This window comes from Micromonospora sp. NPDC049282, assembly GCF_043197045.1.
GTDB lineage: Bacteria > Actinomycetota > Actinomycetes > Mycobacteriales > Micromonosporaceae > Micromonospora.
The window spans coordinates 566,611-624,281 of record NZ_JBICSL010000001.1 but is presented as its reverse complement, the minus strand read 5'-3'; the positions used below and the strand labels follow the sequence as shown (position 1 = coordinate 624,281).

Sequence of the window (57,671 nt, the reverse complement as noted above, 5' to 3'; positions counted from 1 at the left end):
AGGCATGGCCGCGCTGGAGCGGCGACCTGACGTCGGCGGGAGGGCCGGCGTGAGCGTGCTCCATCCGGTCACCGACACGCTGCCCGAACAGCGCCGGGGCGGTGAGCGGCGGGAGGGGCGCAGACGGTGGCCGGGATCCGCGCCGTCCTGGCCGCCGTCCTGGCGACGGTCGCGGTGGCGGGTGGCCGGCCCGCTGACCGGCGTGGCCGTGCTGGCGCTGTTCGTCCGGACCTGGCAGATCGACGCGTTCGGCTTCAACAGCGACGAGGCGGTGTACGCCGGGCAGGCCGCGTCGCTCGCCGGCAACCCCCGCTACACCGAGTACTTCCCGGTCTTCCGCGCCCATCCGATGCTCGTCCAGACGCTGCTCTCGCCGTTCTTCCGGGTCGGCGAGGTGGACGTGGCCGGGCGGTTGGTCGTCGTCGTCCTCGGGGTGCTGACCGTGCTCGCGGTGTATCCGCTCGGCGTGCGGCTCTACAACCGGCGGGTGGGGCTCGTCGCGGCGCTGCTGCTGGCCGTGATGCCGTACCACGTGGTGGTGACCCGTCAGGTGCTGCTCGACGGGCCGATGGTGCTGCTGGCGACGGTGACGCTCTACTGCATGGTCCGGTTCGTCCAGCAGCGGGACACGACCTGGTACGTGGCCACCGCCGCCATGCTCGGGGTCACCATGCTGGCCAAGGAGACAAGCGTCGTGCTGGCCGGCAGCATCTACGCGTTCCTGGCGCTCACCCCAGACGTACGCCGGCCGGTGCGGGCCACGCTGCTCGCCCTGCCGGTGCTGGCGCTGGTGTTCGCCACCCATCCGATCTCGCAGGCGCTGGCCGGCCGCACCGAGACCGGGCGCAACTACCTCGTCTGGCAGCTCTTCCGGCGGCCCAACCACCCGATGTCGTTCTACCTGGAGAACGTGCCCTCGGCGGTCGGGCTGCTGGTGCTGCTCACCGCGTTCGGCGGCCTGTGGTGGGCCCGCCGGCGGTGGAGCTGGCGCGAGACGCTGCTGCTGTCCTGGATCGCCGTCCCGGTGGTCTTCTTCCAGCTCTGGCCGGTCAAGGGTTTCCAGTACCTGCTGCCGGTGGTGGTGCCGCTGGCGGTGCTCGCCGCCCGGGCGCTGGCCGTCCTGCCGGTGCCGGCCCGGCTCGCCACGCTGCGCCGCCTCCGGTCGGCGCCCCGGGCCCGGGTCACCCGGGTGGTCCGGCTGGCAGCCGTCGCCACGGTCGCGCTGAGCCTGCTGGTGCCCTGCTGGCGGGCGGTCAGTCAGCAGGGCGGAGCGCACTTCCTGGCCGGCTCCGGCGGGGTGCCCGGCGGTCGGGAGGCCGGGCGGTGGCTGACCGACCACACCCCCGACGGTTCGGTGATCCTCACCCTCGGCCCGTCCATGTCGAACATCATCCGCTACTACGGGCAGCGGCAGAGCTACGGCTTGTCGGTCAGCCCGAACCCGTTGCACCGCAACCCCTCCTACGTGGCGTTGAACAACCCGGACGGGTGGCTGCGCAACAACAACCTGCACTACATCGTCTGGGACTCGTTCTCCGCGCGGCGCTCCGCGTTCTTCGCCGACCGGTTGAACACCCTCGTCCGGCGCTACCACGGCCGCGTCGTGCACACGGAGTACGTCGGCGGCGTCGACGCCTCGGGCCGTGACGTCCCCGTTCCCGTGATCATCATCTATGAGGTGCGTCCATGACCCGTCGGACTCTGGTGGGACGGCTGTCGGCCGCCGTCGTACTGCTGACCCTGGTGACGGCGGCGCCGGCCGCCGCCTCGGCCGCGCCCCCGGCGAAGTCGCCGGCCGGGCCCACCACGCCGATCGAGAACCTGGTCTTCCTCATGCAGGAGAACCACACGTTCGACAACTACTTCGGGACCCGGCCCGGCGTGGACGGGATACCGAAGGACGTGTGCATGCCGATCCGGTCGGACCTGCCCGAGCCCTGCGTCAAGCCGTTCCACATCGGCAAGCTGGGGGCGATCGACCTCGACCACTCCGCGGACGCGTTCGCCCAGCAGTACAACGGCGGCCGGATGAACGGCTTCGTGGAGGGGGTGAGCAAGGCGGGCAAGGACGGCCGGATGGCGATGGCCTACTACGACGACCGGGACCTGCCGTACTACTGGAACCTGGCCGACGAGTACGTGCTCTTCGACCGCTTCTTCAGCTCGTCGCACTCCGGCAGCATCCGCAACCACATGTACCGGGTCACCGGTGGTCCTGGCGCGGCCGGCAGGTCGGAGACCATCCCGGCGACCGGGTGGGGGGACATCCCGACCATCTTCGACCGCCTGGAGGCGGCCGGGATCAGTTGGAAGTTCTACGTGCAGAACTACGATCCGACCATCACGTTCCGGTCCCGGGTCGAGGAGGAGGACATCGACCGGGGCGCGCAGGTCATCTGGGTGCCGCTGCTGGGGTACGCCCGCTACGTCGACGACCCGCGCCTGTTTTCCAAGATCGTCGACCTCGACGAGTACTACGCCGACGCGGCCAAGGGCGACCTGCCCGCGGTCTCCTTCATCGCGCCGGCCGGCAACAGCGAGCACCCGCCGGGCAACATCGGCGCCGGGCAGAACCTCGTCCGGGCGCTGCTGACGCAGCTCATGCGATCCCCCCAGTGGTCCTCGTCGGCCTTCATCTGGTCGTACGACGACTGGGGCGGCTGGTACGACCACGTCGAGCCACCGAAGGTCGACCAGTACGGCTACGGCTTCCGGGTGCCGGCGCTGCTGGTCAGCCCGTACGCCCGCCGGGGCCGGGTCGACTCCACCACGCTCGACTTCACCTCGGTGCTGAAGTTCATCGAGGTCAACTGGCGACTGAAACCGCTCGCCAGCCGGGACGCCAGGGCGAACACGTTCCTCGACGCGTTCGACTTCGACGCGCCACCCCGCCCCGGCGTCCTGCTCAGCGCCGAACGTACCCCGGTCTCGCTGAAGCGGACCGACCCCCGCCCGGTCTACGGCTCGTACGCCACCGTGCTGATCCTCGTCGCCGCGCTGGTCGGCGCGGCGGCCGTCCGTGGACGGCGGCGGGTCAGGTGACCGCCGCCCGCCGGCTGCTGCTGCCGCTGCTCCTGGTGCTCGTGGGCGTGCTGCTCACCCCGGCCGCGGTCACGGCCGCACCCCGCTCCGCCCTGCCCGGCACGCTGCACCTGCAGATGGTGCCGCCGATCCGCGGCGTTCCGGTGGCGGTGGACGGCAACACCGGCCGCTCGGACGCGAAGGGACGGGTGAACATCAAGGTCCGCAACTTCATCGGCCTCGACGAGCGGCTGAAGGTCGGCTCGGCGTCGGTGAGCGCCGACCGCAAGGTGGTGCTCGACCGTTTCCGGGGCAGCGTCGACCACGGCGTCCGCGACCGGATCGTCGAGGTGGGCCTGCGCACCATCCGTCGGATCGGCTGGCGCTACATCGACCGCTTCGAGTCGCCGGTGCCGGTGGAGCGGGTGACCTCGATGCGGCTGCGCAGCAACACCGGGGAGATCATCGAGCTGGCCGGCGACCAGTTGACGAAGCCGCTCTGGCTCGCCGAGAGCCGCACCCAGCAGGGACCGCGCGGACTCACCTCGAAGCGCCTCTACTACGTGGTGGACGCCGTGATGGTGGACGGCACCTCGGTGGTCAACCGGGCCGGCCAGAAGTTCGTGCCCTGGGACCGCCAGAGCTGGGTGGTGCAACTGCTCTTCTTCAAGGTGTCGTTCACCGCCTCGGACATGTTCTTCCCCCGGCGGGCCGGCACCGGGATCCAACTCACCCGGGCCGACGGGCGGGTGCAGCGGCTGCGGTTCGGCCCGGACGGCACCGTCCTGGTCCCCGACCTGCCCCGGGGCACCTACACGCTGACCGTGCGGGGCGGCGGGCTCTCCTTCGGCCGACCGGTGACCATCAGCCGCGACCAGGAGGTGATGCTCACCGTGATCAGCGTCATCGACCTGAGCCTGGTCGTGGTGGGTGTGCTCGGGGTGGCCGTCGGGCTGGTCCTGCTGGGCCGCCCGCACCTGCGCCGCCCGTTCCGGGCGCTGCGCTCCATCACTCGGCGGGCCGGTCGGCGCCGCTGGCGGCCGAGCGCCGCCGCCGGGCTGGTGCTGGTGCTGCTGACGGCCGCCGCGGCGAGCCTGCCGGCGGGCCCGGCGCGGGCCGCGCCCGCCCCGCCGACCACGGCGGCCCCGGCGTCGCCGCCGCCGTCGGTACCGGTGCTCGCCTACTACTACATCTGGTTCAACCCCACCTCGTGGAACCGGGCGAAGAGCGACTACCCGGTGCTCGGCCGCTACTCGAGCGACGACGAGGAGATCATGCGGCGGCACGTCCGGATGGCCAAGGCGGCCGGCATCACCGGCTTCCTGGTCTCCTGGAAACACACCGAGCAGCTCGACGAACGACTGGCCGAACTGGTCGAGGTCGCCCGCGCCGAGAGCTTCCGGCTCGGCATCGTCTACCAGGGCATCGACTTCAGCCGTAAGCCGCTGCCGCTGGCCACGGTCCGGACCGACCTGGCCGTGTTCGCCGACCGCTACGCCGCCGACCCCGTCTTCGACATCTTCGGCCGACCGGTGGTGATCTGGAACGGCAGCGACAGGTACTCCGCCACCGAGGTCGCGGACACCGTCCGCCAGGCGCAGCGGAAGCTGCAGGTCCTCGGCACCGCCAAGAGCGTCTCGGTGGTGAACGGCCAGTCGGTCCTCGACGGGCAGGCGTACTACTGGTCGTCGGCCGACCCGCTCGCCGACCGCAGCCGGGACAAGCTCACCGCGATGTCCCGGGCGGTCCACCTACGGGGCGGACTGTGGATCGCCCCGGTCTCGCCCGGCTTCGACGCCCGCCAGATCGGCGGGAGAAGGGAGGTGCCCCGCCGGGACGGTGAGACGCTGCGCGCGTCGTTCGCGGCCGCCCGGCTCTCCCAGCCCGATGCCCTCGGCATCATCAGCTGGAACGAGTTCACCGAGAACACCTACGTGGAACCGAGCGAACAGTGGGGCAGCAGATACCTGGAGGTGCTGGCCGACCTGCTCGGTGTCGCCCCGCACCCCGACGCGCAGCTGGACAGCAGCGCCGACGGTGACGACTGGGGCCTGCCCACCTGGGCCGCGCTGATCCTGGCGATCGGCGCGGTGGTCCTGGTGCCGCTCTGGATGTACCGCCGTCGACGGCGTGGGCGAACCGCCGCCACGCCGCCGACCCAACGTGGCGCCGCGCGGTCCGAGGAGGCGCCGACCAATCACTGACCGGGCGACCCACCACCGACGTCGCGGCCGACCCGGGCCACCCTCCACACAGTCCTGGAGGAGCAATGACAACTCGATCCCGATCCCTGCTCCGTCTCGTGGCGCCGATGCTCGTCCTGGCCGGCGCCGCCGTCACCCCGCCCACGGCGGCGCACGGCAGTCAGCCGCAGCCGCACGCCACCACCGCGGCGGCGGTCGCCCGGGCCACCGACGCCGTCACGCTCAACCCGGTGGCCGACGCCTGGGTGGACGCCTCCCGCCCGACGGCCAACGCGGGGCGGGCCACCTCGCTCCGCGTCGACGCCGTACCCCGGCAGGTCGCCTACCTGCGTTTCGACGTCACCGGCGTCGACTCGGACCCCACGGCGGTGCTGCGTCTCTACGTCGAGACCGCCAGCAGCACCGGGGTGGACATCCAGCCGGTCACCGACAACACCTGGGACGAGAACACCATCACCGACGCCAACGCTCCACCGGTCGGCGGGCCGACGTTCCGCAGCGGTCCGGTCGGCGCGGACACCTGGGTGTCGGTGAACATCTCGGCACTGGTGACCGGGAACGGGCCGGTGACCCTGGCGCTCACCACCACCAACGACACCGGCCTCCGGGTGACCAGCCGGGACGGCGTCAACAAGCCGCAACTGATCACGCCGTCACCGCCCAACCCGTCGCCGTACGTGGTGACCAGGGTCGACGCGGTGACCTACCGGGCGGCCTCCGACGTCACCGGCGAGGCCTACACCGGCAGCCTCAAGACCGTTCTGGAGAGCGCCGTGGTCGAGTTGAACCGGCTCGGCGGCGGCACGGTCCGGTTCGGCGCCGGCACGTTCGACTTCGGCGCGGAATACATGAAGCTGGCGGGCATCCGCCGGGTGACCTTCCTGGGGGCAGGCATGTACGACACGCTGATCCGCAACGACAACTCGAGCGCCGGGGACACCGAGCCGTTCAACACCAAGGGTTGGGACGGCGTGATCGTCCGGGACCTCGCGGTCTCGGCCGAGGGGGCGTTCCGGAGCACCAGCGACGCGCTCGACTTCGACGACGGCAACAACATGGTCGTGGAGCGGGTGCGGGTGACCGCCTCCCGGGGGCGGGGCATCGTGTTCGACGGCAAGAACCAGAGCTGGGTCTCGATGGGCAACGTCGTGCGGGACTGCGTCATCAGCGGCGCCCAGAGCGACGGCGTCGAACTGCTGGCGACCAGCGGGGACACGGTCACCGGCTGCACCATCACCGACGTGGGCGGGCACGGCATCCAGGTCAACCGCGCCTCGTCCACCGCCGACCAGCCGAACAAGACCGCCGACCACAACGTCATCAGCGGCAACGTGATCGACCAGGCCGGGCAGGACGGCGTCAACGTGAACGGCGGCACCGACAACCGGGTCGTCGACAACCACATCACCAACAGCGCGAACGTCACGCCGAACCGGGACGGCATCCGGGTCACCACCGCCACCGGGGTGACCTGTGCCGACACGCTGATCAGCGGGGACGTGGCCGTCGACGACCAGACCCTCAAGACGCAACGCTACGGGCTCTACATCACCGAGGGCTGCGACGCGACGATCGTCGGGCCGGGCAACACGTTCGCCCCGAACCGGGTGAGCGCGGTCCGGGACGCCGGCGCCGGTACCGTCTTCCGCTGACCACCACCGGGCGCGTCACCGCGCCCCGGCGAGGATCTGGTCGATCTCGGCCAGGTCCTCGCCGGCCAGGTCCAGACCGTCCAGCGCGGCGACGTTGCCCTCCAACTGGGCGACGCTGCTCGCGCCGATGATCAGGCTGGTCATCCGCGGGTCCCGCAGCGCCCATACCAGGGCGAGCTGGGCCAGCGTCTGGCCCCGCCGCCGGGCCACCTCGGCGAGCGCGCGGATGGTCGCCATCGTCGCCTCGTCCAGGTCGCTCTCGTTGAGGAAGGCGCTGGTGCGCACGCGCGAGTCGGCCGGGATGCCGCCCAGGTAGCGGTCGGTGAGCAGCCCCTGGGCCAGCGGGCTGAAGGCGATGCAGCCGGCGCCGACCCGCGCCAGCGTGTCCAGCAGCCCGTCGGACTCGGTCCAGCGGTTCAGCATCGAGTACGACGGCTGGTTGATCAGCAGCGGTGTGCCCAGGTCACGGAGGATCTCGGCGGCCCGGAGCGTCTGCTCCGAGTCGTAGTTGGAGATGCCGACGTAGAGCGCCCGACCCGAGCGGACGATGGTGTCCAGTGCGCCCATCGTCTCCTCGAGCGGGGTGTCCGGGTCGAACCGGTGCGAGTAGAAGATGTCGACGTGGTCGAGGCCCATCCGGCGCAGCGACTGGTCCAGCGACGAGATCAGGTACTTCCGGGAACCCCACTCGCCGTACGGGCCGGGCCACATCAGGTAGCCGGCCTTGCTGGACACCACCAGCTCGTCCCGGTACGGCTTCAGGTCGCCGGCGAGCAGCCGGCCGAACGCCTCCTCCGCCGCGCCCGGCGGCGGGCCGTAGTTGTTGGCCAGGTCGAAGTGGGTGATGCCGAGGTCGAAGGCGCGGCGGACGATGTCGCGCTGCCGTTCGAAGGGCCGGTCCGGCCCGAAGTTGTGCCACAGGCCGAGGGAGATGGCGGGCAGCCGGAGCCCGCTGCGGCCGCTGCGCCGGTAGTGCATGTCGTGGTAACGGTCGTCGCTGGCGAGGTAGGTCACCCGATCATTCTGCCGCGACCGGCGAACAGGCGTGCGTGGCCACCGGCGCGGGTAGCGTCGGCGTCATGCGTTTCGTGCGGCTCGACACCCCCAAGCCCATCTCGAAGATCGGCCTCGGCACGTGGCAGTTCGGCTCCCGTGAGTGGGGCTACGGCCCCGACTACGAGCGCCGGGCGGCCGAGATCGTGCGGCGGGCGCTCGACCTCGGGGTCACCCTCTTCGACACCGCCGAGCTGTACGGCTTCGGCCGCAGCGAACGGATCCTCGGCGCGGCGCTCGGCGACGACCGGGCGAAGGTGGTGGTGGCGAGCAAGGTCTTCCCGCTGCTCCCGGTCGCCCCGGTGGTGCAGCAGCGGGCGGTCGCCTCCGCGGCCCGGCTCGGCGTCGACGGCATCGACCTCTACCAGGTGCACCAGGCCAACCCGGTGGTCGCCGACACCACCACCATGCGGGGCATGCGCTCGCTGCAGGACGTCGGGCTGGTCGGCGAGGTGGGGGTCAGCAACTACGACCTGCGCCGGTGGCGGTTCGCCGAGGCCGCGCTGGGCCGCCGGGTGCTGAGCAACCAGGTCCGCTACAGCATGATCGACCGCGGCCCGGAGGAGGACCTGATCCCGTACGCGGAACAGGCCGGCCGGATCGTCATCGCGTACAGCCCGCTGGCGCAGGGGTTCCTCTCCGGCCGCTACGACGCCGCGAACCCGCCGGCCGGGGCGGTACGCCGGGCCAACCCGTACTTCCTGCCGGAGAACCTGGCCCGCGGCACCGAGCTGATCGCCACCCTGCGCGAGGTGGCCGACGCGCACGACGCCACGCCCAGCCAGATCGCGCTCGCCTACGTGCTGCGGCACCCGAACGTGGTGGCCATCCCCGGCGCGTCCGGGGTGGAGCAGATGGAACGCAACGCGGCCGCCGCCGAGATCGACCTGGCCGACGACGAGCACGCCGCGCTGGTCGCCGCCGCGCACGCGTTCCGGCCGGTCACCGGCCTGGCCGCGGTGCCTCGGATGATCCGCGCCCGACTGGGGAAGTGACCGCATGGACGACATCACCGCACTGATCCTGGACGACCACGCCGCCTTCCGGCGCGGCTTCGCCCGGCTCGACGACGCCCGCGACCCGGCCGAGATGCTGGCCGTCTGGGAGGCGCTCGCCCTGCACCTGGACATCCACGCCGAGGCGGAGGAGGCCATCCTCTATCCGCACCTGGTGAAGCACGGCGACGACGGCGAGGACGAGACCGCCGACGCGATCGGCGACCACAACAAGATCCGCGACGCGATCGCCGAGGCCAAGCTGCACGAGGTCGGCTCGGACGCCTGGTGGGCGGCGGTGGGCACGGCCCGCAAGGAGAACAGCGAGCACCTGGCCGAGGAGGAGGACGAGGCGCTGCCCGACTTCCGCCGGCACGCGAGCGTGGCACTGCGGGCCGAGCTGGGGGCCCGCTGGCTCACCTTCTACGGCGAGCACAAGAACGGCCGGGACCTGGAGTTCCGCGACAAGGACCCGCAGCGGTACGTGCGGGACCACCGCTGAGGACCGGAACTCCCCGGCGCGGGGGAGTCGCGCGGCGGACGGCGGCGGGACAATGACCGGATGACGGTCCGGGCGGTGTTCGCGCCGCTGGTGCGCGGCAGCACCTGGCGGCGTGCCGTGTTCCTGCTCCTCGGCGGCGTGCTCGCGCTGCCGTACGTGCTGCTGGTGGTGGCGTTCGCACAGCTGCTGACCAGCACCGAGGTGCCGCGCCCGCTCGGTTTCGGGCTGCTGCTGGTCGGCGTCGGGCTGGCCGTGGTGCCGGTGTTCCTGGCCGGCAGCCGGGCGTTGGAGATCGCCGCCGCCCGGGCGCTGCTCGCGGTCGACCTGCCGGAGCCGCTGCCGGGCCACCGCCCCGACCGGGAGACCCGGCTGCGGTCCGCGCTCTGGATCGCCATGCACCTGGGCACCGGCGCGGCCGTGCTGTTCGCCGCGATCAGCGCCTTCCCGATGGCGCTGGTCTTCGTCGCCGGACTGGCCGGGGTGGACGTCGGCGCGGTGTCGGACGAACGGTTCGGCCCGTTCGACCCGGCCCGCCCGGTGCCCGCCGGCCTGGCCGGGGTGGCCGTGCTGGTCGCGCTCGGCTACGCGGTGGCCGGGCTGGGCGCGCTCGCCGCCTCGATGGCGCCGGTGCTGCTCGGTCCGGCACAGGCCGAGCGGATCGCCGCGCTGGAGGCCCGCGCCGTGCGGCTGGCCGAACGCAACCGGCTGGCCCGGGAGCTGCACGACTCGGTGGGGCACGCGCTGACCGTGGCGACGCTGCAGGCCGGCGCCGCGCGGGAACTGCTCGACACCGACCCGGAGTTCAGCCGGCGGGCGTTGCGGGCCATCGAGGAGACCAGCCGGCGGGCCATGGACGAGCTCGACCAGGTGCTCGGGCTGCTCCGCGAGACCGACTCCGGTCAGCGGTCCGCGCCCACCACGCCGCAGTCCACGCTGGCCGGGCTGGACGCTCTGGTCGCCGCCGCCCGGGCCGCCGGGCTGGTCGTCGAGTCCCGGGTCGGCGGGCCGCTGGACGCGCTGCCCGCGGTGGTGTCCCGCGAGGGCTACCGGATCGTGCAGGAAGGGCTGACCAACGCGGCCCGACACGGCCGGGGGCCGGTCACGCTGCGGATCGCCGTACCCCCCGCAGGGTTGGAGATCGAGCTGGTGAACACCGTGCGCGGCGGCGCCCGGGCGACCGGCGGCGGGCGCGGGCTGGACGGCATGCGGGAACGGGTGCTGCTGCTCGGCGGGCGGCTCGACGCCGGCCCGGACGGGGAACGGTGGCGGGTCCGCGCCACCCTGCCGGCGCCGAGGGAGGAGAGCGGGTGACCATCGACGTGCTGATCGTCGACGACGACGAGCTGATCCGGGTCGGCCTGCGGGCGATCGTCGACGCCCAGCCGGACCTGCGCGTCGTCGGCGAGGCGGCGGACGGCGCGGAGGTGCCGCCGCTGGTGGCCAAGCTGCGCCCCCGGGTGGTGCTGATGGACGTGCGGATGCCGGCCATCGACGGCATCCAGGCCACCCGCCGGCTGGTCGCCACCTCCGCCGACCCGCCGCGCGTGCTGGTGGTCACCACGTTCGCCAACGACGAGTACGTCTACGAGGCGCTGCGCGCCGGGGCGAGCGGTTTCCTGCTCAAACGGGCCCGCCCGGGCGAGGTGGTGGAGGCGATCCGGGTGGTGGCGGCCGGCGAGTCGCTGCTCTTCCCGGCCGCCATCCGGCAGCTCGTCGGCGCGTACGGGCGGCGCGGCGGGGACCGGCTGGACGCGGCCCGGCTCACCGAACGGGAGGGCGAGGTGCTGCGGCTGATGGCGGCCGGACTGTCCAACCCGGAGATCGCGGCCCGGCTGGTGGTCGGCGTGGAGACGGTCAAGACACACGTCGGGAACGTGCTGGCCAAGCTCGGCGTGCGGGACCGCACCCAGGCGGTGATCGCCGCGTACGAGTCGGGGTTCGTGGTGCCGACCGGCTGAGTCCCCCGGCCGGGGGAGGCGGCTCACCCCGCCACGGGAGGGTTCCGGGCCGTCCGGAGCCGAGGCTCGAAGCATGACCGCCACACCGCTCACGCCGACCCGTCACCGGTCCCGGACCGCGCCACTCGCCGCCGGCTGGCTCGCGCTCTGGGGCGTGCTCGCCCTGATCTCCACCGTGACCGGCGCCGGCTACCCGTTCGGCGCCCACGACCGGGACCGGCAGGTCAACCTGCTCCGGCTGGTGCCGGAGTCGGTCGGGCCGGCACTGTTCGCGGCGCTGCTGCTCACCGCCGCGGTCGTCGCGCTGGCCATGGCCGGTCCGGCCGCCCGTACGTCCCGGCCGTTGCGCGCGCTGCTGCTCGGCTACGGCTGGACGGTCGCGTTCGTGCTGGCCGTGGTGGTGCCGGACACCCGGGTGCTGATCACCCTGGGCTACGCGCCGATCCTGCTCGTCGGAGCGCCGTTCGGCTGGCCGCCGGTCGACTACGCCGACGTGTTCACCTGGACGCTGCTGTGCAAGACCGCCGCGATGGCCGGCGGGGTGCTGCTCGCGCTGGCGGTGCTCGGCTGGCAACGCCGTACCGCCGGGGCCTGTTCCGCCTGCGGCCGCGCCGACGCGGACCGGGGCTGGACCACCCCGGCCGCCGCGGCCCGCTGGGGCCGCTGGGCGGCCTGGACCGCCGCCGTCATCCCCACCCTGTACGGGCTCACCCGGCTCGCCTGGGCCGTCGGCATCCCGCTCGGCATCTCCCGCGACTTCCTCGATGAGATGCGGGACACCGGCCTGGTCTGGGCGAGCGCCGGACTGGGCGCGTTCGCGGTGGCCGGGGCGGTGCTCACGCTCGGACTGGTCCGCCCCTGGGGCGAGCGGTTCCCCCGGTGGCTGGTCGGCCTGGCCGGCCGCCGGGTGCCGGTGTCACTCGCCGTGGCGCCCGCCACGCTCGTCGCGCTCTCGGTCACCGCGGGTTCCCTGGGGCTGGTCACCGCCCCCCGGTTCTGGGAGCTGACCGGCGGGTTCAGCCTGACCACGCTGCCGATGCTGCTCTGGCCGCTCTGGGGTGTCGCGCTCGGCGCGGCCACGTACGCCTACCTGCTCCGCCGCCGCGGCGCCTGCCGGCGCTGCGGGCATTGACCGCCCCCGGTGGTCGGTCCCGGTCACGGGGCGGGACCGACCACCGGGCGGTGCGGAAAAACTGAGCTAGCGTGGGCGGGTGAGCGTTCACACCCAGGTTTCCCCGGTCCCGCCCGCCGAGCTGCCCGGCACGCTCGGCGCGCTGCGTGCGACCGGCCATCACTACCGCACGGTCAAGCAGGAGCTCCGCGACAACCTCCTCGTCCGGATGCGCGCCGGCGAGGAGCGCTTCCCCGGCATCGTCGGTTACGAGGACACGGTGCTGCCCGAGGTCGAGCGGGCGCTGCTCGCCGGCCACGACATGGTGCTGCTCGGCGAGCGCGGGCAGGGCAAGACCCGGCTGATCCGCTCGCTGGGCGGGCTGCTCGACGAGTGGACGCCGGTGATCCCCGGCTCGGTGCTCAACGAGCACCCGATGCACCCGCTCACCCCGGCGTCGCGCGCGCTCGTCGACTCGGCCGGCGACGACCTGCCGATCGGCTGGCTGCACCGGTCGATGCGCTACGGCGAGAAGCTCGCCACGCCGGACACCAGCGTCGGCGACCTGATCGGCGACGTCGACCCGGTGCGGCTCGCCCAGGGGCGCACCCTCGGCGACCCGGAGACCATCCACTTCGGGCTGGTGCCTCGCACCAACCGGGGCGTGTTCGCCGTCAACGAGCTGCCCGACCTGGCCGAGCGGATCCAGGTGGCGCTGCTCAACGTGCTGGAGGAGCGCGACATCCAGGTCCGCGGCTACCAGCTGCGGCTGCCGCTGGACCTGCTGCTGGTGGCCAGCGCCAACCCGGAGGACTACACCAACCGGGGCCGGATCATCACTCCGTTGAAGGACCGCTTCGGCGCCGAGATCCGCACCCACTACCCGCTCGACCTGGAGCTGGAGCTGGCGCTGATCCGGCAGGAGGCCGAGCTGGTCGCAGGAGTGCCGGAGCACGTGCTGGAGGTGCTCGCCCGGTTCGCCCGCGAGGTGCGCGAGTCGCCGTCGGTGGACCCGCGCTCCGGGGTGTCCGCCCGGTTCGCCATCGCCGCCGCGGAGACCGTCGCCGCCGCCGCGCTGCGCCGCTCCGGCCTGCTCGCCGCCGCCGGCTCCGGCTCCGTCGAGGCGGCGGTCGCGCGGGTCGGCGACGCGGCGTCGGTGACGTCCACGCTGCGCGGGAAGGTGGAGTTCGAGAGCGGCGAGGAGGGGCGCGAGATCGAGGTCCTCGGGCACCTGCTGCGGACCGCCACCGCCGAGACGTTCCGGGCCCGGCTGGCCGGGCTGGACCTGTCCGGCTTCACCGCGTTGGTCGCCGAGGGCGCCGTGGTGGAGACCGGTGAGCTGGTCTCCTCGGCGGAGTTGCTGCGCCAGGTCGGCACCGTGCCGGGGTTGGCCAAGGTGCTCGACCGGCTCGGCCTCGGCGACGCGCCCAGCCCGGAGGAGGCCGCCGCCGGCATCGAGTTCGTCCTCGAAGGGCTGCACCTGACCCGCCGGCTTGGCAAGGACGTCACCGAGTCCGGGCGCACCGTGTACGGCGGCCGGGGCTGACCGTGGCCGGCAACCGGTTCCGATACGGGCAGTGGCGCGGCGGACCCGATCCGCTCGCCCCGCCGTACGACGTGCGGGCCGCGGTGGACGCGGTCGGCGCGGAGGTGCTCAGCGGCGGCAGCCTGCGGGAGGCGCTGCGGGACCTGCTGCGGCGCGGGCCCGACGGGCGCGGCGGCCTGGCCGACCTGGCCGCCCGGGCGCGCCGGATGCGCCGGGAGGCGCTGCGCCGGGGCGACCTCGACGGCGCGGTGACCCGGGCCCGTGCGCTGCTCGACCAGGCGCTCGCCGCGGAACGGGACGAGCTGCGTGGGCGCGACGGCGACGACGCCCGGTTCGCCGAGGCGGTGCTGGACAACCTGCCCCGGTCCACCGCCCGGGCGGTGTCGGAGCTGGAGGGGTACGACTGGGCCAGCGCCGAGGCGCGCCGGACCTACCAACGGATCCTGGACGGGCTGCGCGGCGAGGTGCTGGAGCAGCGCTTCGCCGGGCTGCGGGACGCGGCGCGCGCCGCCGCCGACCCGGAGGCACAGCGGCAACTCGCCGAGATGATGCGTGACCTCAACGATCTGCTCGCCCGGCACGCCCGATCGGAGGACACCACCGACGCCTTCGCCGAGTTCATGCGCCGGCACGGCCGGTTCTTCCCGGAACAGCCCCGGGACGTCGAGGAGCTGATCGACGTGCTGGCCCGCCGGGCGGCGGCCGGGGAGCGGCTGATGCGGTCGTTGTCGGACCGGCAACGCGAGGAGCTGGCCGGGCTGATGCGCCAGTCGCTCGGCGACCGGCTCGCCGGGGAGCTGTCCCAGCTCGACGACCACCTGCGGTCGCTGCGCCCCGACCTGAACTGGCAGCGGGGCGAGCGGGTGCGCGGCGACCAGCCGCTCGGCTACGGGGAGGCGGCCGGCGCGCTCGACGAGATCGCCGAACTCGACGAGCTGCTGGACTCCCTCGACCAGGACCAGGCCGGCGCCACCCTGGACGACGTCGACGTCGACACGGTGGCCCGGACCCTGGGCCGCGACGCCGCCGACGAGGTACGCCGCCTGCGCGACCTGGAACGCGAGCTGCGCCGCCAGGGCTGGGTGAGCCGGGACGCGGACGGGCTGACACTCAGCCCGAAGGCGCTGCGCCGGCTCGCCGGCACCGCGCTGCGGCGGGTCTTCGCCGACCTGACCGCCGGCCCGCGCGGCCAGCACGACCTGCGCACGGCCGGCGCGGCCGGCGAGGTGAGCGGCAGCTCACGCCAATGGGAGTACGGCGACGAGCAGCCGCTGGACGTGGTGCGTACGCTCACCCGCGCGGTGCGCCGGGCCGGCCCCGGAGTGCCGGTGCAGCTCGCGGCCGAGGACTTCGAGGTGGTGGAGACCGAGCGGCGGGCGTCGGCGGCGGTGGTGCTCTGCGTCGACCTGTCGTACTCGATGATCTCGCAGGGGCGTTGGGGTCCGATGAAGCAGACCGCGCTGGCCCTGTCGCACCTGATGGCCACCCGGTTTCCGCAGGACGCGCTGCAGATCATCGGCTTCGGGCGGGAGGCGATGCCGCTGACCCAGCAGGAGCTGGCGGCGGCGGAGCCGGACATGCAGCAGGGCACCAACCTCCAGCACGCGTTGCGGCTGGCCGGCCGGCACCTGCGCCGCCACCCCGGCGCCGAACCGGTGGTGCTCGTGGTCACCGACGGCGAGCCCACCGCCCACCTGGACCCGGGGGACGGCGAGGCGTACTTCAACTGGCCACCGCTGCCGGAGACGATCGAGGCGACGATCCGGGAGGTGGATCGGTTGACCCGCTACGGTGCGACGCTCAACCTGTTCATGCTCGGCGACGACCCGGGGCTGCGCCGTTTCGTGGACGCGGTGGCCCGGCGGTCGAGGGGCCGGATGTTCACCCCCGACCTGAACGACCTGGGCGAGTACGTCGTCTCCGACTACCTCCGCGCCCGCCACGGCCGCCGCTGACGTGTAAGGAGGGGCCCCCGGTCAACGCATTCTGCATAACAGGGGGCCCTTTTCAACGCCCCAGCGCTCGCCCAGCCCGGGTTGGGGTAGCCCGGAGCAGATCACCGACCCCGAGTACTCGACGCTTGCGTTCCTGAAGGGTCTGAAGCAGGTCGACGGCTGGCAGGACATGCCGCTGACCGAGGCCGCCCAGACCGTGCAGGTGTCGGCCTACCCGGATGCGTACGCGCAGTGGGAGAAGCAGGCCACCGACCTCGTCGACCAGCACTGGACCAAGTAAGCACCACGCCGAAGGCCGGCACCCGAACAACGGGTGCCGGCCTCTCCGCGTACCCGGAACGGGTGAACCGGGCCGGGTAGCCGTGGTGCGCCCGGCGGAGGCCGGGGTTGGATGCGGACATGGACGAGGTGGACGCCGCTGACCTGCGGCGGGCGTACGGCGAGCTGCTCGCGGAGGTGGACGCGGGCGGGTTCGGGCCGCCGCCGGAGGGTGAGCTGAGCGCCGAGCAGATCGTCGCGCACCTCGCCGCCAACGACGAGCTGATGATCGAGGCGACCGAGGCGGTGCTGGCCGGCTCGCCGTTCGCCTACTACGACGTGGACACCATCCACCGCCCGCAGCTGGACGCGTTGGTCTCCGAGTGCGGCGGGCTGGACGGGCTCGCCACCCTGCTGCGGGCCACCAGCCAGAAGCTCTGCTCGTTGGCCGAGCGGCTCGGCCCGGCCGCGGAGACGCCTGTGGAGACCGTGTTGCGGGAGGGCTTCGACCTGGACGTCGACGACTCGCTTCCCTGGGGGCGGGCCCTGGACCTGCACATGCGGGTGCACCTCCCGCTGCACCTGATCCAGCTACGCGCCCTGCGCCGACAACCTCACCTCGCCTGACCGCAAGGGTGCGCGGAAGGTGCGGCGGTAGGCCGTCGGGGACACGCCCACCCGGGTGTGGAAGTGCTGGCGCAGGGCGGCGGTGGTGCCGAACCCGGCGTCGCGGGCGATCCGGTCGACGCTCAGGTCGGTGGTTTCCAGCAGCACCCGGGCGTGTTCGGTGCGCTGCTGGAGCAGCCACTGCGCCGGGCTGAGCCCGGTTTCGGAGCGGAAGCGCCGGGTGAACGTGCGTACGCTCATCCGCGCGTGCGCGGCCAGCTCGCGCAGCGTGACCTGTTCGTGCAGCCGTTGCCGGGCCCACTCCCGGGTGGCCGTGGTGCCGGTCTCCGCGACCCGGGGCACCGGCCGTTCGATGTACTGCGCCTGACCGCCCTCCCGCCACGGCGGCACGACGCAGCGTCGGGCCGCCCGGTTGGCCACCGCGCTGCCGTGGTCGGTCCGGATCACGTGCAGGCAGAGGTCGACGCCGGCGGCCACCCCGGCCGAGGTGAGCACCCGGCCGTCGTCGACGAAGAGCACCTCGGGGTCGAGCCGTACGCCGGGGTGCAGCCGGCGGAAGCGCGACGCGTACGCCCAGTGGGTGGTGGCCGGCCGGCCGTCGAGCAGGCCGGCGGCGGCGAGCACGAATGCGCCCGTGCAGATGGACATGATCCGGGCGCCCCGGTCGTGGGCGGCGCGCAGCGCGGTCGCCACCTCGGCGGCCACCGTGCCGTCGGCGAGCGGCGGACCCGCCTGGATGCCGGGGACGACCACCGTGTCGGCGGTCTCCAGCAGCTCGAGCCCGTGGTCGGGGAGCACCTGGAAGCCGCCGGTGCTGCGGATCGGCCGGCCGCCGGCGGTGCAGGTGGTCACCGCGTACAGCGGGAGTTGGTCCTCGGTGCGGGCGGCGCCGAGGACCTGGGCCGGGGTGCCGAGGTCGAGGGCGACCACGCCGTCGAGGGCGAGGACGGCGACGCGGTGCGGTGCGACGGGCATGGCCCGATTATTACGCACGATGGCTTTCCGGCCACTCGTTCCGTGCACGCCGGCAGCCCGAGACTCGACTGGTGAAAAGACTGCATCCGGCCTGGCTCGTCGCCGCGGTCGCCTTCGTGGCACTGGTCGGCGCCGCCGGTTTCCGCGCCACCCCCGGGGTGCTGCTGCACCCGTTGCACGCCGAGTTCGGCTGGCCGCTCGCCACCATTTCCGCCGCCGTCTCGGTCAACCTGCTGCTCTACGGCCTCACCGCCCCGTTCGCGGCGGCGCTGATGGACCGCTTCGGGATCCGCCGGGTGGTGGCCGGCGCGCTGTTGCTGGTGGCGGCCGGCAGCGGCCTGACCGTGGCGATGACCGAGAGCTGGCAGCTCCTCCTCTGCTGGGGCGTGCTGGTCGGGCTGGGCACCGGCTCGATGGCGCTCGCCTTCGTGGCGACGGTCACCGGACGCTGGTTCGTCCGGCGTCGTGGCCTGGTCACCGGCGTGCTCACCGCCGGCGGCGCGGCCGGGCAGCTCGTGTTCCTTCCGCTGCTCGCGGTGCTGGTGCGCGACCACGGCTGGCGTACGGCGGCACTCGTCGTCGCCGGGGCCGCGCTGGCGGTCGTACCCCTGGTGGTGTGGTTGCTGCGCGAGCATCCGGCGGACCTGGGCCGGCCGGCCTACGGGGCGACCGAGGTCGTCCCGCCGGCCCGGCCGGAGGGCGGCGCGGCGGCCCGCGCGGCCGGCGCGCTGACCGCCGCCGCCCGGACCCGGCAGTTCTGGCTGCTCGCCGGCGGCTTCGCGATCTGCGGCGCGACCACGAACGGGCTGGTCGGCACGCACTTCGTGCCGGCCGCGCACGACCACGGCATGTCGGAGACGACCGCCGCCGGGCTGCTCGCCGTGGTCGGACTCTTCGACATCGCCGGTTCGGTGGCCTCCGGGTGGCTCACCGACCGGGTCGACAGCCGGCTGCTGCTCGGCGCCTACTACGCGTTGCGCGGTGCGTCGCTGCTGGTGCTGCCGAGCCTGTTCGCCGGTTCGGCCCGGCCGAGCATGCTGGTCTTCATCGTCTTCTACGGGCTGGACTGGGTGGCGACGGTGCCGCCGACCGTGGCGTTGTGCCGGGAGTGGTTCGGCGCGTCCGGCGCGGTGGTCTTCGGCTGGGTGTTCGCCGCGCACCAGGCGGGCGCCGCGGTCGCCGCGACCGGCGCCGGCCTGGTCCGCGACCGGCTCGGCGACTACGCGGCGGCCTGGTACGTGGCCGGCGCGCTGTCGATCGGCGCGGCCGGGCTCTCCCTGCTGCTGCGGCGGCGCGGCGGGGAGCCGGCGTTCGCGCTGCCGGTGGCGGCCGGCCGGCGGGCCTGGAGCTATCGGGGCTGACCGGTCAGCCGAGCGCCCACTGCTGCTCGGCGGCGCCGGTGCACGGGGCCTGTTCGAGTTCCCTCCCGGCCTCGGTGCCGGCGTCGTCGACCTGCGCGCACTTGCCGCTGTGCACGGCGACCAGCAGCACCGGGCCGGCGCCGGTCGGGTTGAGCTTCCACTGCTGGTTGGCCTGGCCGTTGCAGGACCACTGCAACACGTCGGCCCCGTCGTCGCCGCTCGCCGCGTTGACGTCCAGGCACTTGCCGCTGGCCGCGTTGACCAGCAGGTAGGTGTCGGCGGAGACCGGCGTGACGACCCACTGCTGCTCCGGGCCGCCGGTGCAGTCGGCCAGTGCGGCCCGCGCGCCCTCCGGCTCGTCGCCGACGACGCCGACGCAGCGCCCGGACGGCACGCCCCGGACCACCTTCGGCGTGGCCACCGGCGCGGCGGGCGTGGTCGGCTCGGCGCTCGGCGAGGGCGGCGGCGCGGCCTCCGTCGTCGGCGGGGCCGCACTCGACTCGCTCGCCGCCGGGGTCGGCACGGCCGCCGCCGGCACCACCTGCCGGTCGGCCCCGCCGCCCAGCACGCCGGTGGCGAAGAAGACCCCCAGGAGTACGCCGACCAGGGCGACGCCCAGCGCGATCCGCATCAGCGGGTCCTGGGGCAGCCGGACGCCACGGGCGGGGCGGGCCCCGTAGACGGTGCCGGGCGGGTCGGTGTGCGGGTCGGTCATGGGGGCATCCTGACCCACCGGGACGCCCGAGGGCCAGCCGCCCCGGCGGCGGACGCTTCAGTCGACGACCTGGACGTCCTTCCAGAACGCCACCCGGTCCCGGACCATCTCCGCGTCCGGCTTCGGCTCCGGGTAGTACCAGACCGCGTCCGCGCTGGTGGCGCCGCCGTGTTCGAGCGTGTAGTAGGAGGCGGTGCCCTTCCACGGGCACACCGTGTGCGTGTCGGACTCGCGGATCAGGTCGTCGCGCAGGGCGGACCGGGGGAAGTAGTGGTTCCCCTCGACCAGCACGGTGTCGTCGCTCTCCGCGACGATCAGATCGTTCCAGACTGCTTTCGGCATGTGCCCACGCTATGCCGGCCGGTCGGCGGCAGGCCACCGTGGACATCCCACGAATTGTCGTACCCGGGCGTAAGGTGATCTCATGCGAGCTGTCCGTGAGCATGAACGGGCGGTGGACGCGCTCCGGCGGTCCTACGCCGCGGTGCCCGCCGGCGAAACCGTGCGGCTGGCCAAGCAGACCTCGAACCTCTTCCGCCCCCGTTCCGCGCCGCGGGCGCCGGGGCTGGACGTGAGCGGGCTGACCGGGGTGCTCGCCGTGGACGAGTCGGCCCGCACCGCCGACGTGCAGGGCATGTGCACCTACGAGGACCTGGTCGACGCGACGCTGCCGCACGGGCTGATGCCGCTTGTGGTGCCGCAGTTGCGCACGATCACGCTGGGTGGCGCGGTGACCGGGCTGGGCATCGAGTCCACCTCCTTCCGCAACGGCCTGCCGCACGAGTCGGTGCTCGAGATGGACATCCTCACCGGGGCGGGGGAGCTGGTCACCACCCGGCCCCAGGGTGAGCACGCCGACCTGCACCGGGCGTTCCCCAACTCGCTGGGCAGCCTCGGCTACGCCACCCGGCTGCGCATCGAGCTGCAACCGGTGGGCCGGCACGTGGCGCTGCGCAACATCCGGTTCACCCGGCTGGAGGAGCTGGTCGACGCGATCGGCGAGGTGGTCGACAAGGGCGCCTTCGCGGGTGAGCCGGTCGACGTCATGGACGGGGTGATGTTCAGTCCCGGCGAGTCCTACCTGGTGCTCGGCGCGTTCGCCGACGAGGCCGAGGGCCGCCCGTCCGACTACACCGGCCAGGAGATCTACTACCGCTCGCTGCGCCGCCGCACCCGTGACGTGCTGACCGGGTACGACTATCTCTGGCGGTGGGACACCGACTGGTTCTGGTGCTCGTCCGCGTTCGGGGTGCAGCATCCGGTCGTCCGGCGGCTCTGGCCGCAGCGTTACCGGCGCAGCGACGTCTATCACCGGATCGTGCGGCTGGAGCACCGGCACCAGGTGGCCGCCCGGGTCGACCGGTGGCGGGGCCGGCCGGCGCGCGAACGCGTGGTGCAGGACGTGGAGATCCCGCTGGACCGGACGCCCGAGTTCCTCCGCTGGTTCGCGGAGAGCGTGAAGATGAATCCGGTGTGGCTCTGCCCGTTGCGGCTGCGCGAGCCGGCCGGCCCGGGATCGGCCCGGGCGTGGCCGCTGTATCCGCTCCAACCGGGCGAGACGTATGTGAACATCGGCTTCTGGGGGAGCGTGCCGATCGCGGCCGGCACCGTCGACGGCGACGTCAACCGGCAGATCGAACACATGGTGTCGGAGTCGGGCGGGCACAAGTCGCTCTACTCCGACGCGTACTACGACCGGGCCGCGTTCGACCGGCTCTACGGCGGGGAGACCTGGCGTGCCGTGAAGGAGCGCTACGACCCGGATCACCGACTCACCGGACTGTACGAGAAGGCGGTATCCCGAGCATGAGTCTGACCGACCGAACACCGGGGGCGGCGAGCGCCTCCGCCGGTCCGCCGGCGGGCGGCCGGCGCACCGGACCCACCGTGGCGGACGTGATCCGCGCGGTCACCACCGGCGACCTGCCCGTCCGGGTCACCGGATACGACGGCAGCGCGGTGGGCCCGGCCGACGCCGGGATCACCTTGTCGATCCACACCGAGCGGGGCCTGTCCTACCTGCTCACCGCGCCGGGCGACCTGGGCATGGCCCGGGCCTACGTCAGCGGCGACCTCGGGCTGGACGGCGTGCACCCGGGCGACCCGTACGAGGCGTTGCGGGTGCTCAAGGACGAGATGCCGCTGCGGATGCCGCCGGTCGCCGACGCGTTGGCCCTGGTCAAGGCGCTGGGCTGGGAGCGGCTGCGACCGCCGCCGCCCCCGCCGCAGGAGGCGGCGCCGCGCTGGCGGCGGGTGATGACCGGGCTGCGCCACTCGAAGGTCCGGGACAGCAGCGCGATCTCCCACCACTACGACGTGTCGAACGCCTTCTACGAGAAGGTGCTCGGCCCGTCCATGACGTACACCTGCGCGGTCTTCCACAGCCCCGGCGACACGCTGGAGGAGGCGCAGCGGGCCAAGTACGACCTGGTCGCCGGCAAGCTGGCGCTCAGGCCGGGGATGCGGCTGCTGGACGTGGGCTGCGGCTGGGGCGGCATGGTCCGGCACGCGGCCCGGGAGTACGGCGTGAAGGCGCTGGGCGTGACGCTGTCCCGGGCGCAGGCCGAGTGGGCCCAGGCCGCGATCGAGCGGGACGGGCTGGGTGACCTGGCCGAGGTGCGGCACCTCGACTACCGGGACGCGCCGCGCGAGCAGTTCGACGTGATCTCCTCGATCGGGCTGACCGAGCACGTCGGGGTGCGCAACTACCCGGCCTACTTCGGCGCGCTGCGGTCCCGGCTCAAGCCGGGTGGACGGCTGCTCAACCACTGCATCACCCGCGCCGACAACCGGGCGCCGCACCGCTCCGGCGCGTTCATCGACAGGTACGTCTTCCCGGACGGCGAGCTGACCGGCCCGGGGCGGCTGATCAGCGAGATCCACGACGCCGGGTTCGAGGTGCACCACGAGGAGAACCTGCGTCAGCACTACGCGCTGACGCTTGCCGGCTGGTGCCGCAACCTGGTCGACAACTGGGATTTCTGCGTCGACGAGGTCGGCGCGGGCACCGCCCGGGTGTGGGGCCTCTACATGGCCGGCTCCCGGATGGCGTTCGAGCGCAACGGCATCCAGCTGCACCAGGTGGTGGCCACGCAGAACGGCCCGCAGGGGGTCAACGGTTACCCGTTGCGTCCCGACTGGATGCCCTGACCCGTACCGACGAGAGGCCGCGCCGTCCGCGCGGCCTCTCGTCGTTCCTATTGACAAAGAAGTTTTGTACGTACAAACTGATTTTGCCATGAGAGACGTCCTGTACCTGGAAGAGCGCGAGCAGGCCGAAGCCCTGCTCAAGCCGCAGCGCATCGAGGTGCTGCGGCAACTCGCCGAGGCCCGCACCTGCACCGAGGTCGCCGCCCGGCTGGAACAGACGCCGCAGCGCGTCTACTACCACGTCAAGCAACTGGTCGCGGCCGGCCTGGCCGAGCAGGTCGCCGACCGACGGGTGCGCGGCATCACCGAAGGCATCTACCAGGCCGTCGCCCGGTCCTACTGGCTCTCCCCGCGGCTGGTCGGCCGCATCGGCGGGGGGCGCCGGGCGCGCGACGAGCTGAGCCTGGGCTACCTGCTCGACCTGATGGAGGAGGTCCAGGCCGACATCGCCGCGCTGGACCGCGCCGCCCCCGAACTGCCCTCGATCGGGGTGTCCGGCGAGATCCGGGTGCCCGCCGAGCGGCGCCAGGAGTTCCTGCACGACCTGCAGTCGACGCTGCGGGACCTGTTCACCCGCTACGGCGGCGCCGAGGGAGACGCCTTCAAACTCGCCGTGGCCTGCTACCCGAAAGGTGACAACCATGAGTGAGCCGCTGATCGTCCGCGCCCGCCTCGCCGCCGGAGTGGCGGACGTGCGCCGAGCCCTGACCGACCCGGCCGAGCTGCGCGTGTGGCTGGCCGAACACGCCGAGGTCGACCTGCCCCGGCGGTACGAGTTCTGGGGCCGCTTCACGCCCGAGGGCGACGCGCCGCACCAGCGGCTGCTGCACGCCGACGACAAGACGCTGCGCTTCGCCTGGACGCTCGACGGGGTGGAGACCACGACCGAGTTCGAGTTGGCGCCCGACGGCGACGCCACCCTCCTCACGCTGCGGCAGAGCCACTTCTCCTTCGAGGAGGCGATGAGCGGCAGCACCATCCGGGGCGTGCTCCAGACGTACTGGGCGCTGTCCGTCGCCAACCTCAACGCCCACCTGGAGGGGCGGCCGCTGCTGCCGCGCACCGACTTCACCTCGGCCGACCTGCGCGGCGAGCTGCTGATCGACGCCCCGATGGACGAGGTGTGGACCTCGCTGACCGACTCGGAGCAGGCCAGCGCCTGGTTCGGCTACCCGATCGGGATCGAGCCCTGGGCGGGCGGCCGTTACGCGATGGGCGGCTTCGACGCCGGCTACGCGGCCAAGGTGCTCGACGTGACGCCGGGGCGGGCCCTCTCCGTCGACTGGGGGCCCACCGGCGTGAGCACCTGGGAGCTGGCCGAGTCCGCCGGCCGCACGAAGCTGACGTTCGTGCAGTCCGGTTTCGACGAGGGCAACCCCCCGTACGCGGCCTGGACCGGCACCGTGGCGGGCCTGGCCGAACTGCGCCGCTTCCACGAGGTCCCCGACTGGCAGCCCATCTGGCGCTGAAGTAAGGAGGGGCCCCCTGTTAACGCATTCGGTATGGGAGGGGGCCCCGCTTAACACGTGCCTCGGGTGGGTAATGGCGGGCGATGTTCTTCATCTTCGGGCTGCGGACCAAGGTCGACCGGTCCGGCGTCGTCAACCAGGTCTGCCGCCACTGCGGGAACCACGCCGCGCAGGTGATCACCCGGCGGGTCACGAAGTTCAGCCTCTTCTTCGTCCCGCTGATCCCGATACGCACCCGCTACGCGCAGCAGTGCACGTTCTGCGGCGCCCAGTACGACATCTCCCGCACCGAGGCCGAGCGCCTCCCGGTCGGCTGACCGTGACCCGCTTCCTCTGCTGGCTGATCGGGCGGCAGCCGGTCATCCCGCCCGCCGTACCGGTGCACACCGCCGCCCGCCCACCGTGCACGCCCGGCCGCCGGCACCGCCGCCGCAGCCGGCCGGTGGCGGGCGCGCTGTCCCCCCGCTCCCCGTGGAACCGCTCCGCCGGCCGCTGACCCGGCCGGGTGGGTGTTGAGCGGGGCACCCTCCTCTACCGGAGGCGTTAACCGGGGGCCCCTCCTTACACTTCACGGGTGGAAGATCGGCTGGGGGAGATTCGGGGTGGGGGGCCGCCGAAGCGGCACAACGCCCGCACCGTCGCGGCGCTGACCGGCAACCCCGGTTGCACCCGGCGCGCCGTGCTGGACAGCGCCGGCGCGGACAAGCCGGCGCTGGCCGAGCGGTTGGGCTTCCCTGCCCGGTTCGGCCGGTCCCGGTTCGCCATCACCCGGGGCAACGCGTTCGAGGCGCAGCTCAAGGCGGACGGCGGGGTGGAGCTGCTGCGCCTGGTGGCGGAGCGGCTCGGCGTACCGGTGCCGGCCGGCGCGACCTGGACGGATCTGGGTGGCGACGACGACCGGCCGGAGCGGTCCCGCGCGGCGTTGACCGCGCGCGGCGACGGCCCGGCCCTCTTCGACCATCCGCTGCTCGGGCTGGACGTGGCCGGCCGGCGGGTGCACCTGGAGCCGGACCTGGTCGCCGCCCGGCTCGCCGGCCGGTTCCACGTCGTGGAGATCAAGTCGTTCCCGGTGATCGACGGGCAGGCCGATCCGGCGAAGGTGGCCGCCGCCGCGATCCAGTCCGCCGTCTACGTGCTGGCGTTACGCGAGCTGCTCGCCGCCGAGGGGCGCGACCCCGAGCTGGTGTCGCACGAGGTGGTGCTGATCTGTCCGCGTGACTTCGGCAACCGGCCGGTGGCCAGCCTGCTGGACGTCCGCAAGCAGTTGCTGGTGCTGCGCCGCCAGTTGGCCCGGATGGCCCGCGTCGACGACCTGCTGGCGACCGTGCCGGCCGGCTTCACCGCCGATCCGACCGCCGATCCGGCGGCGCTGGCCGCCGCGCTGCGCCAGGTGCCGGCCCGCTACGCCCCGGACTGCCTGGCGGTCTGCGAGCTGGCCCACTTCTGCCGGCACGAGGCGCGCGGCCACACCGGAGCGCTGGGCCGGCCGGTCCGGGAGGCGCTCGGCGGCATCGTCGAGGTGGCGGACGTGCTGGCGCTCGCCGAGGGCGGGCGCGCCCCCGAGCCGGACCAGGCGGAGGCCGCCGCGCTGCTGCGGGCCGCCGCGCGCCTGCGCGCCGACGCCCTCACCGGAGGCCCCGCATGAGTACGCCCCGAAGCGCGCGCCGGGGCGGCTGTGCTCGCCCCGTGGCGGCCGGACCGGCGGCCGGTGGTCCTTGCGCCCGCGCGGGGCGAATGGTGTGCGTTCGCCGGCCAGGCCCTCGACGTCGGGTCGGAGGGCTGCGGTGAGCACGCTGCGCGCGCTGGCCCGGGCGCAGGCGGTCGCCGCCGGTCGGGCCCAGCCGGTGGCCACGGTCCGGCACCTGCACCTGTCGGACCGGCCGTTGGTGCTGGTGCCGCTGGCCCTCGCGGGTGAGGCGAACGCCCCGCTGGCCGCCCTGGTCGGCGCCGCGCCGGACGAGGCCCGGCTGCTGGTGGTGCCGCAGCCGCGCAACCGGGACCAGCGGTTCGCATTCGCCGCCGAGCTGGCCGGCGTGCTGCTGCCGTACCTGGACTCGTTCCGCGGGGTGACCGAGGCGGTGGCGGTGGACCGGGGCCGCGACGTCCGCCACCGGTACACCGACGCGCCGCAACTGCTGGTGCCGAACCCGGCCGGGATCACCTTCCTGCGGCTGTTCGGCCGGTCCACCCGGTTCCGCCGGCCGGACGGCGACCATCCGGTGCACCCGTCGGTGCCGCTGCTGGGCCGCTGGTTGACGTTCTTCGCCGAGCGCGCCGAGCAGCCCGGCTCGGCGGCGCTGCTGGCGCTCACCGACGCGCTGACGCTGCACTGGGCGACCGGGCAGAGCGCGGTGGAGGATCTGCACCTGCCGGCGGTGCTGGGTTGGCTCGACCCGCCGCCGGGGTGGACCGGGGCCGAGGCGGCGGCCCGGGCCGAGGACCCGGCGTTCGTCCCGCCGGCCGGTCCGGCCACCGACCCGGACTTCGACAACCATCGGCTCGCCCCGGCGATCGAGGCGTACGCCGGCGCCGAGGGCGACCCGGCCGCCCGCGCGGTCGCGTACGACGAGCTTTGCGGGCTGCTGCGTGACCAGCTCACGCCGACCTGGGAGCTGATGTGGCGCGGTGTCGGGCTGCTGCGGGCGTTGCCGCCCGGCGCGCGGGTCGCCGGCCGGTGGGCCGGTGACCGGGACGCGTTCACCGGGTACGCCGAGCATGTGGACGCCGGTGGCGGTCCGCAGCCGCGCCGCGACGGCGCGGTGGCGGCGGCGTCGCGGTTGCAGCGGCTGGAGCGGGCGCTGACCGCGTGGGCGGTGCAGCGGGCGTACGACGATCCGTTGGTGATGGCCGAGCATCGGCTGGCCGGGGAGGCGTTCGTGGGCGAGGTGACACTTGCCGACCCGAAGCGGGTGGACGACTCCGGGAAGCGGCCGGTGCTGCGGCCCCGGATCCAGGTGGTGACCACCGAGCCGGTGCCGATGCCGGTGGGCGCGACGCTGTACTCGCCGGCCCGGCCGGGGCAGAAGGCGACTGTGGTGTTCGTGACCCCGGGCGCCGACGGCAAGACCGAGGTGGTGCTGGAGCTGGCCGGCGGGATGGGGCGGGGGTTGACCGCGCCGGCGGGCAGTGTGCCGGAGGTGGGGGAGCGGATCTGCCTGACCGGCCTGTCGGACGGGTTCCGGCCGGGTGGCGCGTTCCCGGCGCCGGAGGAGACACCGTGGACGCACGGCGGCCCGCCGGAGCAGCACGAGGAGTAGCCGGCGAGGCGGTCCGGTGACCGACAGCGCACGAGTCTGGCGGCGAATCCCTGCGCTGACTAGGCTTGCGCCGTTCGTCGTCCGCCGTCCGGTCCTCGTCGCCGAGGGCGCACGTCTGGAAGAGAGCCGGAGCGCATCGTTGTCCCCCAGTACGACGTGAGCCTCGCCGTCGCGGCGCCGGCCCGTCACCCGCCCGCCGGCCGTGTCGGACTCGTCGCGGCCGCCGTCGTCGTATTCGGGGAGATGGTCTGGCTCGTCGCCGCGCTGCCCGGGGCGGCCCTGGTCAGCGATCTGGGCGCGATGGCGTTGTCGGGTTGGGCGGCGGTGCTCTGCGTCGGCGCGGCCCGCCGGCACCCGCTCGTGCTGCGGCGGTTCTGGGGGCTGCTCGCGATCACCATGGTCCTCGCCGCGCTCGGGCGTACGGTGTGGACGGTCGAGCGTCTCGGCGGGATCGACCTGCCGCACACGCCGCTGGTCGGCGCGCTCTTCGCCGCCGGCATCGTCACCGGCACCGCCGCGCTGCTCTGCTCCCGGGCCGGCCCGCGCAGCCTGGTCGGGCAGGCCCGCACGCTGCTCGACGGCGTGATCGTCGCGCTGGCCCTGATCCCGGTCGGCTGGGTGGTGGTGTTCCGCGACCTCGCCGACGCCGACCTGGCCGACCCGCTGCGCACGCTCGGGCTGCTCTACCCGATGTTCGACCTGATGCAGCTCACCATCCTGGTGGCGGTCGCCGGGCCGGGCCGGCAGATGTGGCGGGCGCTCACCGTGATCGGCGCCGGCCTGGCGATCCGGGCCGGCGCCGACGCGGTCTACGTCTCCCTCGTCGCGCACGGCAACTACGCCCCGGGGCACCCGGCCGACGTCTGCTGGCCGCTGAGCTACCTGCTGGTCGGTCTCGCCACCCGCTACCCGCCGCCGGGCGGTGCGGGCGGGGAGGACGACTCCGGTGAGTCGCCGCTGCCGCCGTGGTGGCGGGTCGCTCTGCCGTACCTGCCGGTGGGCGGCGCGATCGTCGCGGTGATGCTGTCCAGGCGGCCCACCGGGCAGACCCCGCACCTGGTCTTCGTCGGCATGATGGCGCTGCTCGGGGTGCTCGCGCTGCGTCAGGGGCTGGCCGCCAACGAGAACCTGCGGCTGGTTGCCCGGCTGCGCCGGCTCGCCTACTCCGACCAGCTCACCGGCCTGCCCAACCGGCTGACCTTCATCCGGCGGCTGCGCCGCGCGCTGCGCGAGGGCGGGCCGGTCGCCGTGGTGCTGCTCGACCTGGACGGCTTCAAGCAGGTCAACGACCGGTTCGGGCACGCCGCCGGGGACCGCCTGCTCACCACCACCGCGGAGCGCATGCGGGACGCGATCGGCCCGGACGGGATGATCGCGCGGCTCGGCGGCGACGAGTTCGCGGTGCTGGTCGCCGGGGACCGCCCGGTGCCGCCCGAGCGGCTCGCGATCCGGCTGCTCGCCGCGCTCGAACCGCTGCCCGGCGAGGAGGACCTCGGCGTCCACCCGTCGGCCAGCATCGGCATCGCCGAGTACGGCCCGCAGCACAGCTCGCACACCGACCTGCTCCGCGACGCCGACATCGCCATGTACGCGGCCAAGGCGGCCGGCAAGTCCGCGTGGCGCACCTGCACGCCGGAGTTGCGCGAGTCGGCGGTCAGCCGGGCCGAACTGATCGCCGACCTGCGCCGGGCGGTCGACGAGGGTCAGTTGCTGATGGAGTTCCAGCCCATCGTCGACCTGGCCACCGGCACGGTACGCAGCGCGGAGGCGCTGGTCCGCTGGCGACATCCCCGCCTCGGCGTGCTCACCCCGGCGAGGTTCCTGCCGCTGGCCGAGGAGACCGGGCTGATCCTGGGCATCGACCGGTGGGTCATCCACGAGGCGTGCCGGGCGGCGGCCACCTGGCGGGAGCACGCCCCCGACGTCACCGTGGCGGTCAACATCGCCGCCGCCCACCTGCGCCGGCCCGACCTGATCGCCACCGTCACCGGGGCGGTCGGCGCGGCCGGCCTGCCGCCCCGCGCGCTCACCCTGGAACTCACCGAGTCGGCGCTCATCGAGGGCAGCGAGACGGTGCTCGACCGGCTGACCCAGCTCCGCGACCTCGGGGTCCGCATCGCCATCGACGACTTCGGCACCGGCTACTCGTCGTTGAGCTACCTGCACCGGATCCCGGCCACCGAGCTGAAGATCGACCGATCCTTCGTGGCCCGCCTCGACGCCGACGACGCGCGGGCGTACGCCACGGTGGAGATGGTCAACCGGCTGGCCGGCGCGTTCGACCTGGCCGTGGTGGCCGAGGGCGTGGAGACCGGCAGCCAGCACGCGGCGGTGACCGCGATCGGCTGCCTGCACGGCCAGGGCTGGCGCTACGGCCGCCCGGTCGCCCTGCCCGCGCTGCTCCACGCGCTCACCCCGGTCGACGCGGCCCGCTGACCGGCCCGGCCGGCACCGGGCCGAAGGCCCCGGACAGGACAGGGGGTTCGACCCTCCTGGCGGGTGCCCCGGCCGTCCATGATGATATTGGCAAACAACGGAGACACCACTGATACAGGAGCCTGACATGAAGCGACGGACACTCGACCTGCTGTTCAGCATCGGTGGGCTGGGGCTCGCGGTCCTGCTGCTCGTCGTCGGCGTCGTCCTGACGACGAACGCCAACTTCGCCAACAACTACGTGCACGACCAGCTCGCCGCCCAGCACATCAGCTTCACCCCCGCCGACAAGCTGAGCGACGGGGAGAAGAAGTCGGACTGCCTGCGCGAGTACGCCGGCCAGCCGCTCACCACCGGCAAGCAGGCCGAGTGCTACGCAAATGAGTACATCGGCCTGCACCTCCAGGCCATCGGCGGCGGCAAGACGTACGCCGACCTGGGCGCGCCGCAGACCGCGCTGCGCGAGCAGGTGGCCCAGGCCGAGCAGGCCAAGGCCGCGAACCTGGCCGACCTGCAGAAGCAGCTCGCCGACGTCAGCGCCCAGCGGGAGACCGTGTTCAAGGGCGAGACGCTGCGCGGCCTGCTGCTCACCTCGTACGGGTTCAGCGAGTTCGGTCGCAAGGCCGAGCAGGGCGCCCTGGCCATGTACCTCGGCGCGGCGCTGCTCCTGCTGCTGTCGGCCGCCGGCCTGGTGCACGCGGTGCGTACCCCGGCGAACGCGGCCTTCGCCGCTCCCGAGCAGGAGAGAATCACCAACTGACTTGACCCTCACGCTGCGGGAGGCGGGAGCCTGGTCGCGGAAGGGAGGGAACCATGGCGTACACGGTGGGGCAGGTGGCGCGTGCGGCCCGGGTGACGGTCCGCACGCTTCACCACTACGACGAGATCGGGCTGTTACGGCCGAGCGGGCGCACGCCGGCGGGCTACCGCCGCTACGACGACGCGGACCTGGACCGCCTGCAGCTCATCCGTTACTACCGCGAGCTGGGGTTCCCGCTGGACGAGATCGCCGAGATCCTGGACGACCCGGCCGCCGAACCGGTGGCGCACCTGAGCCGGCAGCACGAGCTGCTGTCCGGGCGGATCGGCAAGCTCCGGGAGATGGTGGCGGCGATCGAGCACGCGATGGAGGCGAGGAAGTTGGGGATTCGGTTGACGCCGGAGGAGCGGTTCGAGGTGTTCGGGGACTTCGACCCGGACGAGCACGCCGAGGAGGTCGAGCAGCGCTGGGGCGGCACCGAGGCGTACCGGCAGTCGCAGGAGCGGGCCAGCCGTTACTCGAAGGAGGACTGGCTGCGCAACAAGGAGGTGAACGAGGACTGGGGCCGGCGGTTCGCCGCGCTGATGGACTCGGGCGCGCCGGCCGACGGGCCGGAGGCGATGGCGCTGGCCGAGGAGCACCGGCAGCTCATCACCGAGTGGTGGTACGACTGCCCCGTGGAACTCCACACCGGGCTGGCCGACATGTACGTGGCCGACCCACGGTTCACCGAGTACTTCGAGACGATCCGGCCCGGCATGGCGGCCTATCTGAACGAGGCGATCCACGCCAACGCGATCAGCCGGGCCTGACCCGGCGTCGCGGCGCCGCTCGGGTTCGGCGTGCCCGGGTCGAGTTGGGTGTCGCCGGCGTTCGTGAGTGGTTCCGCCGGAGCGGCGAGCAGTGTTACCACGGCTATCACGACCTCTGGTCAATCATCGGGGAGGGGCGATCGGTGGTGGCTCCGGCGGCAGGCTCGGGGCCAGCCGTCGCAGCGACGCGAACGTGGGCACGAGCGCGTCGTACAGCTCGGAGAAGAGTGGGAGCAGGGCCGCGTAGGTGGCGGCGGAGGCGGGATCGGGCCGGACCGTCTCCTCGATCCGGACCAGGTCGGCGGCGACCTCGACCGACTCGATCAGGCCGAGCGCCTGCATGCCGAGCAGCGCGGCGCCGAAACCGGACCCCTCGTGCCCGGCCGGGAAGCGCACCGGCATGCCCAGCGCGTCGGCGAGGATCTGCCGCCACAGCGGGCTGCGGGCGAAGCCACCGCTGGCGCGGACCTCGCGTACCTCGTTGCCGGCCGCGCGGACCGACGCCAGGACCAGCGCGAGCTGCTGGCAGACCCCCTCCAGCGCGGCCCGCACCAGGTGGGCGCGGCCGTGGCCGTGGGTCAACCCGATGTACGCGCCGCGGGGCAACGCGCTCCAGTGCGGCGCCCGCTCGCTGAGCAGGTACGGCAGCATGATCAGCCCGCCGGAGCCGACCGGCGCCTGCGCGGCCAGGCCGAGCAGCTCCTCCTCGGCGTCCTCGCCCAGCTCCGGGGCGAGCGCGTCGTGGGCCCACTGGAGCACGATCCCGCCGTTGTTGATCGCGCCGCCGACCACCCACCGGTCCTCGGTCAACGCATAGCAGAAGACACCGCCCAGCGGGTCCACGCCGGGGCGTTCCACCATCACCCGCATCGCGCCGCTGGTGCCGATCGAACAGGCGACCACGCCGGGGCGTACCGCGCCGAGGCCGAGGTTGGCCAGCGGGCCGTCGCCGGCGCCCACCACCAGCGGGGTGTCCGCCGGCAGGCCGGTGGCCCGGGCCGCGTCGGCGGTCAGCCCGGGCAGGACGTGCGTGGTGGGGACGAGCTGGGGGAGCTGCTCCTCGGTGATGCCGGCGACGCGCAGCGCCTCGGTGTCCCAGGCCAGCTTGTGGATGTTCATCAGGCCGGTGGCCGAGGCGACCGAGTGGTCGGTGACCAGCGCCTCGGCCAGCCGCCGCAGGACGAGGTCCTTGATGCCGACCCAGTGCGAGACCCGCTCGTGCAGCTTCGGTTCCTGCTCGGCGAACCAGACCAGCTTGGGCAGCGGCGCCATCGGGTGCACCGGGGTGCCGGTGCGCCGGTGCAGGGCCAGCCCGGACGGCGCGGCCCGCAGGCGCTCGGCCTGCGCGCTGGCCCGGGAGTCGGCCCAGGTGATCGACGGGGTGAGCGGGTTGCCGTCGGCGTCCAGCCCGATCAAACTGTGCATGGCGGTGCTGAAGGACAGGCCGGCGACCGGCCTGCGCAGCTCGTCGACGACCGCGCGGATCACCCCGAGCACGGCCTGGTAGATGAGGTCCGGGTCCTGCTCCGCCCAGCCCGGGTTCGGCTCCTCGATCGGGTAGCCGATCGAGTGGCTGGCCAGCTGCCGGCCGTCGGTGTCGAACGCGACCGCCTTGCTGCTGGTGGTGCCGATGTCCACGCCCACCACCACGGCCGGGTCGCCCACCGGTGCACCTCCGCTCTCCTCACCGGGTGCGTACGCCCCGAACTGCGGGCTGACGTTACCGACGAGTCCTGCGGCCCGCATGGCGAAGCGACGCGACCCGAACCGGGCCAGCACCGAACGTGAACCGACGCACGAGATTCCGCCGATTGCGACCGTCAATCAGCCAATCGGTCTAATTGGTGACTTTCGCGTGTCTTCGTACCCCTGCCCCGCCGTTGTTCACGGTGACACCCCGATTGGTGGGCTCGCGCGGCGGAGGAGTCGGCGTGGCGATGACTGATTCGACGGGTTCCACATGGCGTTACCGGTGGGCGCACCGGCAGAACGAACGGCGGCAGCGCGCGTTCCGCGCGGCCGACGAGGCGTGGCGACGCCGCGACGACGAGCTGCGCCGCCTGCGTACCCTCGCGGTTTCCTTCCACGGGTCGGTCCGGGCCGGCGTGGGCCTGCCGATGGAGCTGGCCCCCGGCGAGGTGGTCTTCTGGACGCTGCCCGCCGCGCAACTGGTCGAGGTGCGGCACACCGCGGTGCTGCCGGCCCCCGACCTGACCGTCGACCCGGACCCGCCGGCGCTGCGCCCGCGCCGCCCGGAAGGGGTCAGGGTCGTCGACGCCGGGCTCGCCGTGCTCACCAACCGGCGCCTCGTGCTGCTCGGCGGGCGCGGCCGGCGCGACTGGACGTACGGCAGAATGACCGGACTGTCCCACGACCCGGCGGCGCCGGTCACCCTGATCCAGGTGCTGGACCGGCGGCGTACCTCGGGTCTGCTGCTGCCCACCGGCGCGGCGGCCGACTTCCGGTTCACGCTCACGCTGGCCTTCGCCGACGCGATCGAGCAGCGCGCCGCCGTCGTCGCCGAGCTGGACGAGCTGCTCGCCGAACACGCCGAGCTGCGCCCGCAACGCCCGGCGGTGCTCACCCCGGCCCAGGCCCGGCCCTCCGCGCGCGTGCCCGGAGGCCGGCGGACCGTCGCGGTCGGCGCGGCGCTCGCGCTGGCCGTGCCGGCGATGCTCGTCGAGTCCAACCCACCGACCCGGGCCGGGTCGGAACGTGCCGCCGCCGCCACCCCGGCGGCCACCGCCACACCCGCGCCGCCGGGTGTCGCCCCCGCCGTCCAGGTCCGGCCCGGCACCAGCCCGGAGCCGCGCCGCACCCGGCCCGCGCCGCGCGGCGCCGACCCGCAGCCGACCGTCGAGCGCCGCTGCGGCGCCCCGCCGAACCCCTTCGGGTACGACTTCTGCGGCGGCGACCGGATCCGCAAGCCGGCCGTCGGGGTCTGCGACTGGTTCGAGTGCGTACCCGGGTTCTGGTCCGGCCGGGGCTGGCTGGTGCAGTGCCGCGACGGCGCGGTCAGCCGCTCCGGCGGGCAGCGCGACGTGTGCGCCGGTCACCAGGGGCTGCGCCGCAGCGTCGGGCGCTGACCCGGCCGCCGGCCCGTTCGCCGGCAAGGGGGGTGACCTGCGGGGACGGCCCGGCTCGACCAACGCTGCTAGCCTGCGTTCATGGGTGGACGGTCGTCGATGGCCGCCACCCGGCGGGGAGGGCCGATGGCCGGCGACGGAATCCACGTGGAGCCCGAGGACCTGACCACCCATGCCCACCATGTCGAACGGATCGCCGGTGAGCTGACGACGGCGAAGCAGGCCGGCGAGGCCACGGAGCCCGGCATCGACGCCTACGGGAAACTGTGCCTGAGCGTGCCGGTGCTGCTCGGAGAGTTGCAGGGCATGGTGGTCGACGGCATGGCGGCGGCGGCCGAATCCGTGCACGGAACCGCCGACCGGCTGCGGGAGACCGCTGCCAGCTACCGGCGCAACGAGGAGTTGACGGCGGCCCGGCTCGACGGCATCCGGCGCGGGCTGTGACCACCAATCCGCTCGTCGCCCCGGCGGTCGACACCCCGGCGGATCCCTGGGCGGGAGTCTGGATCGCCGAGGACATCGAGCTGATCAATCGAGGCATCACCGACGGCAGTTGGATCGACGGGACGCTCGGTGTCGTCGGCGCCGGCCTCGACGCGCTGGCACTGATCTCCGACCCGGTCGGCGTGCTCCTCCAGTACGGCGTGGCCTGGATCATCGAACACGTCCGGCCGCTGAGTGAGGCCCTGGACTGGCTTGCCGGCGACCCGGCGCAGATCGCGGCGAACGCGCAGACCTGGCGCAACGTCGCGGGCTCACTGCGGGACAGCGTCGCCGAACTGGCCCGGGCGGTGGCCGCCGACGTCGCCGACTGGGGAGGCACGGCCGGCCCGGCCTACCGCGCCTGGGCGACCCGACAGCAGAACGCGATCGACGGTCTCGCCCGGGCCGCCGACACGATGGCGCTGATCACCGAGGGCGCCGGCTTCCTCATCGCCGCGGTCCGCCTGCTGGTCCGTGACGCGATCGCCACCCTGGTGTCGCGGCTCGTCGTCTACGCGGTCGAGGAGCTCGCCTCCCTCGGCTTCGCCACGCCACTGGTGGTGGAGCAGGTGACCACGCTTGTCGCCTCCTGGGCGGCCAAGATCGCCCGCTGGCTGCGCGCGCTCCTCGACAGCATCCGTCACCTGATGCCGGTCATCCGGCGGCTCGGCGAACTGATCACCGAATTGAAGCGGATCCTGAAGAGCTTGCGTGGCAAGCCGCCGGAGCTGTTGCGCGAGGGCGACGGCATCGCCCGCAACGGGCGGAAGATCCTCATGAACATGGACAACGTACGAGCCGTCGCGGCGAAGTACGGCATCGACATCGACGGAGTCAATCTCACCATCGACAAGGTCCGCGTCGGCGGTGGGCCGGGCAAGGAGTTCTACGGGGTCACCACCGCCGACGGCCGGATCATCCTCTGCCGCGACGCCTTCCGGAGCGAGGAACAGCTCGCCCGTACGCTCGCCCATGAGAGGTTCCACCTCGACGAGGTGCGGAGTGGGATGCCGGTGCCCCGCAGCCGCAAGGCGCTCGACGAGTGGGAGAAGCGGGCCTATGCGTACGAGAATCAGTGGTGGGAACAGCACAAGCACCTGTTCGGCGGGTAGGGGATGTCGATGACGGCGATGACCGAGGGCCAGCGCGTCTGGGAGGCCTGGCTGGCCGCGTACAACCGGATCCGCGACGCCGCCCCGAAGTCCGTCGAGGTGACGTGTCCGAGCTGTGGCAGGGGCCGGGTCCACGTGTCGTGGACCGGCGACCCGGTGACCCGGATCGGCTACGCCGTGGTCTGGTGCGACGCCTGCGAGAAGGGCATCTACCTGTCGCGGGTCGGCGTGCCCGACGGGGTGGAGATGTTCACCTTCGACACCCCGGAGGAGGTCCGGGACGCGGCTGTCCCGGATGTCGAACTCATTCCGCCGGACCCGTTCGTCGACGAGTCCGATCCGGCCGACGCATAATCGCTCGCCGTCGTCGCCCGCCGGGGCTAGCGTCCGGCCGTGTCCCGCACCGTGACCCTGGTCCTGGTCGACGCCGCCGGCCGGCCGCTCGGCGCGCTGCCCCCGTTCGAGGTGCCGGATCCGTGGTGGCAGCAGGTCGCCTCCGTCGTCGACGGCGCCCGCCACCGGTACGGCGTCGACGTGGCGGTGCTGCGGCTGCTCGACGCCGACCGCCCGCACCCACCCGGCGGCCACGTGCGCTACCTGGCCCAGCTCACCGGCGCGCCCGCCGGGCAAGGGGCGCCGGACGGCCTCGCGGGCGGCGTACCCCTGGAACCGGCAACCGTGGACCTCGCGCCGCACCCGCTGCGCCAGCCGTGGGCGCAGCCGGGCGGCCCGGCCCGCAGCGTGGCCTGGGCCACCGCCGAGCTGCGCCGCCTCGGCCGCCCGGTGACCGCGGTGGCGCAGCAGCGCACCTGGAACCTCTCCGCGATCTGGCGCCTGGACACCCCGCGGGGCCCCGCCTGGCTGAAGCAGCTCCCCGCCTTCGCCCACCACGAACCCACCGTCCTGGCCTGGCTGTCCCGCCCCACCCCGCCGGCCGTCCCCGCCCGCCCCGCCGTCTCCGCTCACCTCGCCGTCTCCGCTCACCTCGCCGTCTCCGCTCACCTCGCCGTCCCCGCTCACCTCGTTGATCAAGGGGTTTGTGTCCGCGTCGATCTCTCTGGTGACCAGAACTCCTTGATCACCGAGGCCGGTGCGGGGGCGGAGGCGGGAGTCGGGGGTGGGCCGGTGGTGCTGGCGGCGGACGGGGAGGGGCGGATGCTGCTGGAGCACGTGCCGGGGGAGGACCGGTATGGGGCCGGGGAGGCGGAACGAGCGGTGATCATGGCGGAACACCATGCGCGGCAACGGCACGGCCTCGGGGCGGCGGATCGGCTGGTCGCGGCGGGCGTACCCGATCTTCGAGGGCTGCGGCTGGCGGAGTGGATCCGGGCGCGGCTGGCCGGGCACGACGTGTCGGTCGCCGCCCGGCTGCTCGACGGGCTCGACGAGCGGCTGCGGCGGGTCCGCGACTGCGGGCTTCCCGACACGCTCGTGCACGGCGACCTGCACCCCGGCAACGTGCGCGGCGACGGCACCTGCCCGGTGGTCATCGACTGGGCGGACGCGTTCGTCGGCCACCCCGCGTTCGACGTCCTGCGCCTCACCGAGGGCCTCGACGCACCCACCGCAGCCCGGTTCGTCGACGCGTGGGCCGACCGGTGGCGGGCCGACCCGCCCGGCTGCGACCCGCGCCGGGCGGTCGACCTGCTCCGGCCGGTCGCGCCGCTGCGGCTGGCCGCCGTGTACGCGATGTTCCTCGCCGGCATCGAGCCGAGCGAGCACCCCTACCACGCACACGACGTGCCGGCCGCGCTGGCGCAGGCCGCCGCCGCGGGATCCTAGGCCCGGCGTACCGGGATCCACAGCTCCGCGTCGGCGGTGTCGCCGCCCTCGGCGATCCGCACCTGGGAGATCTCCGGCCCGGGCCGGATCTCGTACGGGTTCGACGGGAACCACTGGGTGAACACGTCCCGCCACAGGTACTGCAACGCCTGCGGGAACGCGCCGGAGCTGCGGAAGACGGCCCAGTCGCCGGCCTCCACCGGCAGGCTGTCCAGACCCTCCGGCACCTCGGCGCCGGTCACCACGCCGTGCCAGTAGTCCAGCTCGGTGCCCTCCGCGCGGGAACCGGCCAGGTCGTCGCTGACGTTGACGATGCCGTGCGGGTCCTGGTCGGACAGCGCCTCGATGCGGCGTACGGACTCCGGGTCCACGCTCTTGAGGAACGCCACGATGTGCGGGTTCATCCCCTCGTGGACCAGCGGCACCCGGGCCTTCAGCCCGACGAGTCGGAATGCCTCCTTGGTCACGATGCGGTAGTCCATGCTGGTGCTCCCTTCGACGACGAGCCGGAAGGACATCCGGGGCTGGGACCGCAGCACCGACCCGGCGCGCCGCGCCTCGGCTGGGCCGACGCCGTGCACGGCCCGGAACGCGCGGGCGAACGCCTCGTTCGAGCCGTACCCCCAGCGGACCGCCACGTCGAGCAGCGACTCCCGGTCGGCGAGCACATCGGCGGCGGCCAGGGTGAGCCGGCGGCGGCGCACGTACTCCGACAGCGGCATCCCGGCCAGCGCCGAGAACAGCCGCCGGAAATGGTGCTCCGACACGCAGGCGACCCGGGCCAGCGCGGCCACGTCGAGCGGCTGGTCGAGCCGCTGTTCGAGGTGGTCCATGGCCTGGTTGAGCCGATTTAGCACCCGATGCTCCTTCCTGATTACGCCCTCGACGCTAGAGTGCCGTCCGCGCGCCGACCCGACCTCACCGGACCCGTTCCGGTCGGCTGCCGCCCCGCTGCGGCTGGCGGGGATGTCGCATCATGGCGTCGTGATCGACTGGAAGCGGCGCCACAAGAAAAAGAAGAAGCATCGGGACTGGTGCGACTGCGACTGCGACCTGTTCGACTGTGACGGCCCGGGCTGCTGCGACCTCGGGCTCTTCTCCACGCTGCTCACCCTCGGCGCGGTGACCGCCGGCATCGCGCGGACGCCGGTCCTGGACCGGGCCGGGCGGGCCGCCATCCTCGGCTACCGGCGTTGGCTGTCGCACCGCTGGCCGGGGACCTGCCGCTACACGCCGACGTGCAGCGCGTACGGGCTGGCCGCGGTGGAACGTCACGGACTGGCGGTGGGCGGCCGGATGGCCGCCGAGCGGGTACGCCGATGCCGTCCCGACGTCCCGCGCGGCACCCACGACCCGCTGCCTTGACCAGCTCCGCTCTCCGCCCGGGCTGGCCGGGTCGGCCCCGCCTCCGCCCACCTGGCCGGTCGGTCGGCCCCGCCTCCGCCCATCTGGCCGGTCGGTCGGCCTCGCCCTCCGCCCGGGCTGGCCGGGTCGGTTCCGCCAGCTCGGGGAGGTGGCGGTGTCCCGGTGCGGTTGATCCAGCCACTTCGGCGAGCTGGTGTCGATCATGGCTGGTCGGGCCGGTTGGGCCGGTCAGGTCGGCCGCCCGGGCTGGCCGGGTCGGTTCCGCCACCTCGGGGAGGTGGCGGTGTCCCGGTGCGGTTGATCCAGCCACTTCGGCGAGCTGGTGTCGATCATGGCCGGTCGAGCCGGTCGAGCCGGTTGGGCCGGTTGGGCCGGTTGGGCCGGCTGGTCGGGCTGGGCTGGGTCGGGCTGGGCCTGGCTGGTCGGGCTGGGCTGGGTCGGGCTGGGCTGGGTGGGGGTCAGGGGAGCGGGGTGGGGCCGCCGAAGACGACCGGGACGCCGGGGGAGTACAGCACGCTTACCGGTGGGCCGTCCGGCGCGGGCAGGCCGGCGGCGGTGACCAGCTCGTCGTCCAGGTGCAGCAGCTCGGCGCGGTGCAGCGGCCACCGCGGATGCCAGTTCGCCAGGTGCCGGGTGCGCCCGTACGCCCGGGTGTGCAGGCCCCAGCGCGCGGTGAGGAAGTGCTCCAGGGGCGTCGGCTCGGCGATCGGCGCGCCGACGCGGACGGTCATCCGGCTGCTCGCGCCGGCCGGGCCGGGCCAGCGTCGGCGGCAGCGGTAGGTGAGCGTGTCGCCGGCACGGTCCAGCCGCATCGCCGACCACTTGTAGGGCAGGCGCAGGCTGAGCTGGGCGACCAGGACCGGCGCCAGCCGGGACGCGTCAAGCGAACGGAAGACCACCGCTCGCCGGCCGGCGCGGTCGACCGAGTAGAGCCGCACGTTGGTCTCCCAGAACGTGCCGAACCACGGGATGCCCGGCCCTCGGCCGAACCCCAGCCGGACCATCCGAAAACCGATCAGCCCGACGTAGGTGAGCCCGTCGATCGTGTCGGGCCGGGTGCCGGCCGGCAGCAGCGGCGCGACCCGCTCCGGCGGGACCGCCCAGTGCAGGAACGTCAGGTCGTGCCAACGCTGCGCCAGCCAGGCCCGGCGGATGGCGCGGACGGGCGCGTGCTCGACCGGCTCGATCTCCACCCGTCCATCCTGCCTCCCGCCGGGCCGGCGGGTCACTCCGGCCGGTGGCAGACCGCCTCGACGTTGTTGCCGTCGGGGTCGCGGACGAACGCGCCGTAGTAGCCAGCGTGGTATTCCGGCCACACCTTCGGGGCGTGCAGCACCTCGGCACCGGCCGCCACCGCCGCGTCGTGGAACGCCCGCACGGCGGCCCGGTCGGGCGCGGTGAACGCGATGTGCACCGGCGCCGGGACGGAGTCGGCCGGCGCGGGCTCGACCCAGAAGTCGGGCGCGTCGACGCCGTAGCCGATCGGGCCGGGCTCCATGATCCGCCGCCCGCCCAGCGGGGCGAGCACCGTGTCGTAGAAGGCGCCGCTGGCCTTCAGGTCACGCACCGCTACGGAGAAGTGGTCGAGCACGTCGCCTCCCTGAGATCGCCGATGACCGCGCCAGCCTATGAGCCGGCTGTGACACTTCCCGGCCCGTCGACCTCGCCCCGGCCCGCGACCCCGGCCTCCTCCAGGTGCCCGGGCGCGTCCGCGACCGACCGTCCGCCCGCCCGGCGGGCAGCGCGACGCCGCCGGGCGGTCTGCACCGCGATGAGCAGGCCGGGCAGCGCGCCGAACAGCCAGATCACGCCCACCGGCCAGCGGATGAGCGCGCCCACCGCGCCCCGCACCCGCGGCTCGTCACCCAGCACGTAGGACGCCTCCGGATCCGACGACCGGCAGCTCAACGCCCACCCGCCAGCGGCCGGCAACCGCACCGACGCGACCCAGGCGTACGTCACGGCGTCGCCGCCGTAACCGCCGGGCGGCACCGAGACCGGATCGGCCGCCCGGACCGTCGCGCCGGGGCCGCTGAGCCGGCAGTCCGGGGCCGCCGGGGCATCACCCACCCCGAAGATCGCGTACGCCCCGGGCGCCGGCACCGTGACCCGCCCGGCCGACGTCGCGTAGGGGCCCGTTCCGCCGTACTCCCTGGGGTTCTCCCCGACGGTGCTGCCCTCGGCGCCGAGCCGGACCGCGGACTGCGCCAGCAACGCCCCGAACACGACGGCGAGGCAGCCGACCAGATAGCCGCGCCGCGACGCCGGGCCGCCCCGGTGGGCGAGGCGCGCGCCGGCGGCGTACCCGATCAGGGCACCGACCACCGCGAGCGCCAGGCCGGCGAGCAGCGCCCGCCCCCAGCGGGCCTCGCCGGCCAGCGGTGCCACCCACCGGAAGAAGGCCAGCGACGCGCCCAGCAGCACGGCGGTGACAAGCGTGGACGCGGCCACCGCGAGCGCGACGCCGGCGGGCCCTCGGCGTCGGGGCTGACCGGCCGCGACCACGGCGGCCAGCAGGGGCGCGGCGAGCACGGGCCACCGCAGCGCGGGGGCGACCGTCGGGTCCTCCTCCCAGCGGTGGGTCCACTCGAAGAACAGCAGCGGGGCCGGCACGGTCGCCAGCAGCCACGTCGCCAGCACCTCTGCGCGTGCCGTCCGAAAAGGATTGGTCACCGACGGTAGGATACGCGGTGACACAGTCGAGCACACGGGGGAAACGATGTTCGAGCGACTGGGCAGGTTCGTCGTCGGCAAGGCCTGGTGGGTGATCGGCGGCTGGATCCTCGCCGCGGTCGCCATCGTGTTCACCAGCCCGTCGCTGAGCGACATCACCTCCGCCGACCAGGAGAGCTTCCTGCCGCACTCCTACGAGTCGGTGCAGGCCACCGAGCTGGCCACCAAGGCGTTCCCGCAGGCGGCGACCGCCACCGCCACCATCGTGGTCAAGCGCGGCGACGGCAAGCCGCTCACCCCGGCCGACGAGGCGCGCGTCGGGCAGCTCGCCCAGGCGCTCAAGGGGAGGAACATCACCCAGACGTCCGGCTACCTCACCGGCCCGCAGGCCGTCGCGCCGGACAAGTCGGTGCAGATCATCTCCGTCGGCCTCGACGCCGAGACGCCGGACGACCCGAAACTGCTCGACGCCGTACGCGACCTGCGCACCGGCCTCGGCGCGGACCTGGCCGGCAGCGGCCTGACCGCCGGGGTGGCCGGCGACGTGGCCAGCTTCGTCGACAACGAGGACACGTTCAACTCGGCGTTCGCGATCGTCGGCGTCGCCACCATCATCCTCATCATCGGACTGATCCTGATCATCTTCCGCAGCCCGATCGCCGCGCTGCTGCCGGTCGTGGTGATCAGCGTGGTCATGACCGTCACCACCGGGCTGGTCGCCGCCGCCGGCAAGGCGTTCGACCTCAACGTCAGCCAGGACCTCCAGACCATCCTGCTGATCGTGCTGTTCGGCATCGGCACCGACTACATCCTGTTCCTGCTGTTCCGCTACCGCGAACGGCTGCGCGCCGGCGACGACAAGCGCACCGCGATGATCGTCACGGTGCAGCGGGTCGGCGAGGTCATCACGTCCGCCGCCGGCGCGGTCATCGTCGCGTTCCTGGTGCTGCTGCTCGCCTCGCTCGGCTTCTTCGGCTCGCTCGGCCCGGCGCTCGCCATCGCCGTGGGCGTCATGCTGATCACCTCGCTGACCCTGATCCCGGCCATCGTGTCGCTGCTCGGCCGGTGGGTGTTCTGGCCGTCGAAGGCGTGGCAGCGTACGCCGAAGGCGAGCCTGTCCCGGCGGCTCGGCGCCGTCGTCGGCCGCCGGCCCGCTCTGGTGGCCGCGGCCTCCGGCGCGCTGCTCGTCGCGCTCGCCGCCGGGGTGCTCGGCTACAAGGCCGACTACGACTTCAGCGCCGGCTTCCCGCAGGACACCGAGTCGGCGCGCGCCGCCAAGGACCTCCAGCGCGGCTTCGCGGCCGGCGCGCTCGCGCCCACGGAGGTCTACCTGACCACCGGCAACGGCACCGCGCTCACCGACCAGCAGGTCAACGACTTCGCCGCCGCGTCGGCGAGCGCACCAGGCGTGGCCCGGGTGCAGCCGGCCGAACGCAGCAGCACCGACCCGAGCGTCGCCCGGGTCAACCTGCTGCTCGACGAGAACCCGGTCTCCAACGAGGCGATCACCCTGGTCCGCGACGACCTGCGGGACGCGCTGCACGCCAAGGCCCCACAGGGTACGAAGGCACTGGTCGGCGGCCCGACCGCGATCTTCGCCGACATCAACTCGGCGAACAACCGGGACCTGTCGGTGATCCTGCCGGTGGCCGCCGGCCTGATCGCGCTCATCCTGGGGCTGCTGCTGCGCAGCCTCGTCGCGCCGATCTACCTGGTGATCGCCGTGCTGCTCAACTTCGCCGCCACGCTCGGCGCCACCGTCTACCTGTTCCAGGGGCTCCAGGGCAAGCCGGGCGTCACGTTCCAGCTCCCGATCATCCTCTACCTGTTCGTGGTGGCGATCGGCACCGACTACAACATCCTGATGATCGCCCGACTACGCGAGGAGGCCCGCGAGGGCCACGAACCGCACCAGGCCGCCGCGATCGGGGTGGAACACGCCGGGCCGACGGTGGCCGCGGCCGGGCTGATCCTGGCCGGCACGTTCGGGGTGCTGATGCTCGCGCCGATCTCGTTCCTCCAGCAGATGGGGTTCGCGGTGGCGATCGGGATCGTGCTGTCCGCGTTCGTGATGTCGATGTTCTTCGTGCCGGCGTTGACCGGGTTGATCGGGCACAAGGCGTGGTGGCCGGGGCACGGGGACGAGCGGCGTAATGGTGGGGGACGGCACGCGGCGCCGGAGGCGGTCAGCGCGGCCGAGGTCTGAGCGGAAGCTAGCCAGCGTCCTTCGGGTCGTCCTCCCACCGTGCCAAGGCCGCGCACAGGTCGTCGAGGAACGCGTCGACCTGTGCGCGGTCGTATCCGCGCGCGGCAACCGGCAGCTTCTCCCTGCCCTGCTGGATCTCCGCCATCGCGCCGAGACGCGGCAGCATCGTGGTCGAGACCAGCCCCTCCTGGCCCTTCCGGACAAGGGCATCGACGACCGCCCGGTCGTATCCACGCAGTCCCACCGCGAAGTCCGGTGACGCGAAGCGCTGCCGGACGACCTGCCGGTAGTCGGTGAAACGGTTGCCGGCGAAGCGGGCGATTGCCTCCGCCACCACGTCCGGCGATTCCCGGACCTCGTCGAGTTCGAGCAGGACCAGGCAGGGGCGGTCGTCCAACGGGCTCCGGTGGGTCAGCGGGAGATCGAGAGAGGACCAGATGGCCGGTATCAGCAGCAGCACCGCGGACGGGTTCTTGTCGCCGGTGAGAACCGGAGCCGGCTGGTCGAGGATCAGACAGTCGATCTCCGTCCACGGCAACAGACGGTCGATCTTCGGGTCGGACTGTCGCACGGTCAGTCCATCGGCGCCGATGTGGAACCGGAACGGCCGCAGGCTCAGATAAGTGAGCCAGCCGCCGAGCAGCAAGCTGGGCACGCCGAGGGCCAGGTTCCCGACCACACGGAAGGTGCTGTTCCAGCGGACGCACACCAGCATGAACGCGCCGAAGGCCAGCATTGTGATGCCACCGGCGATGAGGAGACGGCTCCGGCGAAGCTCCATCGTCAAGCCCCCGAGTCCCGAGATTCCTGACCGGGATTGTGGCAGCCGGGCGCAAGCCACGATGGCGGCAGGAAACCGTTTTCGGCCGTCCTTCGTCCGAGCGGACTCCGACACATGTCGAAACGGACCGCGATCGTGCCAGCTCGGTCAGTGAATTGCTGACGACCGAGGACTCCCGCTCACGGGACTCCGACCGGTAGGGTCCAAAGACCGTCATGGGGAGGTCGGTTGTGATGTACGTGTTGTCGCGGCACATGTCGCAAACGAGTCGAATCTGTGGATGCTCCCGGCTTCGCCGGACTGACCGCTCGGCTCCTTGAACCATCGACTAGCAACAGCCTGACCAGCGGGAGAAAGAGTGTGAAAGAGGAGGAACTCCCTCCGGAGCCTCAGCTGATGGAGTCGCTTAGAGCCGTCGGCTACTCCCTCGAGGCGGCAGTCGCCGACCTGATCGACAACTCGATCACCGCGCAGGCGAACCGTGTCGAGGTGTTTTTCAGCGCGGAGGCCGAGCCCTACCTAGCCATCGTCGACGACGGAACCGGCATGAACGCCGACGAGGCTCGCGTTGCAATGTGTCTGGCGGGCACGAGCGCCGCTGGGAGCAGGCGGCCCGACGACCTTGGTCGCTTCGGGCTAGGACTTAAGACCGCGTCGCTCTCCCAATGCCGCGAGCTCACGGTGGTCACCAAACGAGACGGTGTGATGACGGCACTGCGCTGGGACCTCGACTACCTCACCCGCTCGAGGCGCTGGGCACTGCTCACCCTCTCCGAGGCGGAGGCCTCGATCCTCCCCCGCTACGGTGAGATCAAAGCGAACCCGAGCGGGACCTTGGTCGTCTGGCGGCATTTCGACCGTCTCCCCTCCGCCAGCCAGACGATCTTCGCCAAGGCCTTCAACGAGCAGATGCTTTCCGCCCGGGCGCACCTCTCACTCGTCTTCCATCGCTTCCTCTCGGGCGAGGACGGCAAGCCCAAGGTCACGATGGAGCTGAACGGCGTCCGGCTGAAGGTGGTCGACCCTTTCCTCACGGCCCACCGGGCCACCCAGAGAGGGCCGGCCGAGTCCTTTGCCGTCGCAGGCGCACGGATCGACGTTCAGCCGTACACCCTGCCCTACATCTCGAAGCTTACGCAGGCCGAGAAGGAGACCGCCCAGATCGCCGGCCGACTGCGCGACAGCCAGGGCTTCTACATCTACCGGGCCAGGCGCCTGGTCATCTGGGGAACGTGGTTCCGCCTGGTGCCGAAGGACGACCTCGGCAAGTTGGCGCGTGTCCGCGTCGATATCCCGAATACCCTCGACCACCTGTGGTCTCTTGACATCAAGAAGTCCGCGGCCGTCCCGCCGACGGAGATCAGAGACCAGCTTAAGCGCTTGGTGGACCGAATCGTCCACCCGAGTCAGCGCACTCAGCTGTACCGGGGCCGGCCCGCGGCAGCTTCGGACAGGGTCGTCAGGACGTGGAAACTCATCGACGAACGCGGCTCGTTCCGATATGAGCTCAATCGCGAGCACCCGCTGCTCGCTGCCCTCGACGAGCAACTGGACAACGGCGCACGTCGGCTGCTGGGTGAGCTGTTGAGGAACATCGAGTCGTCCTTTCCTGTCGAGGACGCCTACAACCGCCTAGGCGGTGACAGCGTGCACGCGCCCCAGCATTCGGACGAGGGCGAGCTCCTCGCCTACGCGGCCACCCTGTGGTTCGTCTTCAGCCAAACCGGTGAGTCCGCGGACGACTTCGTCGCCCGACTGCGGTATGTCGAACCATTCACACTCTCCAAGAACCCTGAAGCACTGTTGAGAAGGGCCGCATCTTGATCAACGGAAACAGGCAGGAGCAGATTGCGGCCTTGGAGAAGGTCGTCGGCGCATTGCTCGCTGGCAGGACCCACTCGGAGGCACACCTCACCGAGATGGTGGAGCAGTACCGCCGAGTGGCCGCGCCCGACGCCACCGACGAGGATGTCGCCGCATTGGTCCGACGCCTGACGGAGCGGCTCAGCATCGACGTCGAGCAGGGCGTCGCCATCGTGGGCGAAGACTTCAAGCCATGGCTCCAGGACAAAAAGCGGCAGATGGACTGGTCGCGATGGCTCAACTTCAAGCAGTGGATGTTGAACGACGGACGGCCGCCGCGAGTCATCGACAAGATGGACGACCTCACCGACGAGATTCTTGACTTCGCTGGCGACCCCACTGCCGCGGGTCCGTGGGCCCGTCGGGGCCTCGTCATCGGTGAGGTTCAGTCCGGTAAGACCTCTACGTACCTCGCGCTCTTCAACAAGGCGGTCGATGCCGGCTACCGACTGATCATCGTCTTGGCGGGGAACACGGAATCGCTGCGCCAGCAGACCCAGGAGCGCGTCGACGAGGGCCTCATCGGTCGCGACACCAGTCTCAGTGTCGCCCGGCCCGGCATCCCCGCCCAGACCCGTTACATCGGCGTCGGGGCACTGGACTCGCGGCTCGCGAACGCCCAAGGCATGACGACGGTAATCCAGGACTTCCGGACCAGCAGCCTCGCCGCATCCAACATCACGGTCGGCACCGACTCAGCCGAGCCGTACGTCTTCGTGGTTAAAAAGAACAAGGCGGTGCTGGAAACGCTCACCGAATGGCTGGGCCGGCAGCGCAAGGTCGGCGGCAAGCTGACCCTTCCCCTGCTGCTCCTCGACGACGAGTCGGACTACGCCTCGGTCAACACCCGGGAGGACCACAACCCGACGACCATCAACAGCGGCATTCGTGGCATCCTCGACCTGTTCTCGCGAAGCTCCTACGTCGCGTTTACCGCGACCCCGTTCGCGAACATCTTCATCGACCACGAGGTCGAGAATGATCTGTTCCCGCGCCACTACATCTACGGCCTCGAGTCACCGTCCAACTACGTGGGCTCGCAGGCCACCTTCGGATCCCTTGAGGAGCCCTCCGGCGCGATGCTCGTCGAGCTGGGCGACGCCGAGGAGTTCACCCCTCTCGGGCACAGGGCGCACTGGAACATCGGAGAGGTACCCGAGTCTCTCCGCGAGGCGATCCGCACCTTCTTCGTCGCCAACGCGGTCCGAGACTTGCGAGGCCAACGCGCGCCACGCTCGATGCTCGTGAACGTCTCCCGTTTTAAGCGCGTGCAGAGCCAGGTGTTCGACGCGGTGCAGGACGAGGTCTCCACGCTGCGTAACGAGATCGAGGCCCACGCAGCCCAGTACCGCATGGGCCACCCGAACAGGACCCTTGACATCGTCAAGGAGACCTTCGAGCGGCGGTACCCGGACATCACAGAGACGTGGGAGGAGGTCTTGGACGTACTCGCGGCCGCGGCGGCGGACATCCGCGTTCAGCTGTTTAATTCGGACAAGGACCGCGTCTTGGGCGAGGAGGACGAGCACTGGGACCGGCCGCAGCGGATGATTGCCGTCGGCGGTGACGTGCTCAGCCGAGGGCTGACACTCCAGGGCCTGACGGTGAGCTACTTCTACCGCCGGGTCGTCGCCTCCGACACGTTGATGCAGATGGCGCGCTGGTTCGGCTACCGCGACGGCTACAAGGACATCTGTCGAGTTTGGATCGATAAGGCATCCGCCTCCGACTACCGGCACGTCGCGGACTCGGTGGAGGAACTCCGCCGCGATCTTCGGCTTATGCTCCGCCAGAAGCTCACTCCGGAGGATTTTGGCATTGCGGTCAAGAAGCACCCTGGCGCGCTGCTGATCACCGCCAAGAACAAGATGAAGGCCGCCGAGACCCGAAGCAAAACCATCTCTCTCGCCGGTAAACGCATCGAGACCACCAAACTGTCCCCTGAGAAGAAGGTGATCTCCGACAACTGGTCGGCGTTTCAGCGGCTCGGCGACGCGATCGCCGCGAGCACCGCCGCCCGAAACGTGACGGGCCGCTGGCCGCGATGGTCTGGCGTGCCCAAGCGCGTCATCGCCGACTTCCTCAGCCAGTACCAGGCACACCCGTCGGACGCGATCTTTTCCGCGTCGGCGCTCAGCTCATTCGCCAGGCATGCGACCGCACCTGAGTTCCAGACCTGGGACGTCGTAGTGGTCAACGGCAGTAGGGAGCAGGTCCCGGAGGAGTTCGCCGGTGTGAAGTTTTACCCCCCGCGGCGAACGATTGACAGGGGGGCAGACAAGGAGCTGCGCGTAAGCGGCACGAGTAGCCGACTAGCAGGCCCCACCGACGTCCGCGTTCTCCTGTCTAATGATGACGTCGAGGCCGCCGTCGCCGACGCAGGCACCGATGGCAAAGGCAAGAATCCTCCGGAAACGGTCTTCTACAGCCGCCTTCGCCGGCCAGCCATGCTGCTGTACCCGCTGCTGCCGCAACACGACAAGCTTCCGCAGGGAGTTGATATCGACAAGATCATTGTTGCCGTGAAGCTGGCCATACCCGGCAGGGCCGGTGATCCCAAGGATTCACGGGGCGACGTCGAGTACGTCATCAACACGGTCGCGCAGCGAAAGTGGTTCATCGAGATTGACGAGTCCGAGATTGCGGATGAGGTCGATGACTGACGCCTTCGTGTTGCGCTGGCGGGAGATCATAGCGTCGCCAGGTTCCGGGAAATTTGAGGTCGACTCCTCCCACCCCCTCCGGTTCATAGTCGGCGTCAACGACCGCGATGATCCGATGATCTTCATCATCGTCAAGGACAAACCGCCGCTCCCGGATCTATCCGGGATCATCGAGGTGGAGCGGCGGCAGCGGACCGGCGACCACAAATGGACACTGGCGCTGTCACTGACCGATCGCCGTTTCCTCGAGCCCTACCTCCAGTTCTCCACCGACCTGGTGTCCCGCACTGCCGATGCGGCCACCGAGGCACAGGGCGTGGCGACGCTGCTCAAGGTCGTCGCCGAGTGGAAGCGGATGTTCGCTCGTGGACCCCGACCTCCGCTCAGTGAGGATGCCCTGCGAGGCCTCATCGCCGAGCTGTGGTTCGGCGTCCACGTCCTAGGGCGGCGGGCGGAGGCAGCCAAGGTCGCGCTGGCCTGGCGGGGTCCGCACGGCAGTCATCAGGACTATGTCTTCCCGCTGGGCCCGAGGTACGAGGTCAAGTCCCGGCGGACCGACGGGAAGAGCATCCGGATCTCCTCACTCGAGCAACTCGACGCGGACGGGATCATCTTGGCGACGGTGACGCTGGTCGAGGTCGATGAAGGAACCGCTGACGCCGTCAACCTCCCGATGCTGGTCGATGGAATCTGTGCGGACCTGGTTGCGGACCGGGACGCCGCGCTCGCCTTCGACGAGGCTCTCGACGCGCTCCAGGTCGACTCTACCGACCGCCGCTACGCCGACCACTGGTTCGTCGCCACGGAATGCACCGAGTACAACGTGGCGCCTGACTTCCCGGCAATACGACGCTCCACCACCCCGGAGGCAGTCGTGGGCGCCACCTACGACGTCGGGATCAGCGCGATCAAGAACTTCATCACCGACCGCTGGTGCAGAACCGCGGAGTAGGGGGCATTGATGGACCTCGCGGACTTTTACAAGGACCTCATGAACGCCGTGGATACGCGGGCTGAGGTTGAGAACGACTATCGATCAACGGCATTCCTTGCTGAGGTGTCCGACCGCTTGGCGGAAGCCGAGGAGGTCGAGCAGCTCACCGTTTTGCACTTCGTCGGCACCGGCGAGCGTAAACGTGCGGTCGCGGTGAATGGGTTTGACCTGACTGACCAGGACGGGTCGGTCGCGCTCGCGGTGTCAGTCTTCGCGGACTCCGACGAGCCGCTGACCCTGTCCACTGCCGACGCCCGCAGGGCGTTTCAATCACTCGCCACCTATCTCGACGAGGCCGTCCGCGGCGTCTTCCAAGAGGGACGAGAGGAGAGCGGGCCCGAGTACCAGCTCGCCGAGGACCTCCGCATGCGTGGTCGCAATGTAACCCGCTACCGGATGTACCTCGTCACCAACATGGAGATGAGCGGACGCGCGAAGGCGTTCAACAGCTCAGAACGTGATGGAATCAGGATCGACTACCACATCTGGGACCTGCGCCGGCTGCTCCAAGTATATGAGTCCAGTCAGGGTCGCGAGGAGCTGGAGATCGACCTCTCGGAGTGGCTCCCGAGCGGGCTGGATGCTCTGCGGACCTCCGAGACGGCCTCCGACGTCAAGACCTACCTCACCGCCATTCCTGCCCGTGTGCTGGCGGACCTCTACGGACGGTACGGAAGCCGGCTCCTGGAGGGCAACGTTCGTTCTTACCTGAGCACGACCGGCAAGGTGAACAAGGGAATACGCTCGACAGTGCTCTCGGAGCCGGCACGGTTCCTCGCCTACAACAACGGCATCACAGCGACGGCTACCGACTTGGAGTGGACGGCCGACGGACGAGCGATCAAAACTATCCGCGACCTCCAGATCGTCAACGGCGGCCAGACCACCGCTACGCTGTTCTACGTCCGCCGGGACAACAAAAACATCCCGCACTTCGAGGATGTCTTCGTGCAGGCCAAGCTTGTGGTGGTGCAGCCCGAACAAGCGGTCGAGATGGTCCCGCGCATCTCCCGTTACGCGAATAGCCAGAACAAGGTCAGTGAGGCGGACTTCTTCTCCAACAGCCCCTTCCACGTGAGGCTGGAGGACCTGTCGCGCCGGATTCTCGCGCCAGCAAAGCCCGGTGTGAACTTCCAGACCAAGTGGTTCTACGAGCGCACCCGGGGCCAGTACGCCAACGAGCAACGCAAGCTGAGCGTGGCTGACGCCAAGAAGTTCGCTGCCCTGTTTCCTCGGGGGCAGGTCATCACCAAGACCGACGCGGCGAAGTACGAGGTGTCGTGGGCGAAGAAGCCCCATCTGGTGAGCGCCGGCGCTCAGCGCAACTTCCTAGCCTTCGCCGATCAGGTGGCCGCCCAGTGGGGGACATCGGAGGCGAAATTCAACGAGGTCTACTTCAAGCACCTCGTGGCGAAAGCGCTTCTCTACCACCACATCCGCGCACTCGTCGCCAAGGCGAGCTGGTACCAGAGCGGCTACCTCGCGAACATCGTCACGTACACGATGTCCAAGTTGGCGGTGATCGTCGAGACCCACGCCCCAGGCAAGTCGTTCGACTTCGACCTCATCTGGGCGCGGCAGTCAGTGTCACCTGCGGTTGAGGAGACCAGTCTCGTTGTGGCGGAGAAGGTCTTCGACCTACTTACCGATGAGCGCCGTCCCATCGTGAACGTGACGGAATGGGCCAAGCGGGAAGCATGCTGGGAGTCGGTCCGGAAGGCGCCCGTGGACGTACCAGAAGCTTTCCTGGCGTCCTTGGAGTCTCGCGAGCGGGTGGCCCAACGCCGCGCCGACGCAGTCGCGGTGCAGAAGATCGATTCCGGGATCATGGCTCAGACCACGGTTCTCCAGATGGGTGCGCCTGCCTGGGAGGCGGTGCGGCGGTTCGCCGTGGCGCGGCGTCTTGCGTCACCCACCCACCTCGGCATCTTGGACATCGCGACCGGGCGAAAGAGAGGGATCCCATCCGAGAAGCAAAGCGCCGTATTGCTTGGCTTACTCGGGATCGCAGAGGAGAACGGATTTGAGCTCGGCCACTGATCGTCACGGCACGACTCCTTCTCGGGGCCCGACCAGCCGTGCTCGCACGGATATGTTCAAGGGCAGGTGCGCGATGATTCATGGCGAGCAGGACACAACTGCTTCAGGGGTCGAAGCTCATTGGGATATCTTCGTATGCCCGACATTCGTACGCTCAACGAACACCGGGCCCTCGCAAAAGGCGGCACTACCAGCAAGGCTTACCCCTCGCCGGTAATCCAGGTCAACTTGCGGATGAGGCCCAGCCCGGTCAAGCGGGCCGCTCATGCCTTTTACCACAACGAGTCTTCTCGAAGCCGTCGGCCAAGCCGTCGTGGCAACGCCGGGGCAGCCGAGGTACGGCGTCGGGCCAAAGAGGTAACCTGCGCAGGGCGTTTGATCGATCGGGGAGGTAACACAGGTGACGGACGATACCGTCGAACGACGTCGGGCAGGCTATGGCGTCAAGCTCGTGCGCGGCCCGTTCGTCCGTCTTGCGCCACACCCCAAGGCATGCGGGGACGACCAAGAGTTCCTCCGTTTTGCCGCAGCTTGCCGTGAGCGGGGTGAGCGGCTGGCGGCGGACTTGTTCAGTGGTGCAGGTGGGCTGAGTCTGGGCCTCACCGAGGCCGGGTTTCGTGTGGTCCTTTCGGCCGACCGGGACCCCGAGTCCGTCGAGACGCACCGACACCACTACCCCGGTCTCACCCTCGACTGCGACCTCGGGGAGTCCGTCAACGTTCGGCGGATCGCTGCCCTGGTGAAGGAAGCGGGGATCGAGCTGCTGTCTGGCGGCCCTCCGTGCCAACCCTTCTCCCGGGCGGGCCGCTCACTGATCCGTCACCAGGTCCGTCATGGCCTCCGCCCGGCGCACGACGAACGCCGGGACCTTTGGCGCTCGTTCTTGGAGGTCATTCAGTTGGCCAGGCCCGCCGCCGTGATCATGGAGAACGTCCCCGACATGGCGCTCGATCGGGAGATGTTCATTCTTCGCACCATGGTTCACGAGTTGGAGTCGATCGGTTACGCAGTCGAGGAACGGGTCGTTGACACCCTGCGCTACGGCGTACCCCAGTTCCGCCAGCGGTTGATCCTGGTTGCGCTGCGAGATGGAGTCGCCTTCGACTGGCCGACAGAGGTACCGGACCGGGTGTCGGTGTGGAACGCGATCGGCGACCTACCCGAGGTCGAGGGCGGCTGGAGGCCCGAGGGTGGCGCCGACGGCTGGTCAGACTATGCCGGTCCTGCTTCTGCCTTTCAGAGGCAGATGCGTCGCGGTGTTGCACAGGCGGACACGGGCAAGGTCTTCGACCACATCACCCGACCCGTACGCGAGGACGACCAGCGCGCCTTCGATATGATGGACGCCGACACCCGGTATTCGGACCTGCCGGAGGACGTCAAGCGCTACCGCGACGACATCTTCGATGACAAGTACAAGCGCCTGAGTGAGGACACGTACTCCCGCACCATCACCGCGCACATCGCCAAGGATGGTTACTGGTACATCCATCCCCGACAGGACCGCACACTGACCGTGCGTGAGGCGGCGCGGCTGCAGACCTTCCCCGACTGGTTCCGCTTCGCCGGTCCTCCCTCGGCCGCGTTCCGTCAGATCGGTAACGCCGTACCCCCGGCGCTCGGCACCCAGCTCGGGCGCGCCGTGATGACAGCGCTGGACGCCCCAACGCCAGTTGCCTACCGCAGCCGCGACATCGCCCAGGCCCTCGCCACCTGGTTTCACGACCTCGGCGAGCCGGCCCTGCCGTGGCTGCGCGCCCGAACACGGTGGCAGGTCATCTCCGCGGAGATGCTCCTCGACCGGGCAGCACCCGAGCAGGTACGAATCCTTTGGTCACTGCTCGAACGATGGGAGCAGCCGCAGGACACCGTTGACGCCGGCGACGAACTCGTCGAGATCGGGGGGTGGATCAATCGTGAGCACCGCGCCGAGCGGCTGCTCGACCTGGCGCGCGCGCTCACCTCGCAGCCAGACCTGCTCGACGACGACAAGATCCACATCCTCCGCGGGGTCGACGCCTCGGTGATCGACCTCGCCGTCCTCGCGGTCCCGACGCGTGACGAAGACAACGCGGAGGAACCCGTGCTCATCACAAAGGGCACCCACCGCGTCGCCGCCCGCTTCACCGGGGAGCACGTCGAACGCAGCCACAGGATGACCGCAGGTCGCCTGGCCATCGCCCGAATGATCGGCGATGACACCAACGCGCGGCGGGCACATCTCGGCCTGATTGAGATTGCCACTACCGTCTGCCGCCCCACCGACCCTGCCTGCCCCCGCTGCCCCCTCAACAAGGCATGCAGCGAGGCAGCCAAACGGGGCAGTCGGATCGAACGGCAGCCGGAGGTCAATCCCTGAAGCCGAGCGCGGCGGCGACGTCAGGGGCTTCGGCCCGCAAGCTCTCCCCGATGCGTTGCAGGGCCGCGTACTCACCCGCACGCATGGCAGCGGCTCGCAGCGCCAAGCCCACAACCGGCATGGGCGGCGTCGCTCCGGACGCCTCGTTGCGAGACAGGGCGGCCAATTGCTCGGAGGCTACCCTCGGGCCCTCGGAGGCACCGCGCGAGTTCTTGCGATAGGCGTCGTCCGCCCGCATGCACAGCTCGTGCACCGGGCGTTCGAGCAGCTGACGCAACTGCGGCGGCATCGCCACCCTGATCTTCGCCACGTTGATGTTGAACACCACGTCAAGATCCGTGTCGAAGTCCAGCGCCGCCCGTGCGAGCTTCGTGTGTTCGTCGATGCCTCGCATGCCGTTCCAGCCGCCCCACTGGACCAGCCGCTGGGCACGGTAGACGTACAGGCCCTGCTGACGGTTCCAGTTCAGCGGGCCCGAGAGCCGCTCGAACTCCGCCTGCGACGTGAACTGGTCTCGGGACGGTAGGACATACCGCTGCAATGACACCGTGCCGGTCGCCTCACCGACGGTCACCTCGAAACGGAGGGGAGGAAGCACCTCCCGTGCTGGCTCGTCCGGGGCGAAGGGGTTCCACGGCCGAACCTTCTCGCCGTTGACGGTGATCACGAGGCCACCGCCGACCTCACCCTCAAGGAAGCGGTGGAAAACCGTACCCAGATGGTTAGCCGTCCTGCCCGCCATTGCTTCCAACCGGCGACGCGCCCAGCCGCCGTCTGGATTACGTTCGGGCAGAACCCGGTCGAGCCCGCGCCAGAGCACCACGGTGCCCCCCGTGTCCGTCACCGTCTCGCGGGCCCTGACAACCTGCTCGTCGTTCGCCGGTTCGGCAACGACCCAGTCATCCATCTCGGCGATGAGATCGAGATCGATCATCCGCGACACGGTGCGGGCTGTGGTCGCCCTCCGGCGACTGACCACTGTCAAGGACCGGCACTGCGACAGAGACGCGGTCTTCAACCCCAGCCCGTACCGGCCGAGGTCACCGCGACCGTAGTCGCGCCGGCTGCCGTAGCGCAACGCCTCCAAGAGACCGTTGGCGCTCATACCGTCGCCGTCGTCGGCGATCATTACCCACGAGTCGGATCCGTCGAACACAATGTCGATCTCGACGCGATTCGCGCCCGCGGCGACGCTGTTGTCCACCACGTCGGCCACCGCGGTCGGAAAGTCGTAACCGATGTCGCGCAGCGAGTCGGTCAACCGCGCAGCAGACGGCGCCACGCTGTAGAGGTTCCGAGCGCTCACGACGCCTCCTACGGTCGAAAACGATGACGGGGACCAGGATGTCATACTCCTCCGCAACCCACCCCGCGGGACGCACACCGGTGCGCCAGAAACCTACCTGTGGCGCGGAAGCAGGCGCGAGCGCCCCTACCCGAACTTGGAGGGGCTTTCTGCCAACCGCGGTCTTCGTCGGCGTGGGATCAGCGTGATTCCCCACGTGTGACGCCGCGCTGTCCGCATGCCAGCCAGATTAGAACAGGGGTACGACCGAAGTGCTCGGTGAGGTCAGTTGAACCGGTCGGGCGAGGAGATGTGACGGACAGCAGGCGGGATCGCGCTTCGACTCGTGATCCGCCGTGCAGTGCCGGGATGCGGGAGGTAGCTAAAGTCATCCAGTAGCGGGGTGCTGACCAACAGCCGTCGGGGCGACCGGACTCCGGTGGGTTGTGGCCGCGCACGACCGGCCACGCACCTCGACAGCAACCCGATGCGCCGCCGCCCCAGCCTCCCGGCGCACCTCGCACTCCCACACCCTGATCACCTGCCAACCGGCCTCGACCAGCTCGTTGTCGACCCGCTGATCACGGGCCCTGTTCGTGGCGATCTTCGATTCCCACTTCTCGGCATTGGGACCCCGGAACCGGGAGGGTCCGTGTTGCGGACATCCGTGCCAAAAGCACCCGTTTACGAACACCGCGACGCGTGGACCGGGAAACACGAGGTCCGGCCGGCACCGGTTGAACAGGGTTCGCCCCAGGCGAAACCGGAAACCGAGAGCGTGCACGGCGCGGCGCAACGCCATCTCGGGAGCTGTGTCCCGTGTACGCCGTCCTCGCAAATGCGATCCCTGGGCTGTGGTAACCCAGACCTTAGAGCCATCCTTCGGCAGGAGACCGCCGTCGTCCGAACTCGTCATCACGTCTGTCACCTCGGTCAAGTAGCTTTCCGCCCCCACGACCAAGGCTAACCATGTCTACCAGTAACCCATCGCGCCTCGACCGTTGACGTATCGGCTCGCGGGCCGGGCGCAGATTGCGGTCCACGCGCCCATGACGGGTCTCCAACGCTCTCAAGCAAGTAAGCCTGCTCGCTCTGCCAGCGGGCGCAGCCCTGGCGTCGCCGCTCGCCTCTCCCTGGTCATGAGGTCGAGCAGGACTGCCCG

The 57,671-nt window shown here is 71.7% G+C and carries 50 protein-coding genes and 1 pseudogene (2 of these 51 only partly in view); 38 read left to right on the top strand and 13 right to left on the bottom strand.

Annotated features, from left to right (window positions below):
- From ACGFI2_RS02885 to ACGFI2_RS02865, 5 genes are all read left to right on the top strand, one after another.
- Positions 1 to 53: the 3' portion of a glycosyltransferase gene (locus tag ACGFI2_RS02885; RefSeq protein ID WP_393509580.1), read on the top strand. The gene continues 2,398 nt to the left of window position 1, outside the view; only the last 53 of its 2,451 coding nucleotides appear in the window; its start codon lies off the left edge, out of view; the stop codon is at positions 51 to 53.
- Positions 50 to 1,690: a glycosyltransferase family 39 protein gene (locus tag ACGFI2_RS02880; RefSeq protein WP_393509578.1), complete on the top strand. Its 1,641-nt coding sequence runs from the start codon at positions 50 to 52 to the stop codon at positions 1,688 to 1,690. Before ACGFI2_RS02885 ends, ACGFI2_RS02880 begins: the two co-directional genes overlap by 4 nt.
- Entirely contained in the window at positions 1,687 to 3,042 is a 1,356-nt protein-coding gene (locus ACGFI2_RS02875) for an alkaline phosphatase family protein (RefSeq protein WP_393509575.1), read from the top strand. Before ACGFI2_RS02880 ends, ACGFI2_RS02875 begins: the two co-directional genes overlap by 4 nt.
- On the top strand, positions 3,039 to 5,225 hold the full coding sequence (locus ACGFI2_RS02870; protein WP_393509572.1) for a hypothetical protein: 2,187 nt from the start codon (positions 3,039 to 3,041) through the stop codon (positions 5,223 to 5,225). The genes ACGFI2_RS02875 and ACGFI2_RS02870 overlap by 4 nt, the downstream gene beginning before the upstream one ends.
- Positions 5,226 to 5,290: 65 nt before the next feature.
- Positions 5,291 to 6,877 (top strand): DNRLRE domain-containing protein, encoded by a 1,587-nt coding sequence (locus ACGFI2_RS02865; protein WP_393509569.1) that lies wholly within the window; start codon positions 5,291 to 5,293, stop codon positions 6,875 to 6,877.
- 15 nt (positions 6,878 to 6,892) lie between these two features.
- Here the strand turns inward: ACGFI2_RS02865 and mgrA are convergent, their stop codons facing one another.
- On the bottom strand, positions 6,893 to 7,891 hold the full coding sequence (mgrA, locus tag ACGFI2_RS02860; protein ID WP_393509567.1) for an L-glyceraldehyde 3-phosphate reductase: 999 nt from the start codon (positions 7,889 to 7,891) through the stop codon (positions 6,893 to 6,895).
- A gap of 65 nt (positions 7,892 to 7,956) precedes the next feature.
- Here mgrA and ACGFI2_RS02855 point away from each other — a divergent pair, with 65 nt between their 5' ends.
- The 9 genes and pseudogenes from ACGFI2_RS02855 to ACGFI2_RS02815 all read left to right on the top strand — a co-directional run bounded on the left by ACGFI2_RS02855 (position 7,957) and on the right by ACGFI2_RS02815 (position 16,882).
- On the top strand, positions 7,957 to 8,925 hold the full coding sequence (locus tag ACGFI2_RS02855; RefSeq protein ID WP_393509564.1) for an aldo/keto reductase: 969 nt from the start codon (positions 7,957 to 7,959) through the stop codon (positions 8,923 to 8,925).
- Between the two features lie 4 nt (positions 8,926 to 8,929).
- On the top strand, positions 8,930 to 9,427 hold the full coding sequence (locus ACGFI2_RS02850; RefSeq protein WP_393509561.1) for a hemerythrin domain-containing protein: 498 nt from the start codon (positions 8,930 to 8,932) through the stop codon (positions 9,425 to 9,427).
- 60 nt (positions 9,428 to 9,487) lie between these two features.
- Complete coding sequence (locus ACGFI2_RS02845) at positions 9,488 to 10,738, top strand: sensor histidine kinase (RefSeq protein WP_393509558.1); 1,251 nt, start codon at positions 9,488 to 9,490, stop codon at positions 10,736 to 10,738.
- Positions 10,735 to 11,385 (top strand): response regulator, encoded by a 651-nt coding sequence (locus tag ACGFI2_RS02840; protein ID WP_393509555.1) that lies wholly within the window; start codon positions 10,735 to 10,737, stop codon positions 11,383 to 11,385. The genes ACGFI2_RS02845 and ACGFI2_RS02840 overlap by 4 nt, the downstream gene beginning before the upstream one ends.
- Positions 11,386 to 11,458: 73 nt before the next feature.
- Entirely contained in the window at positions 11,459 to 12,517 is a 1,059-nt protein-coding gene (locus ACGFI2_RS02835; RefSeq protein ID WP_393509552.1) for a hypothetical protein, read from the top strand.
- Positions 12,518 to 12,596: 79 nt separating this feature from the next.
- Complete coding sequence (locus tag ACGFI2_RS02830) at positions 12,597 to 14,042, top strand: magnesium chelatase (protein ID WP_393509549.1); 1,446 nt, start codon at positions 12,597 to 12,599, stop codon at positions 14,040 to 14,042.
- A 2-nt stretch (positions 14,043 to 14,044) separates the two neighbouring features.
- The gene (locus ACGFI2_RS02825) at positions 14,045 to 15,997 is read left to right on the top strand and encodes a VWA domain-containing protein (protein ID WP_393509546.1); all 1,953 of its coding nucleotides are present in this window, start codon (positions 14,045 to 14,047) and stop codon (positions 15,995 to 15,997) included.
- 61 nt (positions 15,998 to 16,058) lie between these two features.
- Positions 16,059 to 16,277 (top strand): annotated as a pseudogene (locus tag ACGFI2_RS02820) (hypothetical protein); the annotation flags it as partial.
- 128 nt (positions 16,278 to 16,405) lie between these two features.
- Positions 16,406 to 16,882 carry a hypothetical protein gene (locus ACGFI2_RS02815; protein WP_393510077.1) on the top strand — a complete coding sequence of 159 codons (477 nt, stop codon included), beginning with the start codon at positions 16,406 to 16,408 and terminating at the stop codon, positions 16,880 to 16,882.
- Here the strand turns inward: ACGFI2_RS02815 and ACGFI2_RS02810 are convergent.
- Positions 16,847 to 17,857 (bottom strand): GlxA family transcriptional regulator, encoded by a 1,011-nt coding sequence (locus ACGFI2_RS02810; protein ID WP_393509543.1) that lies wholly within the window; start codon positions 17,855 to 17,857, stop codon positions 16,847 to 16,849. The two genes, ACGFI2_RS02815 and ACGFI2_RS02810, sit on opposite strands and share 36 nt — an antisense overlap.
- Before the next feature lie 68 nt (positions 17,858 to 17,925).
- Between ACGFI2_RS02810 and ACGFI2_RS02805 the strand changes: the two genes are divergently transcribed.
- Positions 17,926 to 19,218 (top strand): MFS transporter, encoded by a 1,293-nt coding sequence (locus tag ACGFI2_RS02805; RefSeq protein WP_393510074.1) that lies wholly within the window; start codon positions 17,926 to 17,928, stop codon positions 19,216 to 19,218.
- Positions 19,219 to 19,222: 4 nt separating this feature from the next.
- On the opposite strand, the gene ACGFI2_RS02800 is transcribed toward ACGFI2_RS02805, so the two are convergent.
- Positions 19,223 to 19,933, bottom strand: coding sequence for an RICIN domain-containing protein (locus tag ACGFI2_RS02800; protein ID WP_393509540.1), 711 nt, complete (start codon positions 19,931 to 19,933; stop codon positions 19,223 to 19,225).
- Positions 19,934 to 19,990: 57 nt separating this feature from the next.
- Positions 19,991 to 20,275 (bottom strand): DUF427 domain-containing protein, encoded by a 285-nt coding sequence (locus ACGFI2_RS02795; protein WP_393509537.1) that lies wholly within the window; start codon positions 20,273 to 20,275, stop codon positions 19,991 to 19,993.
- 82 nt (positions 20,276 to 20,357) lie between these two features.
- Here ACGFI2_RS02795 and ACGFI2_RS02790 point away from each other — a divergent pair, with 82 nt between their 5' ends.
- From ACGFI2_RS02790 to ACGFI2_RS02740, 11 genes are all read left to right on the top strand, one after another.
- Positions 20,358 to 21,743, top strand: coding sequence for an FAD-binding oxidoreductase (locus ACGFI2_RS02790; protein ID WP_393509534.1), 1,386 nt, complete (start codon positions 20,358 to 20,360; stop codon positions 21,741 to 21,743).
- Positions 21,740 to 23,083: a class I SAM-dependent methyltransferase gene (locus ACGFI2_RS02785; RefSeq protein ID WP_393509531.1), complete on the top strand. Its 1,344-nt coding sequence runs from the start codon at positions 21,740 to 21,742 to the stop codon at positions 23,081 to 23,083. The genes ACGFI2_RS02790 and ACGFI2_RS02785 overlap by 4 nt, the downstream gene beginning before the upstream one ends.
- Positions 23,084 to 23,171: 88 nt before the next feature.
- Positions 23,172 to 23,732, top strand: coding sequence for a helix-turn-helix domain-containing protein (locus tag ACGFI2_RS02780; RefSeq protein WP_393509528.1), 561 nt, complete (start codon positions 23,172 to 23,174; stop codon positions 23,730 to 23,732).
- Positions 23,725 to 24,552, top strand: a complete 828-nt coding sequence (locus tag ACGFI2_RS02775; RefSeq protein ID WP_393509525.1) for an SRPBCC family protein — start codon at positions 23,725 to 23,727, stop codon at positions 24,550 to 24,552. Before ACGFI2_RS02780 ends, ACGFI2_RS02775 begins: the two co-directional genes overlap by 8 nt.
- Before the next feature lie 83 nt (positions 24,553 to 24,635).
- Positions 24,636 to 24,869: a zinc-ribbon domain-containing protein gene (locus ACGFI2_RS02770; RefSeq protein WP_393509522.1), complete on the top strand. Its 234-nt coding sequence runs from the start codon at positions 24,636 to 24,638 to the stop codon at positions 24,867 to 24,869.
- A gap of 2 nt (positions 24,870 to 24,871) precedes the next feature.
- Positions 24,872 to 25,048, top strand: coding sequence for a hypothetical protein (locus tag ACGFI2_RS02765; protein ID WP_393509519.1), 177 nt, complete (start codon positions 24,872 to 24,874; stop codon positions 25,046 to 25,048).
- Positions 25,049 to 25,126: 78 nt separating this feature from the next.
- Complete coding sequence (locus ACGFI2_RS02760; protein WP_393509516.1) at positions 25,127 to 26,197, top strand: hypothetical protein; 1,071 nt, start codon at positions 25,127 to 25,129, stop codon at positions 26,195 to 26,197.
- A gap of 139 nt (positions 26,198 to 26,336) precedes the next feature.
- Complete coding sequence (locus tag ACGFI2_RS02755; RefSeq protein ID WP_393509513.1) at positions 26,337 to 27,809, top strand: hypothetical protein; 1,473 nt, start codon at positions 26,337 to 26,339, stop codon at positions 27,807 to 27,809.
- Positions 27,810 to 28,052: 243 nt separating this feature from the next.
- On the top strand, positions 28,053 to 30,245 hold the full coding sequence (locus ACGFI2_RS02750; RefSeq protein WP_393509510.1) for a putative bifunctional diguanylate cyclase/phosphodiesterase: 2,193 nt from the start codon (positions 28,053 to 28,055) through the stop codon (positions 30,243 to 30,245).
- A gap of 127 nt (positions 30,246 to 30,372) precedes the next feature.
- A complete protein-coding gene (locus tag ACGFI2_RS02745) occupies positions 30,373 to 31,005 on the top strand; it encodes a hypothetical protein (protein ID WP_393509507.1) in 633 nt (210 codons plus the stop codon).
- Between the two features lie 53 nt (positions 31,006 to 31,058).
- Entirely contained in the window at positions 31,059 to 31,817 is a 759-nt protein-coding gene (locus ACGFI2_RS02740) for a MerR family transcriptional regulator (protein WP_393509504.1), read from the top strand.
- Positions 31,818 to 31,940: 123 nt separating this feature from the next.
- Here the strand turns inward: ACGFI2_RS02740 and ACGFI2_RS02735 are convergent, their stop codons facing one another.
- On the bottom strand, positions 31,941 to 33,482 hold the full coding sequence (locus ACGFI2_RS02735; RefSeq protein ID WP_393509501.1) for a gluconokinase: 1,542 nt from the start codon (positions 33,480 to 33,482) through the stop codon (positions 31,941 to 31,943).
- A gap of 266 nt (positions 33,483 to 33,748) precedes the next feature.
- Between ACGFI2_RS02735 and ACGFI2_RS02730 the strand changes: the two genes are divergently transcribed.
- The 5 genes from ACGFI2_RS02730 (at position 33,749) to ACGFI2_RS02710 (ending at position 38,280) form a co-directional block, all read left to right on the top strand.
- Positions 33,749 to 34,903, top strand: coding sequence for a hypothetical protein (locus ACGFI2_RS02730; RefSeq protein WP_393509498.1), 1,155 nt, complete (start codon positions 33,749 to 33,751; stop codon positions 34,901 to 34,903).
- An 81-nt stretch (positions 34,904 to 34,984) separates the two neighbouring features.
- A complete protein-coding gene (locus ACGFI2_RS02725) occupies positions 34,985 to 35,347 on the top strand; it encodes a type VII secretion target (protein WP_393509495.1) in 363 nt (120 codons plus the stop codon).
- Positions 35,344 to 36,498: a WXG100 family type VII secretion target gene (locus tag ACGFI2_RS02720; protein WP_393509492.1), complete on the top strand. Its 1,155-nt coding sequence runs from the start codon at positions 35,344 to 35,346 to the stop codon at positions 36,496 to 36,498. The genes ACGFI2_RS02725 and ACGFI2_RS02720 overlap by 4 nt, the downstream gene beginning before the upstream one ends.
- 9 nt (positions 36,499 to 36,507) lie before the next feature.
- Complete coding sequence (locus ACGFI2_RS02715) at positions 36,508 to 36,852, top strand: hypothetical protein (protein ID WP_393509489.1); 345 nt, start codon at positions 36,508 to 36,510, stop codon at positions 36,850 to 36,852.
- 39 nt (positions 36,853 to 36,891) lie between these two features.
- Positions 36,892 to 38,280 (top strand): phosphotransferase family protein, encoded by a 1,389-nt coding sequence (locus tag ACGFI2_RS02710; protein ID WP_393509486.1) that lies wholly within the window; start codon positions 36,892 to 36,894, stop codon positions 38,278 to 38,280.
- Here the strand turns inward: ACGFI2_RS02710 and ACGFI2_RS02705 are convergent.
- Entirely contained in the window at positions 38,277 to 39,137 is an 861-nt protein-coding gene (locus ACGFI2_RS02705) for a GyrI-like domain-containing protein (protein WP_393509483.1), read from the bottom strand. The genes ACGFI2_RS02710 and ACGFI2_RS02705 overlap by 4 nt on opposite strands.
- A 127-nt stretch (positions 39,138 to 39,264) precedes the next feature.
- Here ACGFI2_RS02705 and yidD point away from each other — a divergent pair, with 127 nt between their 5' ends.
- On the top strand, positions 39,265 to 39,645 hold the full coding sequence (yidD, locus tag ACGFI2_RS02700; RefSeq protein WP_393509480.1) for a membrane protein insertion efficiency factor YidD: 381 nt from the start codon (positions 39,265 to 39,267) through the stop codon (positions 39,643 to 39,645).
- 458 nt (positions 39,646 to 40,103) lie between these two features.
- Here yidD and ACGFI2_RS02695 read toward each other — a convergent pair whose 3' ends face one another.
- The 3 genes from ACGFI2_RS02695 to ACGFI2_RS02685 are packed head-to-tail and all read right to left on the bottom strand — an operon-like array spanning position 40,104 to position 42,318.
- Positions 40,104 to 40,838 (bottom strand): YqjF family protein, encoded by a 735-nt coding sequence (locus ACGFI2_RS02695; protein WP_393509477.1) that lies wholly within the window; start codon positions 40,836 to 40,838, stop codon positions 40,104 to 40,106.
- A gap of 32 nt (positions 40,839 to 40,870) precedes the next feature.
- Positions 40,871 to 41,236 carry a VOC family protein gene (locus tag ACGFI2_RS02690; RefSeq protein WP_393509474.1) on the bottom strand — a complete coding sequence of 122 codons (366 nt, stop codon included), beginning with the start codon at positions 41,234 to 41,236 and terminating at the stop codon, positions 40,871 to 40,873.
- Positions 41,237 to 41,271: 35 nt separating this feature from the next.
- On the bottom strand, positions 41,272 to 42,318 hold the full coding sequence (locus tag ACGFI2_RS02685; protein ID WP_393509471.1) for a hypothetical protein: 1,047 nt from the start codon (positions 42,316 to 42,318) through the stop codon (positions 41,272 to 41,274).
- 46 nt (positions 42,319 to 42,364) lie between these two features.
- On the opposite strand from ACGFI2_RS02685, the gene ACGFI2_RS02680 reads away from it, so the two are divergent.
- Positions 42,365 to 44,524 (top strand): MMPL family transporter, encoded by a 2,160-nt coding sequence (locus ACGFI2_RS02680; RefSeq protein WP_393509468.1) that lies wholly within the window; start codon positions 42,365 to 42,367, stop codon positions 44,522 to 44,524.
- Between the two features lie 7 nt (positions 44,525 to 44,531).
- Here ACGFI2_RS02680 and ACGFI2_RS02675 read toward each other — a convergent pair whose 3' ends face one another.
- Positions 44,532 to 45,260, bottom strand: coding sequence for a DivIVA domain-containing protein (locus ACGFI2_RS02675; RefSeq protein ID WP_393509465.1), 729 nt, complete (start codon positions 45,258 to 45,260; stop codon positions 44,532 to 44,534).
- Positions 45,261 to 45,665: 405 nt separating this feature from the next.
- Between ACGFI2_RS02675 and ACGFI2_RS02670 the strand changes: the two genes are divergently transcribed.
- From ACGFI2_RS02670 to dcm, 5 genes are all read left to right on the top strand, one after another.
- Positions 45,666 to 47,129 (top strand): ATP-binding protein, encoded by a 1,464-nt coding sequence (locus ACGFI2_RS02670; RefSeq protein ID WP_393509462.1) that lies wholly within the window; start codon positions 45,666 to 45,668, stop codon positions 47,127 to 47,129.
- Positions 47,126 to 49,831 carry a Z1 domain-containing protein gene (locus tag ACGFI2_RS02665; protein WP_393509459.1) on the top strand — a complete coding sequence of 902 codons (2,706 nt, stop codon included), beginning with the start codon at positions 47,126 to 47,128 and terminating at the stop codon, positions 49,829 to 49,831. The genes ACGFI2_RS02670 and ACGFI2_RS02665 overlap by 4 nt, the downstream gene beginning before the upstream one ends.
- Positions 49,824 to 50,783, top strand: a complete 960-nt coding sequence (locus ACGFI2_RS02660) for a PD-(D/E)XK motif protein (RefSeq protein WP_393509456.1) — start codon at positions 49,824 to 49,826, stop codon at positions 50,781 to 50,783. Before ACGFI2_RS02665 ends, ACGFI2_RS02660 begins: the two co-directional genes overlap by 8 nt.
- A gap of 9 nt (positions 50,784 to 50,792) precedes the next feature.
- The gene (locus ACGFI2_RS02655) at positions 50,793 to 52,865 is read left to right on the top strand and encodes an AIPR family protein (RefSeq protein ID WP_393509453.1); all 2,073 of its coding nucleotides are present in this window, start codon (positions 50,793 to 50,795) and stop codon (positions 52,863 to 52,865) included.
- Between the two features lie 400 nt (positions 52,866 to 53,265).
- Positions 53,266 to 55,224, top strand: a complete 1,959-nt coding sequence (gene dcm / locus ACGFI2_RS02650) for a DNA (cytosine-5-)-methyltransferase (protein WP_393509450.1) — start codon at positions 53,266 to 53,268, stop codon at positions 55,222 to 55,224.
- On the opposite strand, the gene ACGFI2_RS02645 is transcribed toward dcm, so the two are convergent.
- From ACGFI2_RS02645 to ACGFI2_RS02635, 3 genes are all read right to left on the bottom strand, one after another.
- Positions 55,214 to 56,530, bottom strand: coding sequence for an ATP-binding protein (locus ACGFI2_RS02645; protein WP_393509447.1), 1,317 nt, complete (start codon positions 56,528 to 56,530; stop codon positions 55,214 to 55,216). The genes dcm and ACGFI2_RS02645 overlap by 11 nt on opposite strands.
- A 367-nt stretch (positions 56,531 to 56,897) precedes the next feature.
- Positions 56,898 to 57,425, bottom strand: a complete 528-nt coding sequence (locus tag ACGFI2_RS02640; protein ID WP_393510071.1) for a very short patch repair endonuclease — start codon at positions 57,423 to 57,425, stop codon at positions 56,898 to 56,900.
- Positions 57,426 to 57,578: 153 nt separating this feature from the next.
- Positions 57,579 to 57,671, bottom strand: the final stretch of a protein-coding gene (locus ACGFI2_RS02635; protein ID WP_393509444.1) for a helix-turn-helix transcriptional regulator. It continues 1,161 nt past the right edge of the window; the window shows 93 of its 1,254 coding nt (coding positions 1,162–1,254); its start codon lies off the right edge, out of view; its stop codon occupies positions 57,579 to 57,581.

Coding starts and splice junctions, on each gene's coding strand:
- ACGFI2_RS02740 (WP_393509504.1), top strand. CDS start 31,059: ATGGCGTACACGGTGGGGCAGGTGGCGCGTGCGGCCCGGGTGACGGTC.
- ACGFI2_RS02715 (WP_393509489.1), top strand. CDS start 36,508: ATGACGGCGATGACCGAGGGCCAGCGCGTCTGGGAGGCCTGGCTGGCC.
- ACGFI2_RS02640 (WP_393510071.1), bottom strand. CDS start 57,425: ATGACGAGTTCGGACGACGGCGGTCTCCTGCCGAAGGATGGCTCTAAG.
- ACGFI2_RS02750 (WP_393509510.1), top strand. CDS start 28,053: ATGGTCTGGCTCGTCGCCGCGCTGCCCGGGGCGGCCCTGGTCAGCGAT.
- ACGFI2_RS02770 (WP_393509522.1), top strand. CDS start 24,636: ATGTTCTTCATCTTCGGGCTGCGGACCAAGGTCGACCGGTCCGGCGTC.
- ACGFI2_RS02850 (WP_393509561.1), top strand. CDS start 8,930: ATGGACGACATCACCGCACTGATCCTGGACGACCACGCCGCCTTCCGG.
- ACGFI2_RS02810 (WP_393509543.1), bottom strand. CDS start 17,857: ATGCCCGTCGCACCGCACCGCGTCGCCGTCCTCGCCCTCGACGGCGTG.
- ACGFI2_RS02855 (WP_393509564.1), top strand. CDS start 7,957: ATGCGTTTCGTGCGGCTCGACACCCCCAAGCCCATCTCGAAGATCGGC.
- ACGFI2_RS02780 (WP_393509528.1), top strand. CDS start 23,172: ATGAGAGACGTCCTGTACCTGGAAGAGCGCGAGCAGGCCGAAGCCCTG.
- ACGFI2_RS02845 (WP_393509558.1), top strand. CDS start 9,488: ATGACGGTCCGGGCGGTGTTCGCGCCGCTGGTGCGCGGCAGCACCTGG.
- ACGFI2_RS02800 (WP_393509540.1), bottom strand. CDS start 19,933: ATGACCGACCCGCACACCGACCCGCCCGGCACCGTCTACGGGGCCCGC.
- ACGFI2_RS02835 (WP_393509552.1), top strand. CDS start 11,459: ATGACCGCCACACCGCTCACGCCGACCCGTCACCGGTCCCGGACCGCG.
- ACGFI2_RS02680 (WP_393509468.1), top strand. CDS start 42,365: ATGTTCGAGCGACTGGGCAGGTTCGTCGTCGGCAAGGCCTGGTGGGTG.
- ACGFI2_RS02785 (WP_393509531.1), top strand. CDS start 21,740: ATGAGTCTGACCGACCGAACACCGGGGGCGGCGAGCGCCTCCGCCGGT.
- ACGFI2_RS02775 (WP_393509525.1), top strand. CDS start 23,725: ATGAGTGAGCCGCTGATCGTCCGCGCCCGCCTCGCCGCCGGAGTGGCG.
- ACGFI2_RS02655 (WP_393509453.1), top strand. CDS start 50,793: ATGGACCTCGCGGACTTTTACAAGGACCTCATGAACGCCGTGGATACG.
- ACGFI2_RS02725 (WP_393509495.1), top strand. CDS start 34,985: ATGGGTGGACGGTCGTCGATGGCCGCCACCCGGCGGGGAGGGCCGATG.
- ACGFI2_RS02865 (WP_393509569.1), top strand. CDS start 5,291: ATGACAACTCGATCCCGATCCCTGCTCCGTCTCGTGGCGCCGATGCTC.
- ACGFI2_RS02675 (WP_393509465.1), bottom strand. CDS start 45,260: ATGCTGGCCTTCGGCGCGTTCATGCTGGTGTGCGTCCGCTGGAACAGC.
- ACGFI2_RS02745 (WP_393509507.1), top strand. CDS start 30,373: ATGAAGCGACGGACACTCGACCTGCTGTTCAGCATCGGTGGGCTGGGG.
- ACGFI2_RS02660 (WP_393509456.1), top strand. CDS start 49,824: ATGACTGACGCCTTCGTGTTGCGCTGGCGGGAGATCATAGCGTCGCCA.
- ACGFI2_RS02875 (WP_393509575.1), top strand. CDS start 1,687: ATGACCCGTCGGACTCTGGTGGGACGGCTGTCGGCCGCCGTCGTACTG.
- ACGFI2_RS02795 (WP_393509537.1), bottom strand. CDS start 20,275: ATGCCGAAAGCAGTCTGGAACGATCTGATCGTCGCGGAGAGCGACGAC.
- ACGFI2_RS02790 (WP_393509534.1), top strand. CDS start 20,358: ATGCGAGCTGTCCGTGAGCATGAACGGGCGGTGGACGCGCTCCGGCGG.